At 62.2% G+C, this 57671-nt stretch carries 43 protein-coding genes (1 of these 43 only partly in view); 23 read left to right on the top strand and 20 right to left on the bottom strand.

Going from position 1 to position 57671, the window contains the following annotated elements; all coding sequences use genetic code 11:
- From MSG32_RS06075 to MSG32_RS06050, 6 genes are all read left to right on the top strand, one after another.
- Positions 1-262, top strand: the 3' end of a protein-coding gene (locus MSG32_RS06075) for a response regulator transcription factor (RefSeq protein WP_131431957.1). Its footprint begins 413 nt before the window's first position; only the last 262 of its 675 coding nucleotides appear in the window; its start codon lies off the left edge, out of view; the stop codon is at positions 260-262.
- Positions 240-1574 carry an ATP-binding protein gene (locus tag MSG32_RS06070; protein ID WP_248378616.1) on the top strand — a complete coding sequence of 445 codons (1335 nt, stop codon included), beginning with the start codon at positions 240-242 and terminating at the stop codon, positions 1572-1574. Before MSG32_RS06075 ends, MSG32_RS06070 begins: the two co-directional genes overlap by 23 nt.
- Positions 1575-1658: 84 nt before the next feature.
- Positions 1659-3563 (top strand): copper resistance system multicopper oxidase, encoded by a 1905-nt coding sequence (locus MSG32_RS06065; protein WP_282460308.1) that lies wholly within the window; start codon positions 1659-1661, stop codon positions 3561-3563.
- Between the two features lie 9 nt (positions 3564-3572).
- Positions 3573-4355: a copper resistance protein B gene (locus tag MSG32_RS06060; protein ID WP_216060277.1), complete on the top strand. Its 783-nt coding sequence runs from the start codon at positions 3573-3575 to the stop codon at positions 4353-4355.
- 225 nt (positions 4356-4580) lie between these two features.
- Positions 4581-5312, top strand: a complete 732-nt coding sequence (locus MSG32_RS06055; protein WP_248378614.1) for a cytochrome c — start codon at positions 4581-4583, stop codon at positions 5310-5312.
- A 55-nt stretch (positions 5313-5367) separates the two neighbouring features.
- Positions 5368-5868, top strand: a complete 501-nt coding sequence (locus tag MSG32_RS06050; RefSeq protein WP_248378611.1) for a hypothetical protein — start codon at positions 5368-5370, stop codon at positions 5866-5868.
- A gap of 62 nt (positions 5869-5930) precedes the next feature.
- Here the strand turns inward: MSG32_RS06050 and MSG32_RS06045 are convergent, their stop codons facing one another.
- From MSG32_RS06045 to MSG32_RS06035, 3 genes are all read right to left on the bottom strand, one after another.
- On the bottom strand, positions 5931-7157 hold the full coding sequence (locus MSG32_RS06045) for a TauD/TfdA family dioxygenase (protein ID WP_248378609.1): 1227 nt from the start codon (positions 7155-7157) through the stop codon (positions 5931-5933).
- 128 nt (positions 7158-7285) lie between these two features.
- Positions 7286-8275 carry a GlxA family transcriptional regulator gene (locus MSG32_RS06040; protein WP_248378607.1) on the bottom strand — a complete coding sequence of 330 codons (990 nt, stop codon included), beginning with the start codon at positions 8273-8275 and terminating at the stop codon, positions 7286-7288.
- 298 nt (positions 8276-8573) lie between these two features.
- Positions 8574-9965 (bottom strand): diguanylate cyclase, encoded by a 1392-nt coding sequence (locus tag MSG32_RS06035; protein ID WP_248378605.1) that lies wholly within the window; start codon positions 9963-9965, stop codon positions 8574-8576.
- Between the two features lie 216 nt (positions 9966-10181).
- Here MSG32_RS06035 and MSG32_RS06030 point away from each other — a divergent pair, with 216 nt between their 5' ends.
- The gene (locus MSG32_RS06030; RefSeq protein ID WP_348983962.1) at positions 10182-12629 is read left to right on the top strand and encodes a DNA polymerase II; all 2448 of its coding nucleotides are present in this window, start codon (positions 10182-10184) and stop codon (positions 12627-12629) included.
- 73 nt (positions 12630-12702) lie between these two features.
- Here MSG32_RS06030 and MSG32_RS06025 read toward each other — a convergent pair whose 3' ends face one another.
- The 10 genes from MSG32_RS06025 to gloB form a co-directional block, all read right to left on the bottom strand.
- Positions 12703-13890: a DUF1513 domain-containing protein gene (locus tag MSG32_RS06025; protein WP_248378600.1), complete on the bottom strand. Its 1188-nt coding sequence runs from the start codon at positions 13888-13890 to the stop codon at positions 12703-12705.
- A 16-nt stretch (positions 13891-13906) separates the two neighbouring features.
- Positions 13907-15085, bottom strand: a complete 1179-nt coding sequence (locus MSG32_RS06020) for an imelysin family protein (RefSeq protein WP_248378598.1) — start codon at positions 15083-15085, stop codon at positions 13907-13909.
- Positions 15086-15101: 16 nt separating this feature from the next.
- A complete protein-coding gene (locus MSG32_RS06015) occupies positions 15102-16604 on the bottom strand; it encodes a di-heme oxidoredictase family protein (protein WP_248378596.1) in 1503 nt (500 codons plus the stop codon).
- A gap of 202 nt (positions 16605-16806) precedes the next feature.
- Positions 16807-18117: an imelysin family protein gene (locus MSG32_RS06010; RefSeq protein ID WP_248378593.1), complete on the bottom strand. Its 1311-nt coding sequence runs from the start codon at positions 18115-18117 to the stop codon at positions 16807-16809.
- Positions 18118-18451: 334 nt separating this feature from the next.
- Positions 18452-20089 carry a dipeptide ABC transporter ATP-binding protein gene (locus MSG32_RS06005; protein WP_248378591.1) on the bottom strand — a complete coding sequence of 546 codons (1638 nt, stop codon included), beginning with the start codon at positions 20087-20089 and terminating at the stop codon, positions 18452-18454.
- Positions 20086-21210 carry an ABC transporter permease gene (locus MSG32_RS06000; RefSeq protein WP_282460306.1) on the bottom strand — a complete coding sequence of 375 codons (1125 nt, stop codon included), beginning with the start codon at positions 21208-21210 and terminating at the stop codon, positions 20086-20088. The genes MSG32_RS06005 and MSG32_RS06000 overlap by 4 nt, the downstream gene beginning before the upstream one ends.
- Before the next feature lies 1 nt (position 21211).
- A complete protein-coding gene (yejB, locus tag MSG32_RS05995) occupies positions 21212-22300 on the bottom strand; it encodes a microcin C ABC transporter permease YejB (RefSeq protein WP_248378589.1) in 1089 nt (362 codons plus the stop codon).
- A 211-nt stretch (positions 22301-22511) separates the two neighbouring features.
- Positions 22512-24512, bottom strand: coding sequence for an extracellular solute-binding protein (locus MSG32_RS05990; protein WP_248378587.1), 2001 nt, complete (start codon positions 24510-24512; stop codon positions 22512-22514).
- A 371-nt stretch (positions 24513-24883) separates the two neighbouring features.
- Positions 24884-26290, bottom strand: a complete 1407-nt coding sequence (locus MSG32_RS05985; protein WP_225348027.1) for a LysM peptidoglycan-binding domain-containing protein — start codon at positions 26288-26290, stop codon at positions 24884-24886.
- Positions 26291-26498: 208 nt separating this feature from the next.
- Positions 26499-27287, bottom strand: a complete 789-nt coding sequence (gene gloB / locus MSG32_RS05980) for a hydroxyacylglutathione hydrolase (protein WP_248378584.1) — start codon at positions 27285-27287, stop codon at positions 26499-26501.
- 762 nt (positions 27288-28049) lie between these two features.
- Here gloB and MSG32_RS05975 point away from each other — a divergent pair.
- The 4 genes from MSG32_RS05975 (at position 28050) to nudC (ending at position 31450) form a co-directional block, all read left to right on the top strand.
- The gene (locus MSG32_RS05975; protein WP_225348029.1) at positions 28050-28916 is read left to right on the top strand and encodes a class I SAM-dependent methyltransferase; all 867 of its coding nucleotides are present in this window, start codon (positions 28050-28052) and stop codon (positions 28914-28916) included.
- Between the two features lie 353 nt (positions 28917-29269).
- Positions 29270-29704, top strand: a complete 435-nt coding sequence (gene rnhA, locus MSG32_RS05970; RefSeq protein ID WP_054556047.1) for a ribonuclease HI — start codon at positions 29270-29272, stop codon at positions 29702-29704.
- 151 nt (positions 29705-29855) lie between these two features.
- Complete coding sequence (gene dnaQ / locus MSG32_RS05965; protein ID WP_248378582.1) at positions 29856-30677, top strand: DNA polymerase III subunit epsilon; 822 nt, start codon at positions 29856-29858, stop codon at positions 30675-30677.
- Positions 30677-31450 carry an NAD(+) diphosphatase gene (gene nudC / locus MSG32_RS05960; protein WP_107334885.1) on the top strand — a complete coding sequence of 258 codons (774 nt, stop codon included), beginning with the start codon at positions 30677-30679 and terminating at the stop codon, positions 31448-31450. The genes dnaQ and nudC overlap by 1 nt, the downstream gene beginning before the upstream one ends.
- 123 nt (positions 31451-31573) lie before the next feature.
- Here nudC and MSG32_RS05955 read toward each other — a convergent pair whose 3' ends face one another.
- Positions 31574-31891, bottom strand: coding sequence for an SCP2 sterol-binding domain-containing protein (locus MSG32_RS05955; RefSeq protein WP_043332726.1), 318 nt, complete (start codon positions 31889-31891; stop codon positions 31574-31576).
- Between the two features lie 572 nt (positions 31892-32463).
- Here MSG32_RS05955 and sohB point away from each other — a divergent pair.
- Positions 32464-33567, top strand: coding sequence for a protease SohB (gene sohB / locus MSG32_RS05950; protein ID WP_054556049.1), 1104 nt, complete (start codon positions 32464-32466; stop codon positions 33565-33567).
- Between the two features lie 167 nt (positions 33568-33734).
- Here sohB and MSG32_RS05945 read toward each other — a convergent pair whose 3' ends face one another.
- Entirely contained in the window at positions 33735-34049 is a 315-nt protein-coding gene (locus MSG32_RS05945; protein WP_054556050.1) for a metalloregulator ArsR/SmtB family transcription factor, read from the bottom strand.
- A gap of 567 nt (positions 34050-34616) precedes the next feature.
- Here MSG32_RS05945 and MSG32_RS05940 point away from each other — a divergent pair.
- Entirely contained in the window at positions 34617-36587 is a 1971-nt protein-coding gene (locus MSG32_RS05940; protein ID WP_248378580.1) for an acetate--CoA ligase, read from the top strand.
- 129 nt (positions 36588-36716) lie between these two features.
- Here MSG32_RS05940 and MSG32_RS05935 read toward each other — a convergent pair whose 3' ends face one another.
- Entirely contained in the window at positions 36717-38318 is a 1602-nt protein-coding gene (locus tag MSG32_RS05935) for a Na+/H+ antiporter NhaC family protein (protein ID WP_192838207.1), read from the bottom strand.
- Positions 38319-38825: 507 nt separating this feature from the next.
- Here MSG32_RS05935 and MSG32_RS05930 point away from each other — a divergent pair.
- The 3 genes from MSG32_RS05930 to MSG32_RS05920 all read left to right on the top strand — a co-directional run bounded on the left by MSG32_RS05930 (position 38826) and on the right by MSG32_RS05920 (position 42500).
- A complete protein-coding gene (locus MSG32_RS05930) occupies positions 38826-40277 on the top strand; it encodes a sodium:alanine symporter family protein (protein WP_054556053.1) in 1452 nt (483 codons plus the stop codon).
- 389 nt (positions 40278-40666) lie between these two features.
- On the top strand, positions 40667-41332 hold the full coding sequence (locus MSG32_RS05925; RefSeq protein WP_215824349.1) for a 7-cyano-7-deazaguanine/7-aminomethyl-7-deazaguanine transporter: 666 nt from the start codon (positions 40667-40669) through the stop codon (positions 41330-41332).
- Positions 41333-41435: 103 nt separating this feature from the next.
- Complete coding sequence (locus tag MSG32_RS05920) at positions 41436-42500, top strand: ParA family protein (RefSeq protein ID WP_348983961.1); 1065 nt, start codon at positions 41436-41438, stop codon at positions 42498-42500.
- Positions 42501-42660: 160 nt separating this feature from the next.
- Here the strand turns inward: MSG32_RS05920 and MSG32_RS05915 are convergent, their stop codons facing one another.
- Entirely contained in the window at positions 42661-43485 is an 825-nt protein-coding gene (locus MSG32_RS05915) for an inositol monophosphatase family protein (RefSeq protein ID WP_043332713.1), read from the bottom strand.
- A gap of 470 nt (positions 43486-43955) precedes the next feature.
- Here MSG32_RS05915 and MSG32_RS05910 point away from each other — a divergent pair, with 470 nt between their 5' ends.
- Positions 43956-45239, top strand: coding sequence for an alanine--glyoxylate aminotransferase family protein (locus tag MSG32_RS05910; RefSeq protein ID WP_248378570.1), 1284 nt, complete (start codon positions 43956-43958; stop codon positions 45237-45239).
- Complete coding sequence (locus tag MSG32_RS05905; protein ID WP_248378567.1) at positions 45236-46573, top strand: allantoate amidohydrolase; 1338 nt, start codon at positions 45236-45238, stop codon at positions 46571-46573. The genes MSG32_RS05910 and MSG32_RS05905 overlap by 4 nt, the downstream gene beginning before the upstream one ends.
- Before the next feature lie 64 nt (positions 46574-46637).
- Here the strand turns inward: MSG32_RS05905 and uraD are convergent, their stop codons facing one another.
- Complete coding sequence (gene uraD, locus MSG32_RS05900) at positions 46638-47171, bottom strand: 2-oxo-4-hydroxy-4-carboxy-5-ureidoimidazoline decarboxylase (RefSeq protein WP_248378565.1); 534 nt, start codon at positions 47169-47171, stop codon at positions 46638-46640.
- A 398-nt stretch (positions 47172-47569) separates the two neighbouring features.
- Between uraD and uraH the strand changes: the two genes are divergently transcribed.
- From uraH to MSG32_RS05880, 4 genes are all read left to right on the top strand, one after another.
- Positions 47570-47923: a hydroxyisourate hydrolase gene (uraH, locus tag MSG32_RS05895; protein WP_248378563.1), complete on the top strand. Its 354-nt coding sequence runs from the start codon at positions 47570-47572 to the stop codon at positions 47921-47923.
- 9 nt (positions 47924-47932) lie between these two features.
- Positions 47933-49180 (top strand): urate hydroxylase PuuD, encoded by a 1248-nt coding sequence (locus MSG32_RS05890; protein WP_248378552.1) that lies wholly within the window; start codon positions 47933-47935, stop codon positions 49178-49180.
- A gap of 183 nt (positions 49181-49363) precedes the next feature.
- Positions 49364-51478 (top strand): methyl-accepting chemotaxis protein, encoded by a 2115-nt coding sequence (locus MSG32_RS05885; RefSeq protein WP_248379649.1) that lies wholly within the window; start codon positions 49364-49366, stop codon positions 51476-51478.
- Between the two features lie 336 nt (positions 51479-51814).
- Positions 51815-53932, top strand: a complete 2118-nt coding sequence (locus MSG32_RS05880) for a Cache 3/Cache 2 fusion domain-containing protein (protein ID WP_248378550.1) — start codon at positions 51815-51817, stop codon at positions 53930-53932.
- A gap of 107 nt (positions 53933-54039) precedes the next feature.
- Here MSG32_RS05880 and MSG32_RS05875 read toward each other — a convergent pair whose 3' ends face one another.
- The gene (locus tag MSG32_RS05875; protein ID WP_248378549.1) at positions 54040-54684 is read right to left on the bottom strand and encodes a TetR/AcrR family transcriptional regulator; all 645 of its coding nucleotides are present in this window, start codon (positions 54682-54684) and stop codon (positions 54040-54042) included.
- A 229-nt stretch (positions 54685-54913) separates the two neighbouring features.
- Here MSG32_RS05875 and MSG32_RS05870 point away from each other — a divergent pair, with 229 nt between their 5' ends.
- Positions 54914-57010 carry an NADH:flavin oxidoreductase gene (locus MSG32_RS05870; RefSeq protein WP_248378547.1) on the top strand — a complete coding sequence of 699 codons (2097 nt, stop codon included), beginning with the start codon at positions 54914-54916 and terminating at the stop codon, positions 57008-57010.
- Positions 57011-57090: 80 nt separating this feature from the next.
- On the opposite strand, the gene sodX is transcribed toward MSG32_RS05870, so the two are convergent.
- Positions 57091-57417, bottom strand: a complete 327-nt coding sequence (gene sodX, locus MSG32_RS05865) for a nickel-type superoxide dismutase maturation protease (protein WP_248378544.1) — start codon at positions 57415-57417, stop codon at positions 57091-57093.
- Between the last annotated feature and the right edge of the window lie 254 nt (positions 57418-57671).

Raw genomic sequence — 57671 nt, 5'->3', positions numbered from 1 at the left:
GCAGCGTGTGTGCTGCGATGGAGAGCAGTGGGCGAGCTTGACGGCCACCGAATTCCGCCTGTTGCGCTACCTCATGCATCATCCAGACAGAGTGCACTCCAAGGCACAGTTGCTGGATCAGCTATATGCCCTGGAGCAGGACGCCGCGGCGCCCAATCTGGTAGAAGTCTATATCGCTCGCCTTCGCCGCCGCCTGGGCAAGGACTTGATACAGACCCGCCGCGGACAGGGGTATCTGCTTGTTTCACATCGATCGTCGTAGCCTTCGTTTTCGCCTGCTGACCCGCCTGGGAGGAGCATCTCTCGCGGTGGTGCTGTTTGCCTGGTATCTGCATGGCTTCTTTCTCCACGAGCTGGCGAAGGACTTTCTTGGCGAGCGTCTCAAGGATGAGGCATCGCATATCGTCACCTTGCTCAAGAAGGATGAGCGGCCTGTTACCCAGCTCATGGCGGCTGCGCGTGAGGAGTCCCTGAGCTTTCATCATTTCTATGTGTTGCGAGTCGGGGAGAAGGTCAGTACTTCGCTGCCTGCCTTGCCGACGCAGTTGCTCCCTTTGCTTGAGGGCAAGGGAGATGCGTTGTTCATGCATCAGTTTCAGCAACAGCCACTGTTGGTCTATCGACATGTCTTCGATATCCGCGGGGAGGCGGTGCAATTGCTGATTGCCGAGAATTTCTCGCCAGTGGAGCAGGGCTTGACCCGAGTTCATTGGTGGATTGCCGCCAGCGCCATCCTGTTATGGGGAATTCTGATATCACTCAATCTGCTGGCGGTAAGGCGGGGGCTCAGGCCGTTGAGTGTCCTGCGTCATCAATTGAGTGAACTCCAGTCCGGGCACCGAAAGCGGATTGTGCTTGAGGCCCCTTCCGAGCTTGATGCGTTGGTATCACAGCTCAACACCCTGCTGGATGAGTTTGATCGTCGGTTGTCTCGTTCACGAGAGTCTGTGGCGAATCTGTCCCATGCGCTCAAGACACCCCTGACGGCACTGGCACAGGTGCTGCGCGGCAAGCGACCGATCAATGAGGTACGTCGTGGCAAGATGCTGCAACGTGTAGAGACGATTCATTCCCAGCTGGAGACAGAGCTCAGGCGAGCCCGCATTGCTGGCCCGCGCGCCGGTCAGACAACACGCCCGGTTGAAGAGGCCCAGCGCTTGATCGAGATGTTCCAGGGGATCTATCCGCAGCGTACCTTCTTGCTGGAGTGTCTGGGCGTATCTAATCAGCATGCGGATAGCTGGGTGAATGTCGAGACACAGGATTTCACCGAAATGCTCGGCATATTGCTGGATAATGCGGGCAAGTGGTCTGTCAATCAGGTGCAATGCCGATTGACGATAGAGAGAGACCAGATCGTGCTCTGCGTCGAGGATGATGGTCCGGGGGTGCCGCAGGCACAGTTGGCCCATCTTGGCGAGCGTGGGTGGCGGCAGGACGAAACTCACCCGGGGTATGGGCTGGGGCTCTCCATTCTTGCGCATCTCGTCAAGCATTACGCTGGTTGCGTGAGCTACTCAACAGCAGCCGCAGGGGGATTGAGAGCCGAGGTGCATCTGCCCACCCGCAAATAGGCACTCCATTCAGGTTCGTTTCAGCTTGCCGTGGCTTCATCCATGTCATGACTCATCATTCATGACTCGGGAGCAGCTACGGCCATGGCACCAAAACCGTCTGAATTTTCTGTATCACGTCGTCAGTTGCTCAAGGGAGGTTCTGCCCTGGGGCTGGGCGCAATGGTGTCAGGCGTAGCACCCGCCTGGGCCAACCCCTGGGGGCGCACATCAGGTTACTCCCAAGGGGTTGAGCATGGGCCCGAGATCTCTCTTGTCATTCGACGTGAAGACATCGACATTGCCGGGCAATTCGCTCGTCCCATCAGCATCAATGGCAGTAGTCCCGGGCCCATGGTGCGCTTGAAGGAAGGGCAGGATGCTGTCATCAAAGTGACAAACCTGCTCGATGAGCCAACCTCCATTCACTGGCATGGCATCATACTTCCCCCGGAAATGGACGGTGTGCCGGGTATCAGCTTCGCAGGGATAGCACCGGGCGAAACCTTTACCTATCGGTTCCCTGTCACTCAGAGCGGTACCTACTGGTATCACAGTCATTCAGGCCTCCAGGAGCAGGAGGGCCACGCAGGTCCATTGATCATCGACTCCGCAACACCGGAAGCCTTCACCTATGATCGTGAGCATGTCCTGCTGCTGACTGACTGGACATTCGAAGACCCCAAGTCCGTATTTCGCAATCTCAAGACCATGGAAGGCTACTACAACTATCAGGAGCGTACCGTCGCTGATTTCTTTGCGGATGTACGACGGGGTGGTTGGGTGGACACGATCGAGTCGCGCAGCATGTGGGCAGAGATGCGCATGAGTTCACGGGATATTGCCGATGTCACCGGCAGTACCTATACGTATCTTCTCAATGGTCATTCACCAGAAGAAAACTGGAGCGCGCTATTCAAGCGCGGGGAAACAGTGCGTCTGCGTGTCGTCAATGGCTCGGCAATGAGCTACTTCGATTTACGCATTCCCGGCTTGAAGATGACCGTGGTAGCGGCAGATGGACAGCCAGTGCAACCGGTAGAAGTGGATGAGTTCCGTATTGCCGTGGCGGAAGCCTACGATGTACTGGTGACACCGGAAGATGACAAGGCCTACACCATCTTCGCCGAAGCCATGGACCGCAGTGGCTACGCGCGAGCCACGTTGGCACCCCGCCCCGGGATGGTGGCGCCCGTACCTGAGCGACGGCAGATCGCTGATCGCGGGATGGAGGCCATGGGCGCTCATGCTGGAATGGACCACTCGCAGATGGCAGGTATGGATCATTCGCAGATGGCAGGCATGGACCATTCGAAGATGGCAGGTATGGACCATTCGCAGATGGCGGGCATGGACCATTCGCAGATGGCGGGCATGGACCATTCGCAGATGGCTGGCATGGACCATTCGAAGATGGCAGGCATGGACCATTCGAAGATGGCAGGCATGGACCATTCGAAGATGGCAGGTATGGACCATTCGAAGATGGCGGGCCTGCAGGCCGATGCAGCCCAGGGCGGCATGCTGATGGCGGGTGCTGTTCAGCAAGGGGCTCGTTATGACCAGGCGGGAATCGGTCTGGACCAATCGCTGCGTCGTGTACTGGTCTATCAGGATCTCAAGGCCTATTCACCATGGCCGGACAGACGCGGCCCCATGCGCGAGATGGAGTTGCATCTGACCGGCAATATGGAACGTTATATGTGGTCCTTCGATGGCAAGAAGTTCAGCGAAGTCAATGGCCCTATTCATTTTCATAAAGATGAGCGCCTCCGTCTCATCTTGATCAATGACACCATGATGGAGCATCCCATTCATTTACATGGGATGTGGATGGAGCTCGAGAATGGCCACGGTGACCTGATCCCTCGCAAGCACACCTTGAATGTCAAACCCGGTGAGCGCGTTTCAGCGTTGATCACTGCCGATGCAGAAGGTAGCTGGGCTTTCCATTGTCATCTTCTGTACCACATGGATGCAGGTATGTTCCGTGTCGTAAAGGTTTCCTGAGGAGTCATCATGTCAATCAGTCAGCATTCATTTCGTCTTGCCTGCGTGACGGTATGTCTATTCTCCGGTGCTGGTGTCTCCCAGGCATTTGCGCAGGATGGATATGATGCCCCGGCGTCATGGCCATCGCCCATGGCCGAACATCTCCAGTGGAGCGCAGTCTTCGATCGCCTGGAATATAGCCTTCCGGACAAGGGAGAGGACTCCCTGGTGTGGGATTTTCAGGCCTGGTATGGCGGAGATACCCACCGCGTCTATCTCAAGTCAGAAGGGGAGAATGTCCAGGGCGATGGGGAAGAAGCCGAGTTTGAATCCCTTGAGCTTCTCTACAGTCAGCTGGTTGCCGATTTCTGGGAGTTCCAGATCGGAGCTGGCTATCAGGGTGGTGTGTTCAACGATGATCATGATGAAGGCGTGTATGGGGTGTTCGGCTTTCAGGGAACCGCCCCCTACCGGATCGAGACGGATGCCGCAGTGCAGTACCGAGAGGAAGGTATCGTGACTGCCAGCCTGGAGCTGGAACATGATGTGCGCCTGACCCAGCGCTGGTATCTACAGCCACGCAGTGAAATGGTGTTCGCTGCCAATGAGTCCAGGCAACAGGGGATTGGAAAGGGCCTCAACTCAGTACGAATCGGCTTGCGTGCTCGCTATGAGATAACTCGGCGGGTAGCGCCTTACGTCGGCATGTACTGGCAGAGAGAGTATGGCGAAACCGCTGATATGCAGCGTGAAGAAGGTGAGGATGTGGAGGATACGGCTGTCGTGGTCGGTGTGCGCTTGATGTTCTGAATCTCGATGGTTGTCGTGTATTGGCTGCTGGTGGTCGAAGTCATTCTCTGGAGGTGTTCCTTGAATGATACAGAGACAGCTCAATGAAATCGGACAAGCGTTTCAGGTGCCAAGGCGCTGCCCGATGCATCGCGTCATGTCGCCGGTATTGTTGGCCGTCAGCCACCGGCTTTTTTACATAGCGGTCTGGGCGTTGAATCATGTTGTTTCATCAAGGGGGCTGACATGAAAAAAGTACTGGTAGGGATGTGTCTGGCATTCCTGGTGCTGCTGGCAGCCGGGGCTGGAGTCATTTACTCCGGCGTCGTCAGTGTCGCGGCAGATGATCCGCATGGGCCATGGGTCTATGGAATTCTTGAAACGGCGCGTGATCGTTCGATCGAGAGCCACGCGAGTGATATCGCAACGCCATCCCTCGATGATGAAGCCATGAAAGTGGCGGGGGCCGGTAATTATGCATCGATGTGCGCCTCCTGCCATCTCGCGCCAGGCATGCAAGAGACTGAACTCAGCAAGGGGCTTTATCCCAGTCCACCGAATTTTGTGACTTCGGATATCCATGGTGAGCCTAGAGAGCACTTCTGGGTCATCAAGCATGGGATAAAAGCCAGTGGAATGCCGGCATGGGGCAAGAGCATGCAGGATGAATATATCTGGCAGATGGTCGCTTTCATGCAAGAGCTACCGGGCATGAGTGCTGCGCGTTATACGGCTCTTGTGGCAGCAAGTGATGGTCATCAACATGGCGGAGGCGAGACTGCACAATCACCGTCATCGCATCATGACGATGACACCCGCCAACCACATCACGCTAGGGAAGCTGATGGGCCTGCTGATTTACAAGACAGCCATGAGCCGGAGGGCAGTCATGAGCCGAAAGAGAATCATGAGCCGAAGGACAGTGGCCGGGCTGAGGATCATCCTCACTCATCACATGATGCAGAGCATCAACATTGAGGCCAGGGCCAGCATCAGGCATCGGAAGTGACGTACACGGCCAGCCGCAAACAACATGACCTGCCTGACAGGCGTACGATGCCAGAGCCGGCCTCAGCTTGAAGAGGTGGTGCACGGCGACATTCTCGATGTGCTGGCAGAGACGCCGGCATCCTGCGTGGCGATCAGCTGTCGCATCAGTGCCAACTGGCAGCAGGGCGAGCAACTCGCGAGACTCGTCGAGGTGATTCTTCGTCATCCACGCCTGCGAATCGTGATCGATGCCTTTGATCTCGAGCGTCTGCCGTTGTCCACCCGCATCGTGTCGGGCAGCGGTCGTCATCAACTGGCCTGGCAGACCCTGTCACGTCACATGCTGGAGCCGGAATGGGGCATGCATGCCGTCCACTGGCGGGGCGAGAAGCCTGATAGGCTGGCATGGGTCAGCGCCTTTGAACCTGCGACGCTGACCCGATGTCTTGCCCACCAGTTGCCCGGCCATGAGGTGCGTTGTCTACCGCCCCTGATCCCGCAGGACCCCGGTTTCACGCTCGTCATCACGCCACGCACGCCCTGATTCCCCGCACGTCCTCATTCTCATGTCGGCCATCGGCGTGAGCAGAGGCACGACGAACCGAATCACACCGCCTGGCTGGCTTCCTCGACCCGCTCGGCGCGTTCGGCACGCTTGAGCATGCGATAACGAGAACGCACTTCGTCACGCTCCAGGTAGCAGCCCTGCAACCAGCGGCTGCCGCTGTCGCCCTCGAAGGCATCGCGGGCGTGCAGCAGGCGGCGATTGTCGAAGATGACCATGTCGCCGGGGGCGTAGGTGAAGCGCATGGCGAAGCGCGGCTCACGCAACATGCGCTGCAGCGTCATCAGTGCTTCATAGGCGGTCTCGGTCTGCTCGAACGGCGCCATCATCGGCCCGCGCAGGAAGTCGGCGATCCGCACCTCCAGCAGTTCTCCTGCCTGACCCAGCACGATCATCGGCGAATACCAGACATGATCGGTATTGCGCGAGGTATTGGCGTAGCGCCAGTGCACCGTGGTGAGTGTCTCGTAGGCCTCGGGGTGCTCTTCCTTCAGCGCCGCCGCGATGGCGAAGCCGTCCATCATCACCGCCATGCCGCCTTCCACGGTGTTCTCGAGACAGTAGAGGCACTGCAGGCCCGGCTGATATTCCCGGGTCGGCAGGTCCACATGCGGCGGCAAGGCGATGGAGGTATAGGCGTTGGAATCCGGGTTCTGGATCGCGCGGACATTGAAGAGGTGGCCGAAATTGGTGGTGCGGATCGAGCCGATGCGCTCGGCGACCTTTTCGATGGCGCCTTCTTCCGTCGGCAGGTTGCGCAGGCGCACCAGGCCCTTGCCGAGCAGTTCGTGCAGGGTGGGATACAGAATCTTCGCCTCCTGCGCGCTGCCATGGTCGGCCTCGGCCAGGCGGGCGGCATCGATGGTCGGCGGCTGTTCCAGCTGCTCACCGTGCCAGAGCGTCAGCGGCGGCAGCTCCGGCGGCAGCGCGTCCTGGTTGTCATAGTCATTGGCACGCAGGAAGCCCGGGTGGAAGCGCAGGCGGCGGTCTTCGGGCGTGAACAGCACGCTGAGTGCGCCGTCCTCATCGATGCTGGCCTCGGCGATTTCCGGCCAGGCGGGAATCTGGGAGAGGTCCAGAATGCGTTCGCGCGTCGCCGGATTGACGGTGGTATCGTCCGCGGCGTTCTCGCGCAACCAGACACTATGAAAACGGCTGACGCGGCCATCGCTCCAGGTCACGCTCAGATAGCGTGCTTCGTGAATGACCTTCACGAGAGGCTCGTCAATTGGCCAGCTGTCGTAATCGGGTGTGATCGGGAGCGCCATGGAGAGTCCTTCCTTCTGTCAGGTGAGCGATTCCCCGACAGAATGGCAGCCCACGGCGCTCGCTACTGTGCCCAATTCGACACCGACTGTGCCCAATTCGACATCGCGTTGCGGGTATCGGGTGTGGATCACCCCAGAGGACGTGGTGGCTGGCGGCGTGCCTGGGTCGGGGTAATGCCGAAGCGACGGCGAAAGGCGCGGGTGAAACTCGAATGCGAGGTGAAACCGCAGGCCAGGGCGATATCGGTCACGCCATGGCGGGTATCGTGAAGCAGGCTGCGTGCATGCAGCAGGCGACGCTCCCCATGATAGGCGCGAGGCGTGCAGCCGAGCCCTTGCTGGAAGCGGCGCTCCAGCTGGCGCCATGAGAGGCCGAGTTCCTCGGCGAGTGCCTCGATGCTGAGCGGGGCCTCCAGGGTGTTCTCCATGCGCGTGATCGCACGCCTGAGCAGCGGGTCAGCCAGATCGGCCGTCTGCTGACTGATGCCGCGCTGGCGGCTGGCCGGCAGTCGGCCCTGATCGAGAATCAGCTGTTCGCGTACCGCTTGATAGAGTGTCTGGCCATGCTGGCGGCGAATCAGCTCCAGGCTCATGTCCAGCGGGGCGCTGCCGCCGGCGCAGAAGAAGCCGTCGTCACTGATTTCATACAGTGACTCCACGGCGTCCACCTCATCGAAGCGCTGGCTGAATTCCGGCAGGCTTTCCCAGTGCAGCGTCACCGTCTTGCCGGTGAGCAGGCCGGCGCGTGCCAGCACGAAGCAGCCGGTGTCCACACCCCCGAGCTGGCAGCCGCTATGGGAGCGCTCCTGCAGCCAGCGCAAGGTGCGGTCTTCCAGATAGGCTTCCGGGGCAAAGCTGGTGCACACCACCAGCGTGTCCACTGCGGCAAGCTCGTCACGTGCGGTATCCACCGGCAGCACCATGCCGTTGGAGGCCTTGACCGACGCGCCATCCTGGCTTGCGAGTGTCCACTGATACAGGCGTGTTCCGCGCAGTCGATTGGCGATGCGCAGCGGCTCGATCATCGAGAACAACGCGACCATCGCGAAGCCCGGCAGCAGGAAGATACCGAGTTGGTGACGGTCAGCGGGGGCAGGCGAGGCAAGGGTGGCGGTCAAGGGCGCAATGCTTGTGGGCTGGTCAGACAGCACGCCGTCTTCCGGGAGGCCGAAGGCATAGGACGCATCGGGCGGCGTAGCGCTGGAATCGTGTGAAGGCATGAGGATAGGCAACGACGACGTCGGGTGGCTCAGCAGTAGGGGATGGGCCTGACCTTAGCGTGTTCGCTACCTGAGTGCGAGAGGGGGGATGACGTGACGCGAGGGCTTCGGCGAGAGGGCTTTGGTGAGCGGGCTCCGTCCTGCTTGGCGCTCCTGATCAGGCCAGGCAGGACGGAGCAATTCACGCATCATTGCGTTACAGCATCCTGAGGCAGTTGCGTCCTTCTTCCTTGGCCGCGTACATGGCTTCATCGGCGCGTGCGATCAACTGCTCGCGGGTGGCGCTGTCATCGGGTTCCAGGCAGGTCATCCCGATGCTCAATGACAGGGGCAGACGTTGGCCAGCGTATTCCACGACACTGTCCTTCATGCGTTGTCGCAGCAGGTTGATGCGCGTGGCCGAGTCACTGAGCAGCGAGTCAGGCAGAATCGCCAGGAATTCCTCGCCACCCCATCTGGCGAGGGTGTCGCCGGGCAGCAGAATCTCCTCGGCGAGGACGCTCAAGTGTTGCAAGGCAAGATCACCGGCGTCATGGCCATGATTGTCGTTGATCTTCTTGAAATGGTCGAAATCCAGCAGTGCCACGCACAGGGGGTGGTCAACCTCGGCGGTGGCCAGTGCCGCGATGCTGTCATCCAGTACCTGCTGGGCATGACGGCGATTGTAGAGACCGGTCAGCGGGTCAGTGATCGCGATCTTCTCGAGCGCCTGATGCGCTTCCTTCAGGGCATTGATGTCATTGGCACGCGCGACTTCGTGGCCGGCCCACAAGGCGATGAGACGTACCAGCTCGATGTCCTGAGCGGTGAAGGGCGGCACCGGGTCAGGGCTTGAGAAGGTGAAGGTGCCGTAGCGTTCACCATCCACGATCACCGGTGCCCCGATGTAGGCTTCCAGATTGAAGTTGGCATAGCAGGGATGGTTGCGGATCTCACTGCTGGCCACATGATGGAAGGCCTGAACGCAATCGGCCCTGTAGACGTGATCGCAATAGGTATCGCTGAGCGAGAAGCTCAGTCCCGGTTCCAGCAGGTCTTCCGGGTGACAGGCGCGCTGGACGACGTATTCGCCGTCCTGGATGCGGCTGAAGATACCGATCGGCAGGCCGAAATGGGCGCAGCCCAGTTTCAGCAGCTCATCGATGCGCTCATTGAAGTTGAGTTCACGTGATGAGGTGATGGCATGCAGGCTGTGCAGGGTATGTTCCGCCGTCACGCGGCGTGAGACATCGCGGATCAGCCCGAACATGAAGATGTTGTCGCTGGTGGGGTCCTTGATGGGGCCGCCGAGCGTCTCACCATAGAAGTAGGTGCCATCCTGGCGTCGGTAGCGGATGACCCGGCCTTCCTTGGCGGGCTGGGCATCGACACGAAAGCGCCTCTGCCCCTGGCGCTCGAACTCATCGCTGGAGGCATACAGCATACGTGTCTGCTTGCCGATCAACGCTTCACGTGGGTAGCCGAATGCCTTCACCGCGCTGTCATTCAGGTAGGTGATGTGGCGCTGATCATCTGCAAGCAAGATGATGTCGTCGATCTGGCCCAGCATCTGGCCCAGCAGGGTTTGAATCATCTCAAAGCGTTGCATGACGCAGGCTCCTTGTGGGGTGCCGCTATCTCGGGAGAGGCATTCCTTGCCGCAGACATCCATCCTGTCGCCGGGAAGGCACGGTATTTCCGTCGTCAAGCTCAGGCTTCACGCCGGATGTTGTACGATACAGAATTCATATTATCGTATGAGGATGCAGACGCGTCTTGCTCTCATCCTGCCCGGCATTCGTATATTCAACGTAAAGGTAATGCAGTGCCAGAGGCCGCATCCGAAGATTCCCGCCACGCTCCTGTTGAACTTCATGGCTTCGTGCTGACACGTCATTGGCGGGACACGCCCGAGGGGGTGGTGATCAGCTTCTGGATTCGCACCGACGAAGGTGCCGTACGTGTCGAATGTGCGCCCCAGGAAGTCGTCGCTTTCCTGCCCGCCGAACAGCAGGTGCTGGCTCAGACACTGGTGAGCTTTGAGGCCGGCGCCGAGCTGCGTCCGCTGGCACTGGAAGACTTCCACCATCGCCCGGTGGTGGGGCTCTACTGTCGTGAATATCGCACCCTGGGCCAGCTGGCGCGCCGTTTGAAGGCGATTGGCGTCGACGTCTATGAAGCGGATGTTCGTCCGACGGACCGCTACCTGATGGAGCGTTTCATCACGGCAGGCGTCACGGCACGCGGCGAGCGCCAGCCTGATGGCAGCGTGAAGAATGCGCGCCTGACACCGCTTGGGGGCTATCGGCCACCGCTGCGCTGGGCATCGCTGGATATCGAGACCGATGCGCGGGGCAATCTGTATTCCATCGCGCTCGAGGGCTGCGGACAGCGTCAGGTCTACATGCTGGGGCCTCCCAATGGGGAGGAGAACGCCAGCTGCGATTTCTCGCTGGAGTACCGGGATAGCCGGCGTGAGTTGCTGCAATGCCTGCTGGACTGGGTCGCAAGGCATGATCCGGATGTCATCATCGGCTGGAACGTCATCCAGTTCGATCTGCGCATGCTGGTGCGGCTGTCAGAGGCCGAAGGTCTGCCACTGCGACTGGGGCGTGACGCCAGCGTGATGCAGTGGCGCTCTCATTCCCGCCAGGCCGAGCACTTCTTTGCCGAGATCGCCGGGCGTTGGGTGGTGGATGGCATCGAGGCGCTCAAGTCAGCCTTCTGGCATTTCGAGTCGTTCAGCCTCGAGAATGTCTCGCGTGAGCTGTTGCAGGAAGGCAAGGCCATCGATGACCCCTATGGCCGGCTGGACGAGATTCTGCGCATGTTCGCCGAGGACAAGCCTTCCCTGGCGCGCTACAACCTCAAGGATTGCGAGCTGGTCACGCGCATCTTCACGAAGACGCGACTGATGGAGTTTCTGCTCGCGCGGGCGGCAGCCACGGGGCTTGAGGCAGATCGCAGCGGTGGTTCGGTGGCGGCCTTCACGCATCTGTATCTGCCGAGATTGCACCGGCTGGGCAAGGTCGCGCCCAATCTGGGAGACGTGGTGGGGGAGGACAGCCCCGGCGGCTTCGTGATGGATTCCCAGCCCGGGCTTTATGACTCGGTGCTGGTGCTGGATTTCAAGAGTCTGTATCCCTCCATCATCCGCACTTTCCTGATCGACCCGCTGGGCCTGATCGAAGGGCTGCGTGGGTCGGAGAACGTCACGGATGATGCCTCAGAGGCCGGTGTGCCCGGCTTTCTCGGCGCGCGCTTCTCGCGTGACCGACACTGCCTGCCGGGTATCGTCGCCGAGATCTGGCAAGCACGTGACGCCGCCCGCGCGGCGGGTGACGCCCCGCTGACCCAGGCGCTCAAGATCATCATGAATGCCTTCTACGGCGTGCTGGGGTCACGCGGCTGTCGTTTCTTCGATCCACGGCTGGCGTCCTCGATCACGCGGCGTGGCCATCAGATCATCCAGCAGACGGTGGAGTTGATCGAGGCGCAGGGCTATCGCGTCATCTATGGCGATACCGACTCCACCTTCGTGTGGCTGGGCGCTGCGCATGAGGAAGCCGAGGCGAGTCGGATCGGCCGTGAGCTGGCGGCGCATGTCACCGACTGGTGGCGACGGCATCTCAAGGGCAGTCTCGATCTCGACAGCGCGTTGGAACTGCAGTTCGAGACCCACTATCAGCGCTTCGTGATGCCGACCATTCGTGGGGCCGAAGAGGGCAGCAAGAAACGCTACGCCGGGCTGCAACAGACAGGCAGCAGCGGCCAGACGGAACTGGTGTTCAAGGGACTGGAGTCGGTGCGTTCCGACTGGACGCCGCTGGCCAAGACCTTCCAGCAGGGACTCTATCGCAGAATCTTTGAAGGCAGCCCCTATCAGGAGTATCTGAAGGGCTACGTGCAGGATTACCTGCAACGCCATGCCCATGGCGCGGCGGACACCTCGGATGTCGAGGCCTTGATCTACCGCAAGCGCCTGCGGCGCAAGCTCGACGACTATCAGCGCAACGTGCCGCCCCATGTCCGTGCGGCGCGTCTGGCGGATGACGAGAACCGCCGGCGTGGCCTGCCGTTACGCTATCAGCGCGGCGGCTGGATTCGCTATGTGATGACCACCTCCGGCCCGGAACCCGTCGAATATCTGCGCTCGCCCATTGATGTCGAGCACTACCTGAGTCGTCAGCTAAAGCCCGTTGCCGATGGCATCCTGCCGTTCGTCGACGATGATTTCGATCGCCTGCTGGATCGTCAGATGACGCTGTGGTGATTCGCACGCTTAGGCGGTCCAGTTTCCGTCACCACAGCGTCTGCGCCCGGTTATCAAAGCGCCAGATGCCTGGCTACATCAGCGCCAGGTGATTGTCCCAGTGGGTATTCGCCAGCCGCACCGGGCCAAGCGCCGGCAGCCCCTCCTCATCGATCAGCAGCCACTCGCCGCGACCATTGCTGACCACGAAGCCTGCCGGCGTCTGCTGCGTCGCCGGCACCGCCAGCACACCAGCGCAGTCGGCGAAGTCCAGAGTCGTGTCCAGCTCTCCCGTCGCGAGATTCCAGAGCGTGATCAGATTGCCGCGTGGGGCGGTCGCCACGGCCAGTCGCCCATCGGGGGAGACGGCGACGCTGGCGATGTACTGCTTGAACTGCGCGACGTATTCCCGCGGCAACGGCAGTTCCTGCAAGCGGTCACTGCCGGGCTGCTTCATCACCACCAGCGGGCGGTGGTCCGCCGCGGGGCCCTGGTACTGATAGCCCGCGACGATGACGCCCTCGCGGCTGACGTCCAGGTGGCGCAGTGACAGCTGGTGATGGGAGGGCTCGCCTTGCCAGCGAATCTCGCCCGAGACACGGTCGAGCAAGGTCAGATTCGACTGCATGCTGTCCAGGTTGAGCTTGACCCGACCGGTTTCAGGCCGCGTCAGAATCCCGCCATTTGCGATGATTAGCTGCTGACCATCCGGGTGCAGGCGAATTTCATGCGGGCCGATCCCGCCACTAGCGAACTCGCCGATCCGCGCGAAGTCGCGATTCACGTCGTAGATGCCGATGCGGCCTTCTCCGGGCGCGATGGCATTCTCGGTGGTGTAGAGCAGGCCGCCATCCGGGCTGAATACGCCATGCCCATAGAAGTGGCGGTCCGGTGCGGCCTCGATGCGTGCGATCCGCTCGCCACTGTCGAGGTCGAAGACATTGATTTCCGTCCCGGGACGCCGTGAGAAGATCAGCGCCCACGGCTTGTGAGGGTGCCGAGTGGCACCGTGGGCGCGTTGGCGTATCGGCTGGCGCCAGCGCTCCACTCCCTGATAACTGGTGCAGCTGGCAAAGTGCTGCCCCGTGTCATCATCACATGCCGAGATGGCCACCCCGAGTGGCTCGCGCCCCTGGGCACTGGCGGCGTTGTTGCCGCCCGCCACGGCCATGCCGCCGGGCAGCCCCATCATTGGCGTGCAGGCCAACGCCTTGAGCAGGCGACGTCGCTGATGCGCATCGGCACGCCGGGACTCCAGCGTGCCTTGAGCTGTCTTGTTCACGCCTCTCACTCCCGGATCAGTCGCCATCGGTGCTGTTGAAGCCCAGAGACAGGCCCAGCGCCGGGTTGAGCGTGTCGGCAAAACCGGCCTGCAGGGTCTCGACATGGATCATGGCCTGCTGCAGCTCACCATTGCGCGGGTCATCGCGCAGTATGCCGGCGAGGTCCTCCGGCAGGGCGGCGAAGGCCTGGCGCGCATCGACGAAATCGCTGGTGGTGGAGGCCACCATGCGCGGGTCGACCTGGCCATTCAGGTAGCCTTGAATGCCAGCGACATCGTCATTGCCAAGCCAGAGGCGTTCCATCATCGCCAGGGTCGCCGCGATGTTGGCAAGCCCCATGCCGCCGCGCCAGGACTCAGCCGCATAGGGATTGGCCGTGCCGCCGTTGTCGAGGCCGATCGGCCGGCGCAGTTTGCGGTCCTTGATGGCTTCCAGCTGCACGGTCAGCGCGCGAACCAGAGACAGCACGGCGTCGCGTGAATCGCTGAAGGCGCCAGTGCCTTCGGCCAGTTGCGGCGCGAACTGCTGCCACTCATCACGCAGCGTCTTACCGGTATTGGCGGCGTAGGCGGTGTTGGCCGTCATCAACTCGCAGCGTCGCGAGTCGGCCGTCAGGGGCGAGTCGGCATAGCGGGCATCGAACAGCTGATACTCCACGCTGCCCAGCCCCTGCATGACGATGGATTGCTCTGCCAGACTCTCGACCGTGATCGGGGCATCACCGGCAAGCAGGGCGCGGGTCTTGCGCGCGACCAGATCCTTCTTGTCCGGCCAGAAATACAGCTGCCATTGACGCGAGTTCTGCAGTATCGGGCCCATTTCCACCCAGTTGACCTGATTCAGCCCCAGCATGGCGCTTCGCCAGTCCTGCTTGAGGGTGTCGAGGGTCACGTCACCCTCGGCGGAGCAGAACGCTTGAGTATGCTGCGCGAGCTGTTGCAGGCGGCTGGCAAGTTGCTGGTGCGCCTCGCTCAGCGTGTCAGCGGCAAACTGGCTGACGGCCGCTGCGCTGTTGGTGTCAGTGGTGGCAGCGTCTGTGTTGGCGGCAGAGGAGTCCGTCGCCGCCAGTGTGCTTGTCGAGAACAGCGCGGCGCCCAGCAGTGTCATGCCACAGGCCATCAGGGCCAGAGGCGAGGCCTTGCGCAGGCCTGGTTTCATCGGGGTTGCAGCTGGGGTGAAGGTGTCGCGGGGCATGAACGGGTATTCCTTGTCAGAGAGTCTCGAGGAAGCGCAACAGGGCTTCACGCTGGTCAGTCGGCAGGGCCACGACGGCATCGCGGCTTGGCTGGGCTTCGCCGCCATGCCAGAGCACGGCCTCGAGCAGGGTGCGTGCACGGCCATCATGCAAGAAGCCCGTGGCAGGGTTGACCGTCTGGGCCAGGCCGATGCCCCACAGGGGCGGCGTGCGCCATTCCTGGCCGCTGGCCTCGAATTCGCGGCGATCATCCGCCAGTCCTTCGCCCATGTCATGCAGCAGCATGTCGCTGTAGGGCCAGATCGTCTGCTCGGCCAGTTGTTCCGCCACGCCGCCGGACCGGGTGGTCAGGCGTGGGCGGTGACAGCTGGCGCATTCAAGCTCGCGGAACAGTCGCTCGCCTTGACGCACCGTCGGGTCATCGATGTCACGCCGGGTGGGCACGGCCAGATTGCGCGAGTAGAAGGCCACGTTGTCCATCACGTTGTCGTCGACCTCGATCTCCCCCCCATCGGGCAATGTCTCGCACTTCTGGAGCGGGGTGCAGTCGGTGGAGCTGACCAGATTGGAGGTCAGTCCCATGTCGCCGGCGAAGGCCTTGGCGCTCTGCTGTCGCACATCGGGTTGGCCGGCCTTCCAGCCGAAACGCCCCATGACCTCGCGTTGCTCGGCGAGTGACCAGACAGTATTGGCGCGCCCGCTGATGCCGTCGCCATCCGCATCCTGCGGGTCGGCCCACTCGAGCAAGGTCTCGTCGCTGACCGCCTCGAGCAGCCCCAGCCCCACCATGCCGGGGGCGAGACGCGGGGAGAGCGCGATGGGGCCCGGGTCACCGAAGCCGGGTTCGACGATGGAATAGCGCGGCTTGCGCAACGCGATCACTTCCCCGTCCGCCAGGGGCACCGTCACGTCCTCGTAATCCACCTGCATGCGGCCTTCGCGCTCGATGCCGGGCACGGCGGCATTCTGCAGCTGGGTGCCATAGACAGGATGTGGCATCACCCCGGCGATACGCCGGAATTCGCGCTCCTCATCGCTCCAGCTGTCCTCGTGGCTGTCCGGCAGGCCCAGGCGCAGGAAAAGGCCCACCGAGGGGTCGCCCTCGGCCGGCAGGCTGCCGCGACCATCCTTGACGTGGCAGTTCTGGCAGGCGTTGGTGTTGAACAGCGGGCCGAGGCCATCGCGCGCGGTGGTGCTGGCGGGCGCGATCACCCAAGGGCTCTTGAAGAAGCTGTTGCCGACACTGAAGGACAGACGCTGATCGAAGCTCAGGTTCTTGGCCGGCAGGGAGTAGGCATTGGTGTCGTGCTTGGGCACGCTGCCGTCGCCACCGCTTCTGTCGGTGTCCTGCAATGGCAGGGAAGACAGATAGCTCATCACTGTCATCGCGGAATCTGCCGTGGGCTTGGGATGATCTGCCGATGCCGACTGAGCAGGCAGGCACGCCAGGGCGATGGCAAGTGGCAGGGAGCGGGTCAGGGAGGGACGCAGCATCATGTCGTGGTGCAATATTGGCATACAGGGTTTTCCCGGCTTGCGCGGTCAGGCTGCTCGAAGAGTCGCCTCTCAGGACTCTATCGGCAGACGCGCATGAAAAGCTGGCGCAAGAACCATCAACGCCCGAACCTGTCGTGAGAGAGGTTCGGGCGAGGATATCAGCGCGACGCGAGGCAGCTTGGGGTCTTCAGCCAACTCACGCTTGGCAATGTGGAGCAGTTGATCAGAATTCGTGATCTGCCGTATCGGCTTCCAGGCCATCGATACCGACGGTGCCGGCAATTTCTTCGATCAGACGGGTCTGGGCGACCAGATCCTGAATGCTGGCATTGATGATCTCGGCGCCTTCGGCATTGCCCGGGGCGATCATCTGGTCAAACTTCATGCCGCCGTCGGCTTCTGCCGTGTCGACCATCACCTGCAGCTGGCCCATGGTGGTGTCGAGTGCCTCGTGCATCTTCTCGGCAAGTTCCGGGTCATTCTGGGCGACGAGTGCATGCAGTGACGGGCCTTCGAAGGTGCGACCGTCCAGGGTCACGTACTTGCCTTCGTAGACGTTCTGGATGCCCTTGGCATTGTAGAAGTGCGAGTAGTGGGTGTTGTCGGAGAAGCAGTCGTGCTCGTCTTCATAGGAGTTGGCTTCCAGCGCGACCTTCATGCGCTCACCGGCCAGCTCACCCAGTGACAGGGAGCCCATGCCGAACAGCATCTTCTCGAGGCCTTCACCGGCCGGCAGTGAAGTCAGTTCCGCGCGGTAGTTGTCCTTCTCGCCCTGTGCCCACTGGCCGACCATGTATTCCAGGTCGCTGATCAGCAGGTCGTTGGCGGCCAGCAGGTAGGCGCCACGACGGTCACAGTTGTCGGCGGTACAGGCATCGCCCTTGGCGAAGTCGGTCGCCGGGCGCTCGCCGGCACCGGCCTCAAAGCCGTGCATGTCCTGACCCCAGAGCAGGAATTCGATGGCATGGTAGCCGCTGGCCACGTTGGCCTCGAAACCGCCCAGCTCGTTGAGGGACGCCAGCAGCTCCGGGGTGATCTCGGTGGTGTCGATCTTGTCGGCACCGATCTGCACGCTGTCGCTGGCGATGATGTTGGCGCTGGCACCCGGGTTGCCCAGCTCGGCCTGATAGCCGTCGCCTTCGACGTAATCGATCAGGCCTTCATCCAGCGGCCAGGCGTTCAGCTGACCTTCCCAGTCATCGACGATGGCATTGCCGAAGCGGAACACTTCACTCTGCTGATACGCCACGCGCGCCTGCTTCCAGGCGGCACGTGCCGCGGCCAGCGTCTCGTCGGACGGAGACTCGATCAGCGCGGCATTGGCGGCGCGCAGGGCATTGGCACTGGCCAGGGCATCACTGTAGGTGGCATGCGCGACGTTGGCGTACTGGGCGACGACAGCGTCGGCCGTCAGCGCCTTGTCATGCGCGTCGCCATGATGCTCTGCCAGAGCGGCACCGGTGAACATGGAGGCTGACAATGCGATGGCAGCTGCCAGCGGCTTGCGTGAGGCAAAACGGAAAGAGGCAGTCATGTGGATCCCTTGATCGGTCTGTTGTTATGCAGTGCGCGCAGAACGGCAGTGCGTGGGGCCGCTCGAGAGAGGGCGGGAAGTCATTACACGATCTCTCGATGGTCGGCCCGCATCTCACTGGATCATATTGAGAACCTTTATTATTTGCAATCGACAAAACGTGCGTCCTGCAACGCAGGGGTGCACTGACTGCAATGCGCCAACGCCCTGCTCATCATCTGTGGCTGCCCGAGCAGGGCGATCGGCATGCTATGGCAGAGCAGAGCAGAGCAGAGCAGGGCAGAGCAGAGCAGGGCAGGGCAGGGCAGAGCAGAGCAGAGCAGAGCAGAGCGTGTCAGGCCAGACCCGCGGCCTGTATCAGGGCGCGCGTATAGTCTTCGCGGGGATTGCCGAGCACTTCTGCCGTCGTGCCCGTCTCCACCAGGCGTCCTTCACGCAACACCATCACTCGATGGGATAGCGCGCGTACCACCGCCAGGTCATGACTGATGAACAGATAGCTCAGGCCTCGGCGTGTCTGGAGTTCACGCAGCAGGGCAATCAGCTGTTTCTGCACGCTGCGGTCCAGTGCCGAGGTGGGCTCATCGAGCACCAGCAGTCTGGGCTCGAGGATCAGGGCGCGCGCGAGGGCAATTCGTTGACGTTGACCGCCGGAGAACTCGTGGGGATAGCGATCGGCACACGCCGAGGGCAGTTCGACTTCCTCCAGCACCTGCGCCACACGAAGGCGAACCTCGTCGTCGCTGAGCGTTGGATGATGAAAGCGAAGCCCCTCACTGATGATGTCCGCCACCGGCATGCGTGGCGACAGCGAGCCATAGGGGTCCTGGAAGACGATCTGCATCTGGCGGCGACGCAGGCGCAGCGTATTGCGATCCAGCGTATCGATGCGTTCGTTCTCGAGGTGGATCTCGCCCTTGGCGGCCTGCAGCTTCAAGAGCGCCAGGGCGAGTGTCGTCTTGCCGGACCCCGATTCCCCGACCACGCCGAGCGTCTCGCCGCGCGCCAGCGTCAGATCCAGCGGATGAACGGCGACGAAGTCCGCGGGGCGCTTCTGGAACAGCTTCTTGCTGCGCGCGAAGCGCACCTCCAGCTTGCGCGCGGCGAGAACCGGTGTCGCAGCGTCCTCGTCACTCAAGTCGCTGGCGAGGCCTTCGGGTTCGGCGGCCAGCAGCTCGCGGGTGTAATCGGCCTGCGGCGCATCGAATACCTCGTCGACGCGCCCTTGCTCGATGCATTCCCCGTCGCGCATCACGATCACACGGTCGGCGTGACGGCGCACCAGATTGAGGTCATGGCTGATCAGGACCATCGCCATGCCCTGGTCGCGGCGCAGGCGATCCAGCAGCTGGAGTATCTCCTGCTGCACGGTGACATCCAGCGCCGTGGTCGGCTCATCGGCGATCAACAGCGGTGGCTGATTGGCCATCGCCATGGCGATCATCACGCGCTGGCGTTGCCCCCCGGAGAGCTGGTGCGGCCAGGCGTCGATCAACTCCTCGGGACGCGGCAGCTGCACCTGGCAGAGCAGTTCCAGCACGCGCTGGCGGGCGGCATTGCCGCGCAGTCCCTGCTGGAGGCGCAGGCTTTCACTGATCTGTTCGCCGACACGCGTCAGCGGATTGAGCGAGGTCATCGGCTCCTGGAACACGAAGCCGATCTGGCCGCCGCGCACCCGCTGCCACTGGCGTGGCGTCAGGGCAGCGAGATCCAGCGTCTTGCCGTCCGGCCGCGTGAATTCACGCTGCCCGCTGACATGCGCATGCCCCGGCAGCAGGCCGAGACTCGCCAACAGACTGACGGACTTGCCCGACCCGGACTCACCGACGATGGCCAGACATTCCCCCCGTCGGACCTCTAGGGAGAGATGCCTGACGACGGGTGTCTGGCCGAAGCGGATGCAGAGGTCGTCGAGTCTCAGCACGCTGGCAGCGGCTCCGGTGTTGTCCGCAGGTGAAGAGGGATGACTCATGCGTTCTGCTCCCGAGCACTGATATGACGTGGGTCGAAGGTATCGCGCAGCCCTTCGCCGATGAAGACCAACAGCGTCAGCATGATGCCGAGGCTCAGGAAGGCGGTCATGCCCAGCCACGGTGCCTGCAGGTTGTTCTTGCCCTGGGCGACCAGCTCGCCCAGCGAGGGAGAGCCGGCCGGTAGGCCGAAGCCGAGGAAATCCAGCGCGGTCAGGGTGGTGATGGCGCCGGTGAACAGGAAGGCGATGAAGGTCAGGGTGGCGACCATCGCGTTGGGCAGCACATGACGCCACATGATCAGGCGCGACGGCAGGCCCATGGCCCGGGCGGCGCGCACGTATTCCAGATTGCGCGCGCGCAGGAATTCGGCGCGCACGATATCGACGATGCCCAGCCACGAGAACAGCAACATGATGCCGGTCAGCCACCACAGGTTCGGCTCGACGATGCTGGCGAGAATGATCAGCAGGAACAGCACCGGCAGGCCGGACCACACCTCGATCAGACGCTGGCCGATCAGGTCGACCTTGCCGCCGAAGTAGCCCTGCACGCCACCGATCACCACCCCCAGCACCAGCGAGCCCGCCGTCAGTACCAGCGCGAAGATCACCGACAGCCGGAAGCCATAGATGACGCGCGCCAGCACGTCACGGCCCTGGTCATCGGTGCCCAGCCAATGCCGGCCATTGGGGGCCGACGGCGCCGGAGAGCCCAGATTCAGATCCAGGGTGTCGTAGGAGTAGGGAATCAAGGTGTTGAGCATGAAGCCCTGCGCCTCGATGGCCTCGATCACATAGGGGTCGCGATAGTCGGTGGCGGTGGGCAGGAAGCCGCCGAAGGTGGTCTCCGGATACTCGTGCAGCATCGGCAGGTAGGTCTCGCCCTGATACTCGACCAGCAGCGGGCGGTCATTGGCGATCAGCTCGGCCCCCAGCGAGAGCACGAACAGCACGCCGAAGATCAGCAGCGACCACCAGGCGCGACGGTTGTCACGAAAGGCCGCCATGCGCCGTCGGGTGATGGGCGACAGGCGTGAGGCGCGCGGGCGTTGCAGCGTCTGCTGATTGGCGTCGCTTACGTCGTGAGTGGGTGTTTCGTGGAGCGTTGTCTCTTGGCGCATGTCAGGCCTCCCGTGTCGCGAAGTCGATGCGCGGGTCGATCCACACATACATCAGATCAGAGACCAGCTTCAGGATCAGACCGATCAGGGTATAGAGATACAGGGTGCCGAAGATCAGCGGGTAATCGCGCTGCAGAACAGCCTCGAAGCCGAGCAGCCCCAGCCCGTCGAGGGAGAAGATCACCTCGATCAGCAGCGAGCCGGTGAAGAAGATGCCGACCAGCGCCGCGGGCAGCCCGGCGATGATGATCAGCATGGCGTTGCGGAAGACATGCCCGTAGAGGATGCGGTTCTCGCTGGCTCCCTTGGCGCGTGCCGTCAGGACGTATTGCTTGTGGATCTCGTCCAGGAAGCTGTTCTTGGTCAGCATCGTCAGGGTCGCGAAGCTGCCGATGGCGGAGGCCAGCACGGGCAGGGCGATGTGATGGAAGTAATCCAGAATCTTGCCGGCGGTGGACAGCTCATCGAAGTCCGGCGAGGTCAGCCCCCTGAGCGGGAACCAGTCCAGATAGCTGCCGCCGGCGAATACCACGATCAACAGGATCGCGAACAGGAAGCCCGGAATGGCGTAGCCGACGATGACGACGCCGGAGGTCCAGATATCGAAGCGCGAGCCATGCACCAGTGCCTTGCGGATACCCAGCGGGATCGAGACCAGATAGACCAGCAGCGTGGTCCATAGCCCCAGCGAGATGGAGACCGGCAGGCGCTCCAGCATCAGGTCGATCACCGGGCGATCACGGAAGAAGCTGTCGCCGAAATCGAACTGCGCGTAATCGACGACCATGTCGGTGAAGCGCTCCCAGACCGGCTTGTCGAAGCCGAACTGCTGCTCCAGCTCCTCGATCAAGGCCGGGTCGACCCCTGAGGCGCCGCGATAGGTCGAGGAGCCCCCGCCACCGCTGGTGACGCCATCACCGCCGCCACTGTTGAGGCGGGTGCTGGCACCGGCACTCATGCCGTCCAGACGTGACATCAGTTGTTCGATCGGGCCACCGGGGGCGGCCTGAACGATCAGAAAATTCAGTAACAGGATTCCGAGCAGCGTCGGAATCATCAACAGTATCCGGCGCAGAATATAGGCACCCAATGGCAATCTCCCTGCGTGCCCCTCATCGCCGGCATCTGATGTGCGGTGCAAGGGACATCGGTTATTGGTGTCGTGGACGCATCAGCAGGGCGTCAGTCCCGCCAGGCGTCTATGCCTGGCATATGCGCCGAGCGTATTCTTCAGGCTTGTTGACCAGGCTTGCTGAGCAGGCATGTTCACCCGGCTCATTCACCTGGTTCATTCTCCCGGCTTATTCACCTGGCTCCAGCGAGGCATCCTTGTCGGGCTCGATCCACCAGCTGTCCAGGCTCAGCTGGTATTCCGGGAAGGGCTGCGGATAGCCGAACTTGTTCCAGAGCGCGATACGCGTCGCCGCCAGGTGCCACTGGGGCACGACATGGAAGCCCCAGCGCAGTACGCGGTCGAGTGCCCGTGTCGCGCTGAGCAGGTCTTCGCGGGTTTGCGCCTGAATCAGGGCGTCGGTGAGCGCGTCCACCACCGGGCTTTTCAGCCCGATCAGATTGCGTGAGCCGGCCACGTCGGCATAGTCGCTGGTCCAGTATTCACGCTGCTCGCTGCCGGGGCTGTTGGACTGCGGATAACTGCCGACCACCACGTCGAAGTCGAAGCTGCGACGGCGGTTGATGTACTGATTGACGTCGACGGTGCGAATCCGTGCCTTGATGCCGATGCGCGCCAGATTGCGTATCCACGGCTGGATGATGCGCTCGAACTGGGTGTCGTAGTTGAGCACCTCAAGCGTCAGCGGCTTTCCGCTGCTGCGGCTGACCAGCTGGCCCTTGACCACTTCATAGCCCGCTTCGCGCAGCAGCCCCAACGCCTTGCGCAGGCGGGGGCGCAATTCCTGTGGCTCATCGATCGGCAGGGGCTTGTCGAAGACCGCGTTGGGCAGCTCATCCTTGAAGGGCTCAAGCAGCGCGAGTTCCTTGCCGGTGGGCATGCCATCCGCGGCCATGTCCGAATTCTCGAAATAGCTGTGGGTCTGCTGGTAGGCGCCGTAGAAGAGGTTGCGGTTGATCCAGTCGAAGTCGAAGACCAGCGCCAGTGCCTCACGCACTCGCGGGTCCTGGAAGCGCTCGCGGCGCTCGTTGAGCACGAAGCCCTGCATGCCTGCCGGGTTGCTGTCCGGGACTTCCAGCTTCTTCAGGCGCCCCTCGTGCAGCGCGGGAGTGTCGTAGGCGGTCGCCCAGTTCTTGGCGCTGCTTTCGACGTGCAGATCGATGCTGCCGGCCTTGAAGGCTTCCAGCGACACGGTCTGGTCCCGGTAGTAGTCGTAGACCAGCGTCTGGATGTTGTGGCGGCCCTTGTTGACCGGCAGGTCCTTGCCCCAGTAGTCGTCGACACGCTCATAGCGAACCTGGCGGCCGGCATCCAGAGACGCCATGCGATAGGGTCCGGAACCCAGCGGGAGTTCCAGGGTGGCGCGCGTGAAGTCGCGGCTCTTCCAGTAGTGCTCCGGCAACACCGGCAGCTGGCCGATGATCAGCGGCAATTCGCGCGCGGCGCCTGGCGCCATCTCGAAGCGCACGGTGTCGGCATCGATCACGCTGACGCCGGTTACATCGTGGTAATAGCTCTTGAAGAACGGCAGGCCCTCATCCTTGAGCAGGCGATAGGTGAAGACGACATCTTCGGCAGTCACCGCCACGCCATCGTGAAAGCGCGCCCGAGGGTCGATATCGAATTCGATGGCGCTGCGGTCCTCGGCCAGGCGGACGCCGCTGGCCAGCAATCCATATTCGGTGAAGGGTTCATCAGCGGAGGGGATCATCAGGGTGTCGTAGATCAGTCCCCCGAAGTAGTTGAGTCCCGCCACCGAATTGCCCTTGAGGATGAAGGGATTGGTGGAGTCGAAACTGCCGATGGCGGCGCGCGTCATGCGACCGCCGACCGGCGCCTCTGGATTGACGTAAGGAAAGTGCGTGAAGCCGGGCTTGTGGGCGGGCTCGCCGTAGATGGCCAGGCCCTGCACGGTCGGGACGTCCAGCGGTGTCTGCACGTTCGAGGTGGGGATATTGGTTGCCTGCGCGCTGGTTGCCTGCGTTGCCGACGCCATGTCGGCGCTGGAGCGTGAATCGGCAGATTGCTCGCTATTCGCATTGGGCCCGGCTGCATTGGGCTCAGCCGCGTTGGCCGTGGCAGTGAACGAGCCGCTCACCATCAGCGCCCCCAGGCATAGCGCACGTAGCGCTGCCCAGCGACGGTGGGTGAGTGAAGAAACACGCTGCATCGAAGACTTCCTTGACTGAATGACCCGGGCCTTGCGGCCGTGATGAAATGACCGGTATCAGGGCGGCGGCTGGTTTGCGCCTGACTCGCCGTCAACTCCGCTGGCTTGGGTGGCCTCAGCGGCTGACTGCAAAGCTGTCGACCGTGAGCTGCGATGAGCTGATGGAGAACTGCGGAAGCGGTGCAGCAGGTGCACGCCACGCGCCGGGCTGCGGCCGGTCTCCTTGCATCGACCTCGCCAAGAGTAACGAAGTTCCCTGTCAGCGGCCATGCTGCGGCGTTTGAATCGCAAACGCCCCCACCATCGAAGATGGCAGGGGCGTTGAGGAATCGCCTATCAAGCGTCGTGCAACGACGCGTGAATCGACTGACTCAGTTGGCGCTGTAAAGGGTCAACATCTGACCGGGGCGCAGGTAGTCCGCAGATGACAGCTTGTTCCAGCGCGCGAGCTGGCGAGTGCTGACATTGTGACGTGCGGCGATCAATGACAGGGAATCGCCACTCTTCACGCGCACCTTCTTCTCGCCGTTGGCCGAGGCCAGCTGGGTGGCCACCGAGGCGCCGCGGTCCGGCACCATCAGTGCCTGGCCGATGCGGATGGTGTTGCCCGAGAGGCGGTTCTTCTGCTTCAGCTCGGAGAGCGTCAGGCCATTGCGGCGCGCGATGACGGACAGGGTGTCGCCGCGCTTGACGCGATAGCTGGCCCAGCTCTGGCGCGCTTTTTCAGGCAGCGTGGCCAGCTGGCTGAGGAAGGTGTCGCGGGCGGTGGCGGGAATCACCAGTGAGCTGTCACCCGGCGTGGTGGCCCAGCGCTTGTAGGCCGGGTTCAGGGCGCGCAGCTCATCTTCACTGATGCCGGCCAGCTTGGCGGCGGTGGACAGGTCCAGTTGTCCGCCCGTCTCGACGGCCGCGATTTCCGGCCTGTCGTCAATCTTCGGCAACGACAGCCCATATTCCTCAGGGTCGCGAATCACCGCGGCCAGTGCCAGAAGCTTCGGCACGTATTCCATGGTCTCGTTGGGCAGCTTGATGTTCCAGTAATCTTCATCGCCACCGGCGCGGCGGCGTGCACGGTTAACGGTGCCGGCACCGGCATTGTAGGCGGCCAGCGCCAGCTCCCAATCGCCGTCATACCAGCGCTCGCCCTGGGTCTCCAGGTAATCCAGCGCGGCATCCGTGGACAGCAACACGTCCTTGCGACCGTCATACCAGCGGTTGCGTGTCAGCCCCATGGCGTCACCGGTGCGCGGCATGAACTGCCACATGCCGGTCGCACCGCCCGGATGCGCGGCATCCGGATCGTAGGCGCTCTCGATGAAGGGCAGCAGTGCCAGCTCTGCCGGCAGGCCGCGTGCTTCGGTGCGCAGTGTCACGTAGCGAATCCAGGGGCGGGCCTGTTCGGCGATACGCTCCACGTGGTGGGGGTGCTCCTGATACCAGCTGATCCATTTGCGCACGCGTGGACGACCGGTGTCCTGCTGCAGCTGATAGCCGGCGCGCAGGCGCTCCCAGACGTCGTCGTAGTGCGCGGGAATGGCGTCGACGGCCTCCATGAAGTTCAGCGGGGCGCGCTGATATTCACTGGTGGGCGAGACCCCGGACACCATCGCTGAATTGGCGCTGGCGGTCAGCGGCATCAGGCACAGGGTGGCACCCAGAGAGGCGAGGCGAATCAGGTGACGCAGTCGAGCCGGACGGAAGGGGGCCTGGGTCGGAGTGACACGACACGGCGTGTCGGCGGCCATCTGGCCGTCGGTACGGAGGTCTTGCTGATGCATTGACGAAATACTCTCTGGCGAGCCGCGGCTGGATGGGTCAGCAGCGGCTCGGCTGGCCGGTCATGCCGGCACGAATCAGTGACTGCGGGGGCTGATCGAGATCAGGAATGTTCTCGACCCGCTGTCACGCGAAATGCCATTCACGCCGCGCTCCAACCGCTCACCTGGGGGGCGTCGGAACGGGGGCAATGGCACGCGGGCAGCAGGGCTAGAAGTTGTCCTTCCACTGACGCAGTGCCGTGAAGGCCGCCAGTGGAGAATCTTCCTGACCCGAGGGTGCCGAGAGGCGTCCTTCCTGTTCGAGGTGGCGTTGCAGCGCCACCTCATCACTGCGCAGGAACGGATTGATCTGCTTTTCTCGACCGATGAGGGTGGGCAGCGTGGGGCGGCCCAGTGAACGCAGCTGTTCACATTCTGCGTTGAGGGTGTCTCGCGCCGGGTTGTTCGGCTCGGCGGCTCTGGCGAAGGCCAGATTGGCCAACGTGTATTCGTGTGCCGGGAAGACGAGCGTCTCTTCCGGCAGAGCGGCGAGGCGCGACAAGGAGTGATGCATCTGCTCCGGCGTGCCCTCAAACAGGCGACCGCAACCGCCACTGAACAGGGTGTCGCCGCAGAAGAGCAGTCCCGGCATGCCGGAGCTGACAAAGGCGATGTGATCCAGTGTATGGCCCGGCACTTCCATCACCTCGAAGAGGCGGCCCTGCAGGCGGAAGCTGTCGCCATCGCCGACACGCTCGTCGATACCGTGGATGGCCGGATTGTGCGGGCCAACCACGCGAGGCTGATAGCGTTCGATCAACTCCGGCAGGCCGCCGGTGTGATCCTGGTGGTGATGGGTGATGAGGATGGTATCGAGGGTCAGGCCTCTGGACTCCAGGGTCTCCATCACCGGGCGCGCATCACCGGGGTCGACGACCGCCACGCGGGGGTTGTCGTCGCTCTGTATCAACCAGATGTAGTTGTCCTGAAAGGCCGCTATGGGCGTTACGCTCATCATGGTGGTCAGGTGCTCTTGATGTCTTGCAGTCGTCGATCGAAGCAATGACAGGCCAGTGACGCGAAAAGGGGCTTCATACGTCCTCGCCGAGGAATCGGCCAGGCTGAAGCAGATGAACATGGCATGTCATCGTCGCCTGCAATGCTGATGGGCAGGCGGTTCCATCGACTCCTTACTGAGAGTTAGTTGTCGAAAGCGGCATAAGATCATGCTCAGAGACGGCTCAGGACGGTCGTGCTCCTGGCCGCTCCCCTGGCCGCGTATGTGGGCGGGAGGGGCAATCCGTATGCTCTATCATCGACAACGCATATTTATGGGTCATTCGCAGGATGTTGGGCAACACCTTGCTTCACTCTATCCTGAGTGTCGGGCCGGGCGTGTCGAGACGCTCGGTGCCCGCAGTCCTGTTCAAGACTCGCTTGTCGGCATTTCGTTCACTATCAGACTCGCCGTGTGCGATCAGGCGCCGGGTGGCTGACGCAGAGCCCAACAAGAAGAGTCCATCAGGAAAAGCCCAGCAGGAAAAGTCACGACTGGCCGCCGGTGCCAAAGTCCATGAGCGCCATCAATCGCAAGGCCAATAGCCAGCACGGTGATGCCCAGTGGATTGATTCGTGGCGGGAATCTGAATTTTCCGGATAACAAGCCTGACGAGCCAGCAGGTAAGTGTCAAACCTCTTATGGTGTGAGAATGTAGACAAGTGTCAAAGCCTGTCTATGCCGTGGGGAGTGTCTCCCCGCCTGAAGCCCGGGAGATGCAAGATGTGGAAAGGCCCCTTTGGTGTGAATGACTCCGGTGCGGACAAGGCCAGCGCGTCCCTGACCGCCGAGGAGCGCCAGCGCCAGCATGCGCGCCAATTGAGTGCCCATGTGCGCGCCATGCGTGCCTTTTTCGAGGGCCCGGATGGGCAGGACATCCTGACGGCGGAGCGCGAGATGCTGGCGCCGCTGTTCGAGCGCTGCTTCGGTTTTCACAGCCTGAACCTGGGCCCGGGCGGCAATGACCTCCTGTCACTCTCCGCCATTCGCCATGCCATCCAATGGAGTCCCGAGGCGGCGCTCGCCGAGTCGCCATCCACCTTGATCTGCCCGCTGACGCAGCTGGCTTTACCGGACGAGAGCATGGATCTGGTGATGCTCCACCATCTACTGGAGGTCGCGCCGGAGCCGCACCGACTGCTGCGTGAGGCGGCCCGCGTGCTGCGCTCCAGTGGCTGTCTGGTCATCGTCGCCTGGCAGCCGTTATCTGGCGAGGGGCTGCTGCGTCTGGACCCGCGGCGTCGCCACATCACTCCCTGGGAGGGTAGCTGGCGAACGCCGGCGGCCCTGCGCGATTGGCTGGCCTTCGTGGATTTCGAGATCGAGCGTATCGACTATGCCGGCTTCCACCTGCCGGGGTTACGCCTGCGACACGGTTGGCTTGAACGCATGGGGCGCCGCTACAACCTGCCGCTGGGCAGCCTGATGTTGATACGGGCGCGGCGCAATGTCGGGTACGTGCAACCCTTGAATGCCAAGCGACCGCGAGTCGCCATCCCCGGTGTCTCCATCGGCCAGGCCACGCGGGTGCATTCCCGGGAGGGGCATGTGAAGCGTGAGTCGCGCAGAGACCTGTCCGAGCGCGGCTAGCTTGGCGGCTCGCTGCAGGGCTCCCTTTTCTTCAAGGCTTCAGTCTGATGGGAGCTGTAAAAAAACACAGGGACTTTGGCCATGCTGCATGCGAGTGGGTAGAATGACGCTCATTGTGGCGAGGCCTGCTGTTGCCGCGGGAGGGCTACCGGAGAGTGATTGTCAGGGGGCGGTTTCCAAGCCCCGCCTCTGCGGGCCAGACTTGCCCCTGTCGTGACAGCCAGCGCCGTCGCACTTGCCCGTCTTCGTTTCCTTTGTCGAGAGTGCCGTTTGTGAGCCAGAGTGCATCCACGTCCGAACCCCAGAATCCCTCCGCTGCTGCGACGTCCGAATCCAAGGCGGCGCCGACTCGCGTGGTCATCCACACCGATGGTGCCTGTCGTGGCAACCCGGGGCCGGGTGGCTGGGGCGCGATTCTGGTCAGTGGCAAGCATCGCAAGGAACTCAATGGCAGCGAGGCCCAGACGACCAACAATCGGATGGAGATGATGGCGGCGGTCGAGGCGCTCACCGCGCTCACCAAGCGCTGTCAGGTGGTGCTGTGGACCGACTCCGAATACGTCAAGAACGGCATCACCAAGTGGGTGCATGGCTGGGTCAAGCGCGGTTGGAAGACGGCAGCCAAGCAGCCGGTCAAGAATGAAGATCTGTGGAAGGCACTGCTGGCCCAGAGTGAGCGTCATGATATCGAGTGGCGCTGGGTCAAGGGTCATAGCGGCGATGAGGGCAACGAGCGCGCCGATGCGCTGGCCAACGAGGCCATCGACGAGATGCAGCGCCGCCGCTGAGCGCCTCGGCTGGCAGGCACGCCGAGCGCGGTGGCCCGCCGTGTTTTAGCACGGACATGCAGGATCCGATATTGAGGCACCCTGATGCGTGGCCCGAAGGTGAGGGCAGATGTCGGTCAGGGAGCTGTCACTGTTTACCAAGAGGTCTGAGATGCGTCAGATTATTCTCGATACCGAAACGACAGGTATCGATCCGAAGGAAGGCCATCGCCTGATCGAGATCGGCGCGGTGGAGATGATCAACCGCCGCCTGACCGGACGCACCTACCATCAGTACGTCAATCCTGAGCGCTTGATCGATGCAGAGGCGATCGGGGTGCACGGCATCACCGATGAGCGAGTCGCCAACGAGCCGGTCTTCGCCGAGATTGCCGATGCCTTCTGGGACTTCATCAAGGGTGCCCAGCTGGTCATCCACAATGCGCCCTTCGATGTGGGCTTCATCGATCACGAATTCGGGCTGATCAATCCCGGGCGTGCCAACCCGTTGGGCCCGGTCGCCGATCACTGCGCCATTCTCGATACCCTGAAGCTGGCCCGAGAGAAGCACCCCGGACAGCGCAACAACCTGGATGCGCTGTGCAAGCGCTACGATATCGACAACGGGCATCGTGTGCTGCACGGCGCCTTGCTGGATGCCGAGATTCTCGGCGACGTCTATCTGGCGATGACCGGTGGCCAGACGGCACTGGGCCTGGACGTGATAGAGGAAGGCGATGGCGAGGAAGGCGGTATCGTCGGGGTTCGTCGCCTGCGTGCCGATCGCCCACGTCTGGTCACGCCCGGCCTGTCCGCGCTGGAGCTTGAGCGTCACTCGGCCTGGTGTGAAGAGATTCGCGGCAAGGCGGATGAGTGCCTGTTCGATCGCCTCTCGATCGATGCACTGGGCAGTCTTGATAGTGTCAGTATTGATAGTGCCAGTCTTGATGGCGCCAGCCTGGACAGCCGAGGCAACCGCGGAGACGACGCCTGATGTTGATTCGTGATCTCTCGCGTGTGACCCAGCGCCATGGTTATCTGATTCGCGTGGGGCGTGATGGCGTGGCGCCTGCGCCGGATGGCGGCATCATCCAGCCCATCGCTGACTGGCCCAGCGGCGCCGTGGCCCTCGGGGAATGGCAGGGCGCGCCGATTGCGGTGTTCGGTGAGAATGGCAGTGCCGATTGGCCCGCCGCGCGTCAGTGGCTGCATACGCTGCCACGCGATCAGTTTCCGCTGCTTTCCAGCGCGCTGCAGGTGCTCAAATGGCTGCGAGACCATCGATTCTGTGGCCGTTGTGGCAAGCGCATGAAGCGTCTGGAGCATGAATTCGCCATGCACTGCACCGGTTGTCAGCATCGCAGCTACCCGCGTATCTCGCCGTGCATCATCACGCTGATCACCCGGGGCCGCGAGATGTTGCTGGCCCGTAGTCCGCGCTTCGGGCCGGGCATGTATTCGACCCTGGCGGGCTTCATCGAAGCCGGTGAAAGTGCCGAGGAAGCCGTGCGGCGTGAGGTGCACGAGGAAGTCGGTGTTGAGGTCGGGCGAGTCAGCTATTTCCAGAGCCAGTCGTGGCCGTTCCCGCACTCGTTCATGCTGGGCTACTACGCGGAATATGCCGGTGGCGACATCACCATCGATGGTGTCGAGATCGAAGATGCCCAGTGGTTCACGCCGGAAGACTTGCCGGGGCTGCCACCGAAGTTCTCGATCTCGCATGCCTTGATCGACAACTTCCTACGCTCGGTCGCGACGGGCCGCTGATATTGCAGGCTCTCCCCAAAGAAAACGCCCCGACCATTGGCCGGGGCGTTTTCTTTGGCTGGTGCCTCAAGCGAACCTTTCCATCGGGCTTGTTCGCAGCGATGCACCTGCTCAAGCAGACGCTTACTTGTTCGGGAACAGAGACGTCAGCTTGGTGGCCAGCATGATGTTGCCGGTGGCTTTCAGGCGGCCTGTCATGAAGGCCTGCATGCCGTCGACTTCGCCCTTCATCACGCCCTTGAGGGTGTCGCTGTCGGTGCTCAGGGTCACGGACGGGTCATCGTGCTCACCTTCGCCGACGTCCAGAGTGCCGTCCTTGACGACCATGTAGTAGTCATCGCTGTCGGTGATGTTGAATTGAAAGACCTCATCCATGCCCTTGGCGGCTTCGGGGTTGAAACGGCTCTTGAGCATGTCGATGACGGCGTTGGCGTCGGCCATGGTGATATTCCTTGTCAGTGCTAGCGGTGGAGAAAGGCCAATGATCACGGGGAAAGATGACGTACATGGCAAGGGGGAGGTGTCGTTCATCACCTTGCTCACCATGAAGTGATCACGCTGTTGACCTTCAAGACTGACATCAGACTATTTCAAACGAGCGTTCCAATCAAGTCGCGTGATCGATCTGGCGTGTTCCGCGCTTCATCGCTCAGTTCTGAACCCTTTAGAGATAGCGTGCAGAGATAATGTGCAGAAGTAACGTACACAGATAACGTACAGATCGCGTCCAGGTCACCTGGAGAACTCGCACAGGCGGCACGCCAGTCCCATGACAATACGAGCAGTGTGAAATCTGCCCAGGTGCCTGCCAGCCTTGCAGGCGGGCAAGCTTGCCCCCATATCGAGTACCATCCCGCACCGGCCCTTTAGCCGGTGATTTCGTTATGGGGTCCTGGTCGTGTGGCAGAGGCCTTGACCTTCTGCCTGACAGCCATGCACTCGAGAGCGAGCGTTCGCCGCTCACGTGCAGGCGAGAGATCAGACACCTTCTTCAATGTTTCAGGAGCAAGTGCATGCAATGGATTTCACAGTACGGCCTCTTTCTGGCCCAGGCGATCACCGTAGTGGTCGCGATCGCGGCCATCGTGCTCATCATTGCACGTGCACGACAGGGGGAAGCGGGGGAGCGCCAGGCCAAGCTGAAGATTCGCCCCTGGCATGAGCGCATCAAGGGCTATCAACGCGAATTGAGCCACGCCGGACTGGAAGAGGCCGAGTACGCCGCCAAGGAGAAGGCGCGGGCCAAGAAGCACAAGCAGGAAGCCAAGGCGCTCAAGAAATCGCTCAAGGCCAAGGCGAAAGCCAACAAGGGCGGCAATGCGGACAAGGACGATGCGCCGGCCAGTACGCGTGGGCGTCGGGTCTTCGTGCTCGACTTCGTCGGCGACATCAAGGCCAGCGGTGTGGAAAGCCTGGCGGAGCAGATCACGGCGCTGGAAGGCGTGCTGGGTGAGCAGGATGAGGTCGTGCTGCGACTGGAGTCCGGTGGTGGCCTGGTGCATGCCTATGGCCTGGCCGCGGCACAGCTTGACCGTCTGCGTGCCAGTGGCGCGCGCCTGACGATCACGGTCGACAAGGTCGCGGCCAGTGGCGGCTACATGATGGCCTGTGCGGCGGACCACGTGGTGGCAGCGCCCTTTGCGGTCATCGGCTCGATCGGTGTCGTGGCTCAGGTGCCCAATGTGCACCGTCTGCTCAAGAAGCATGATGTGGATGTCGAGATTCTGACGGCGGGGCGTTACAAGCGCACCTTGACCATGCTCGGCGAGAACAGTGAAGAAGGGCGTGAGAAGTTCCTGTCGGACCTGGCGCGCACCCATGAATTGTTCAAGCAGCATGTCGGCAGCCGTCGTCCGCAATTGGACGTCGAGGCAGTGTCCCAGGGCGATATCTGGTATGGCAGTGAAGCCATCGATATCGGTCTGATCGACGAGGTCGGTACCAGTCAGGCGTTGCTGGCACGCTATCTGAAGGAAGAGGTCAAGATCTTCGAGGTGAGTCTCGAGAAGCCGCGCCGCGTGATGGACCGTTTCGGCAAGGGCGTGACATCGAGTCTGGATCGTGTGCTGGACCGCGTGCTGGAGCGCAATGCGGAGTCGCGCTGGCATCAGCAATAAGCGACAGATTGCCGTCGCGGGCGAAGAGAAGAGGCTTGGAAGGCCATTCCGTGGCCTGCCCGATCTTGTTGGAGTCGGCGAGTGATACAGATGTCTAGCGGGTCACGATCAGCGTGACTCAGCGACATTCCCCTCAAAGGGCGTCAGTCACCGGCTGGCGCCCTTTTTCAGTTATAGAGATCCTGCAAGGCACGAATGACACCTGCGGCGTTGGGGCCTTGCAGCGAATAGTAGATGGTCTGCGAAGCGCGGCGCGTACGCACCATGCCTTCACGACGCAGAATCGCCAGATGCTGCGACAGCGCGGACTGCGACAGTTCCAGGCGCGAGTTGAGCTCGCTCACCGACATTTCGCTGTCGCTGAGCAGGCACAGGATGCGCAGACGATTCTCGTTGCCCATCGCCTTGAGCAGGGCAGTGGCTTCTTCGATGACGCGGTCACCGGCCTGGTGCAGGGTGATGGCATCGCTGGACACTGGCATGGGGTTATTCCTTGCAGCTGTAGAAAGTGTTGCGTTCATGCGGTCTCTCCCGGTCGGTCTATCTTGGTGCATCCCGAGGGACGCAATGGGCCATTGGCATGTTGTTATGACCTAACCTTGTTTTAGTGAATGATCAATAACTCCGCGTGCTACGTCCAAGACAATCTTAAACGATAAATCATCGACTTTGTCGTTCTCAGGCTTTGACTTTTTGTCGCATCTGCTGTGAGACCGCGTTCAAGCGTATGTTTTATTGCGCGAATGACGCCTTTCACGCTGTCAGCTCGTCTGTGACCAAGGATTGAGTATAAGACCATCAGACGCTGAAAACGGTGAGCCGAGCACCTTTGAAGGGCGATTTTTGGCCTAAGGTTTCAACGTAACTATCGGTTCAGGCATCTCTGTCCTGCCTGTCCTTCCTCCATCGTCGTCTGTCGCATCGCCGTTGGCGAGCGACATCAATGACGACATGAAAAGAGGTCCGGTCAACGGGCCCCGGAGACAAGGCCTTGCGCCAGGACAGGCAAGGGATGCCCACAAAGCCATTCGTGGATCACGAGGTACGCCATGCCCGACGCCAATCACTCCTGTGCACGCGAGCGTTATCTAGCCCTGACGGCGAGAGCCAACGAGACGCCAGAAGACTTCTGGGCTGAGCAGGCGCAACGCATCGCCTGGTTTCGCCCGCCGCAGACCATTCTGGCCTGGGATGAGCAACAGCATGCACGCTGGTTCATCGATGGCGAGATGAACATCTGCCATGCCGCGCTGGATCATCATGTCGCCAATGGGCGCGCGGATCAGGTCGCGTTGTACTGGGATTCGCCGGTCACCCAGAGCAAGCGGCAGTACACGTTTCGTGAGCTGCGTGATGAGGTGGCCCTGTTGGCGGGGGCATTGCGCAATCTCGGGGTGGAGAAGGGCGACCGTGTCGTGCTCTACTTGCCGATGGTCGCCGAGGCCATGATGGCGATGCTGGCCTGTGCACGTCTCGGGGCGGTGCATTCAGTGGTCTTCGGCGGCTTTTCCCCCAAGGAGCTGGCGGTACGTATCGATGACGCCGCGCCCAAGGTGATCATGGCGGCGTCCTGCGGGGTAGAAGTCGATCGCATCATTCCCTACAAGCCCTGGCTGGATGAAGCCATCGAACTTGCCGAGCATACCCCGCAAGCCTGTCTGATCCTGCAGCGTGAACAGCAGCGGGCGACACTCGGGCCGCGTGATCATGACTGGCATGAATGTCTGGCCAGCGCCCAGGCCACCGAAGCGGTCAGCATGCTGGGCAGCGAACCTCTCTATGTCCTCTATACCTCCGGCACCACCGGCAAGCCCAAGGGAGTGGTGCGTGATCACGCCGGTTACGCCGTGGCGCTGCATTATTCAATGGAGCTTCTCTATGCGACCCGCCCCGGGGATACCTTCATGGCGGCCTCGGACATCGGCTGGGTCGTCGGCCACTCCTATATCGTCTATGGCCCGCTGCTGATGGGGGCCAGTACCGTCATGTATGAGGGCAAGCCGGTCAAGACACCGGATGCCGGAGCCTTCTGGCGCCTGATCGAGGAATACCGCATCAATTGCTTCTTCACTGCGCCGACGGCATTTCGCGCCATGAAGAAGGAAGACCCGGAAGCCAGTCATATGGCCGATTACGACCTTTCCAGCCTGCGCAGTCTGTTCCTAGCCGGAGAACGACTGGACCCGCCGACCTATCACTGGCTCGCCGATCTCCTGCCGGTGCCGGTCGTCGATCACTGGTGGCAGACCGAAACCGGCTGGCCCATCGCCGGCAACCTGCTGGGCCTCGAAATGTTCACCGAAGGCAGCCGCGAGGTGAAGGCGCCGGTCGAGGCGCGTGCCGGTAGCGCCACCTGGCCGTTGCCGGGCTTCAATGTACAGATTCTCGATGGCATGGGGGATGAGGTACCCACGGGAGAGCAGGGCAATGTCGTGTTGCGCCAACCGCTGCCGCCGGGCTGCCTGACCGGACTCTATCAGGACCCCGGACGCTTCCATTCTGCCTATCTTGCCGCCTACCCCGGCTATTACCTGTCCGGTGATGGCGGCTACTTCGATGAGCAGGGCTATCTGTTCGTGATGGGACGCATTGATGATGTCATCAACGTGGCGGGGCACCGTCTGTCGACGGGCGAGATGGAGCAGGTGCTCGGTGCACACGCCGCGATCGCGGAATGCGCGGTGATCGGCATCGAGGATTCGCTCAAGGGCGAGATGCCGTTGGGGCTGGTGATTCTCAAGGATGGCTGGCAGGGGGATGAAGCCAGCCTGTGCGCCGAGCTTGCCCAGCGGATACGCCAGGAAATCGGGGCCTTTGCCTCGCTCAAGGAGGTGTTGATCGTCGAGCGCCTGCCCAAGACGCGCTCCGGCAAGATACTGCGCAAGATGATCCGTCAGATCGCCGCGGGCGAGCAATACCAGGTGCCCTCGACGATAGATGACCCCTCAAGCCTGGAAGATGTGCGTGAAGCGCTGAGCGAGGCCGGCGTCGGTCAGGCGAGTGAGGCACGCAGCGCATGAACCGAAGCGCGTGAGTCGAAGACGTGACATTGCGGACGCATGACGCGGCTCGCGCTGTTCCAATGATGAAAAAGCCCCCGCCATGAGACATGGCGGGGGCTTTTTTTCAGCAAGGCAGCATTCATTGCATCAGGTGCGTGCCACGACCGGATTGGCCATCTCGCGGCGTGCAAGCCAGGCAATGCTGATGACCAGCAGACCCGCCAGGCTCAACCAGCCGAACAGGGTACTGTCGGTCAGGCCCATCACCAGGTAGGCGATCAGCGAGATCGCGGCACCCAGCAGGGCGTAGGGCAGCTGGGTCATCACGTGATCGATGTGATGGCAGCTGGCACCCGTCGAGGACAGGATGGTGGTGTCGGAAATTGGCGAGCAGTGATCCCCGAACACGGAGCCGGCCAGCACCGCGCCCATCATCGGCAACATCATGGCGAGCTCGGTGGCGGCCGCCATGTCACCGGCAATGGGCAGCATGATGCCGAAGGTGCCCCAGCTGGTGCCGGTGGCAAAGGCCATCAGGCCGGAAAGCACGAACAGCAGCATCGGCAGCCAGGTCGGAGACACGACGCCCTCGACCAGCGTGGCCAGGTACTGGCCGGTCCCCAGAGAGCCGATGATGCCGGTCAGCAACCAGGCGAAGACGAGGATATAGACGGCCGGCAGCATGGAGCTGGCGCCCTGGGCGATGGCGCTCAGGCTGCGACCAGCGCCCATGCGATGACGCAGCAGCATCACTACCGCGGCCAGCAGGCCGATGGCGCCGCCGATGATCAGCGACTTGGCGACATCCGTCAGCTCGAAGGCGCGAATCAGGCCGAAGGCCTCACCCTCGGCGGCCAGTGCGCTGGCGCCGGTCTGCACGATCATGAAGAAGGTCGCGATGACCAGCACGATGATCGGGATCAACAGGTCCATGGGGCGGCCACGCTCGGACTCTTCCACGTGGGTGTTGCCCGGCGGATTGCCGCGCTTGGCATCGAAAAGCTCACCGTCGCGCGCCGCGATGGCATGACGGCGCATGGCACCGAAGTTGATGTCGAACCACGCCGAGGCGATCACCAGCACCAGCGCCGCAATCGCGTAGTAGTTGAGGGCGGACAGCTCGAGGAAGGCACCGAACGGGCTGACATCCGTGATGTGGTGGGTCGCCAGGATACCGGCGATCAGGCTGATGATGTAGGCACCCCAGCTGGAGATCGGCGTCAGCACGCAGACGGGCGCGGCGGTGGAGTCGATCAGATAGGCCAGGCGCGCGCGCGACAGCCCCTGACGATCGGTCAGCGGACGACAGATATTGCCCACGGCCAGGCTATTGAAATAATCATCGATGAAGATGAATACCCCCAGCAGCACGGTCATCAGCTGCGAGCCACGGCGGGTCGTGACTCGCGCCCGCGCCCAGTTGCCGAAGGCACGGGTGCCGCCTGCCAGCGTGATCACGCCGACCATGGCACCCAGTGCCAGCAGGAACAGCAGGATATAGACGTTCCAGCTGTTGAGGCTGGCCTCGGCAAGCTGACCGCTGTCCGGCATCTCGATGAAGACGGCAACCAACTGCTGCCAGAGATAGTGCAGCGTGACGAGCGGCGAGAAATCATTCAGCAGCAGGGCGCCTGACACGATACCCAGCCCGAGGGAGAGCATGACACGACGTGTCAGTATTGCGAGACCGATGGCTATGATCGGGGCGAGCAGCGAAAGCGGGGACGCCGCGTAGCTGGTCAGTTCCATGTATCACCTGTAATCAAAGGCAGGCGCCGGGACAAAGCGCGCTACCGGGTGCCGTTATGGCGGTTATGGTGCGTGGGTGTCAGGGAGTTGCACCGCCTGATCGCAGCGCACACTCGCGGGATCGCCGTTGCGCAACGGCAATCGATGAGTCGCGAGCCTGCGCCCGACAAGTCCTGGGCCGCCACTGGCAGGCGGCGACTTCCGGAAGGGGGCGCATTATGCCCGAGCCAAACAAGACGTGAAACATTACCGTGTTCATCTAAAGTCTAGGTCGCAGTGAAAAACACCGCCATTGCGCTATTTTTCCCCTAGAATTCGGGCGTAGAAGTCCGCTTTACAGTGGGCTCTTCTTGCTTATCCCCGTGGGATATGAAGAATGGCGCTCACCAAAGCATGTCGAGCAGCCCGATCGTAGTGGTTGCTCGCTGTCAGTCGCAGGAAAGTCATGGGCTTTCCGTTGCCCTGGCAGCGTCGACAAGACCAAAAACCCGCCAAAGCGAGACCGACATGTCGGAAACAACGTCCATCATTCCAGCGCCGATTCTGGCGTTGATCGATGCAGGCAATGGCCTGCTGTGGGGCAGTGTATTGATTTACCTGCTCATCGGAGCGGGTCTCTTCTTCACGGTCATGACCAAGGGTATCCAGTTCCGCTATTTCGGACACATGTGGAAGCTGCTGGCCACGTCTCGTCAGGGCAGCGAAGGCGGCATCTCTTCCTTCCAGGCACTGGCTACCTCTCTGGCGGCGCGCGTCGGTACCGGTAACCTCGCCGGTGTCGCCGTGGCGATTTCCCTGGGTGGCCCGGGCGCCATCTTCTGGATGTGGATGACGGCGCTGGTCGGCATGTCCACCAGCTTCATCGAGTCCACCCTGGCGCAGGCCTACAAGGTCTCCCACGATGACAACACCTTCCGTGGTGGACCGGCCTATTACATCGAGAAGGGCCTCGGTCAGCGCTGGATGGCGATCCTGTTCTCCGTGTGCCTGATCATCGCCTTCGGCCTGGCCTTCAACTCCGTGCAGTCCAACTCCATCGCACTGGCCATGGAGCAGGCCTTCAGCGTGCCGCCGTGGATCATGGGCGTGGTGCTGGTCGTGGTCATGGTGCCGATCATCTTCGGCGGCATGAAGCGCATCACGCGTACCGCCGAGCTGATCGTGCCGATCATGGCGCTGCTCTATCTGCTGCTGGCCATCTTCGTCGTGGCCATCAACATCACCGAGCTGCCGGCGGCGCTGGGCACCATCTTCCGCAGTGCCTTCGGCCTTGAGCAGGCCGCAGGTGGCGCGCTGGGTTACACCATTGCCCAGGCGATGATGAACGGCATCAAGCGGGGTCTGTTCTCCAACGAAGCGGGTATGGGTTCCGCCCCGAACGCCGCCGCGATGGCGACCACCAAGCACCCGGCGTCCCAGGGCTTCGTCCAGATGCTGGGCGTGTTCATCGACACCCTAGTCATCTGCACCGCGACCGCGGCCATCATCATCATGAGCGGCACCCTGGGCAACGATGGCGGCAATGACGGCATCCAGATCACCCAGGCAGCGCTGTCCTCACAGGTCGGTAGCTGGGGTGGCGGCTTCGTGGCCATCGCCATTCTGCTGTTCGCCTTCACCTCGCTGGTCGCCAACTACTCCTATGGCGAGTCCAACATCGAGTACATCGCCGGCAAGAAGAACGCCAAGGCCGTCATCATGGTCTATCGCTTCGCCGTGCTCGGCATGGTCATGCTCGGTGCTGTCGCCAGCCTGAAGAACATCTGGAACTTCGCTGATCTGTCGATGGGCGCGATGGCCTTGATCAACCTGATCGCCATCCTGCTGCTGTCGCCGTTGGCCTTCCGTATCTTCAAGGATTACGACCGTCAGCATAAGGCCGGCAAGGAGCCGACCTTTGATCCGGAGCAGTTCCCGGAGCTCAAGGGCAAGGTCGATGCCAGCATCTGGAAGAAGTGACTCTGACACTCGCTTTCATTGCATGGATTTCATTGCATCGCTGTCTTTGCAGCATAAGGGGCTCCGGGGGAGACTGACGGCCTGACCATCTGGCCAGATTTTCCCCGCAGGTACCTGTCAATGGCCGCGCATCGTGATACGATGCGCGGCCATTTTGCGTTCTGGCAACGTGCAAGCCTTGCGGCGGTTGTCAGTGAAGCATGTCGGCTGACGCATGCCTGCAACGCTCAATCGCTGCGACAAGGCGACAAGGCGACAAGGCGACAAGGCGTCAAGGCCGATGTCAGGCCATGGCAGCTGATGTCAGCATCGACGACGCAAACCTCAACACGCTCGTGACAGGGTTCCCTCACCCCTGGACGGCGGCTTTGATCCAAAAAGGACCTGCAATGCTACTCCTCTCGTCTGCCCAGACGCAGCGCGCACTCGTCGCCCTGGCCCTGTTTCATATCCTCATCATCACCGCCAGCAATTACCTGGTGCAGTTGCCGATGACCTTGTTCGGCTTCCATACCACCTGGGGTGCCTTCAGTTTCCCGTTCATCTTCCTGGCAACGGATCTGACGGTACGTCTGTTCGGCAAGTATCAGGCGCGGCGCATCATTGCGCTGGTCATGCTGCCGGCGCTGTTGGTCAGCTACATGGTGTCGGTGATGTTTCAGGCGGGCAGCTTTGCCGGGGTAGAGGCACTGGCTGACTTCAACTTGTTCGTGGCCCGTATCGCGCTGGCAAGCTTCATTGCCTACGTGATCGGTCAGTTGCTCGACATTCAGGTGTTCGATCGTCTGCGTCGCAATGCCCACTGGTGGATCGCGCCGTTGGCGTCGACATTGTTCGGCAATCTCGCTGACACCTTTGCCTTCTTCTCGGTGGCGTTCCGCAATGGGCCCGATGCTTTCATGGCGGCTCACTGGATCGAGATCGCCTGGGTGGATTACGCCATCAAGCTGGCCATCTCGATATTGCTGTTCCTGCCGATGTACGGATTGTTGCTCAATCGCCTCACGAACCAGTTGCTCAAGCGCGGCCTGGTCGATGAGCGAGAGCCTGTCTGACATAAAACTGTCATATCATTTTCTCCCGTTTCGCCGTTGTCAGTCAGGGATATGGCGCCGGATTGTGCTAACGTTGCACAAACTGGAATGACGGGAGGGAGCCATGAAAATCGCTGCGGTGTACAGCATCAAAGGGGGCGTGGGCAAGACTGCTTCTGCCATCAATCTGGCGCATTGTGCCGCCAACAGTGGCCTGCGTGTGTTGCTGTGGGATCTTGATCCGCAGGCCGCTGCGACCTTCTACGTGCGTACCAAGCCCAAGCTGAAGGGCGGGGTCGAGAAACTGATCAGCGGCAAGCAGGACATGTCCCGCGTGATCCGTTCCACGGATTATCAGAACCTGGATGTCCTGCCGGCGGAATTCTCCTACCGCAATCTCGACCACATTCTCGAGGAAGAGAAGCGCACCCGACTGCGCAAGGTCCTCAAGCCGGTGCGCGATGACTATGACCTTGTTATCCTCGATTGTCCGCCGAGCATTTCCAGTCTTTCCGAGCAGGTCTTCGCCTCTGCCGATACCCTGCTGGTGCCGATCATTCCCACGGTTCTGTCGCTGCGTACCCTGGAGCAATTGAACGCCTATCTGGCCGAGATCGATCTCGATGTGCCCGTCTGGCCGTTCTTCACTCTGGTGGATCGCCGCAAGACATTGCACAAGGATGTGATGGAAGCGCTCAAGCAGGATTATCCGTTGCAGCTCAGTGGCTTTATCCCGTATTCCAGCGTGGTCGAGCGCATGGGGATCGAGCGCAAGCCCATCGGGACTTTCTCGCGCAACAGCTCACCGGCGGTCAGCTATCGCAGCCTGTGGCAGGAAATCGGCCAACGGCTGAGCCTGCTCAAGGAGCCGACGGTGGCGCCAGCCGCCGCCAAGGCCGCTGAGGCTGAATCAACCGCCACCGCGCCTCAAGGTGCTGCCACCGGCAAGGCCAGCGCCAAAGGGGAAGCGACCAGCAAGCCAGCCGCCAAGCCCGCAAGCAAGGAAGCTTCGAGCAAGCCAGCGGCCAAGCCTGCCGGCAAGGCAGCTTCAAGCAAGAAAGCGCCCAGCGCTGACAAGAAGCCGGCGAGCAAGGACTCTGCCAGCAAAGATGCCAGCAAAGACAGCAGCAAGGCGACCAGCAAGTCGGCCGCCAAGGGCAAGAAGAAGGGCGGTAACCTGGGCGATTGAGGCCGAGTGTCAGCCAGCCAGAAACACAGAGCCCCGCCAATTGGCGGGGCTCTTGCGTATTGCAGCGGTAGTCTGTCATTAAAGTCATGTCATGAAAGTCAGTTCATGAAAGTCATGCCATCACAGCCGCGTCACTACAGTCCTGTATTTGAGTTCTTCACTACAGCCCCGGCAGCCCTGAACTGGCATCGGCCTCTTCCAGCAGGCGCTTGAGCGGAGCATGCAAGGCCGGTGAGGCCACCACGATATTCTCGCCATAAAGCTCATCGGGAATGCCGTCCGGACAGCGATACAGATGACCCGTGCGTGCGCCGGCTTCGCGCGCGATTAGAAGGCCCGCCGCAAAGTCCCAGGGGGAGACGCTTTCGTAATAGGCGTCCAGACGGCCGCACGCCACATCACAGAGATCCAGCGCGGCACTGCCGTTGCGGCGCACATCCTGACAGACCAGCAGCATGGCCGAAAGGCGCTTGAGCAGCGGCGGACGGCTGTCACGGTTGTAGGGGAAGCCGGTCGCGACCAGCGCGCGGCTCATCTCATCGGTCTCGCTGACCGAGATGCTCTCGCCGTTGAGCCAGGCCCCCTTGCCGCGGATGGCGGTGAAGGTCTCGCCGAGGAAGGGTGCATGCACGACCCCCATCTGGATCTTGCCGCGCTCGCACCAGGCGATGGACACGGCGACATGGCGCAGGCCATGGGCAAAATTGACCGTACCGTCGATGGGGTCGATCACCCACAGGCCGCCCTTGGTACCGATCACGTCACGCTCAGGTGACAGCTCTTCGGTAAGGCGCGCATCCTCGGGAAATTCGGCTTCGAGCGCTTCCGCCAGGAAGGTATCGATCGCCACGTCGATGTCGGTGACCAGCTCATCGCCTTTCTTGTAATGGTGCGCGAAACCCTGTTCCTCGCGCGCTTGCACCATGCGTTCACCAGCCTGTCTGGCCAGTTCCGTTGCTCGTTCCAGGCGTTGTTCCAGCGTCATGTGGCTCTCCGGCAGCGATGATCAGGTCGGATGAGGCAACCCTCACTCATCCGATGCCTCCTTGTATAACAGACTCATGTGGCGAGTTCAGCCTCGGGCAGTGAGCGCCGGCGCATGAAACAGGTAATGAAAGCGTCGATTCAGCTCATTCATGCCCCGTCATGGTGCCTGGCAGGCAAGGCATGCACTGTCAGTGCGATACTGGGCAGTGTGGTCAGTAAAATTATAGCGTTATCTTGCAGGCATATTGTCTTTTACCGGGCTGTCTTTCTGTCACTCGGTTATCAGAGAGCCTTTTGCCACTCGATGCCCACGCCATGACAGGGGGGGCTCCCGTCGAATACATCCGTAATTCAACATTTGTTTCATTTCTGAAATTCTGGCGCACTTGTTGCAGTAGTCTGGGCATGAGGCTCGGCGAGTTGGCGAGTCTTCCCCTCATTCCATGCCCTGCTGCACGAGGAGCGACCGTGAGCCCGACCTTTGACCAGATTCATCCTCCCCAGCGCCTGCTGATGGGCCCCGGTCCGATCAATGCGGACCCGCGTGTATTGCGAGCGCTTTCCGCTCCCTTGATCGGCCAGTACGACCCGGCGATGACGCACTACATGAACGAGACGATGCAGCTCTATCGCGGCGTCTTCGAGACCACCAATGATGCGACCCTGTTGATCGATGGCACCTCGCGTGCCGGTATCGAGGCGGTGCTGGTCTCGCTGATCCAGCCGGGGGAGCGTGTGCTGGTGCCGATCTTCGGCCGTTTCGGTCATCTGCTGCGCGAGATCGCCGAGCGCTGCGGTGCCGAGGTGCATACGCTGGAATGCGAGTGGGGCCAGGTGTTCCGCCCGGAGCAGATCGAAGCCGCCATTCGCGAGGTCAAGCCCAGCGTGCTGGCACTGGTGCAGGGCGATACCTCGACCACCATGTGCCAGCCGCTGGAAGACATCGGCGCCATCTGTCGCCGCGAAGGCGTGCTGTTCTACAGCGATGCCACTGCCTCGCTGGCGGGCAATCCGCTCAAGACCGATGAGTGGGGGCTGGACGCCGTCACCGCCGGCTTGCAGAAGTGTCTGGCGGGGCCGTCAGGCAGCTCGCCGCTGACGCTGTCGCCGCGTGCGGTGGAGGTGGTGCATGCCCGGCGGCATGTCGAGGCGGGCATCAGCAGCGGCAGTGATCGTCTGGCGGAGCCGGGCGCGCGCATCCGCTCCAACTATTTCGATCTCTCCATGGTGCTCGATTACTGGGGAGAGCTGCGCCTCAATCACCACACCGAAGCCACCAGCATGCTGTATGGCGCACGTGAGTGTGCGCGCCTGCTGGTCAATGAGGGCATGAACAACGCCATCGCGCGCCACGCGTTGCATGGTCAGGCGATGGTCGAAGGCTTGAAGGGGCTGGGACTTGCGCTGTTCGGCGACCAGGCCCACCGCATGAACAACGTCAGCGCGGTGATTATCCCCGACGGTCTGGATGGCGATGGCCTGCGCCGCAGCATGCTGGAGGACTTCGGCATCGAGATCGGCACCAGCTTCGGCCCGCTGCACGGCAAGGTCTGGCGTCTCGGCGTGATGGGCTACAACGCGCGTCGCGATACCGTGCTGACTACGCTGGCGGCGCTGGAGCAGACTCTGCGCCGGGGTGGCGTCAAGACTGTGGCCGGCGGTGGCGTCGGCGCCGCGCTGGACTTCTATCAGGAGCATCAGGGTCAGGCGGCCAATGGCCACGCCGATCCCGGCACGGGAGGCCAGTCATGAGTGATGCCGAATCCATACCCCCGGGCGCCATCGCGCCGCTGGAAACGGCCGCCGATGTGCTGGCCGCCTGCGACACCCTGGCGGCCATCTCACGCAGCGATAGCGGGATCGACCGCCGCTATCTGACGCCGGAACACGCCGCCGCCAACGCCACCACGGCTGGCTGGCTCAAGGCTGCCGGTCTGCGCAGCTGGCAGGATGGCGCCGGCAATCTCTGGGGCCGCTGGTGTCCACCCGCTCTCGCCGCTGCCGCTGACAGCGAAGCCGGCGTGCCGCGACTGGTGATCGGCTCGCATCTGGACAGCGTGCCGGACGCTGGCCGTTATGACGGCATTCTTGGTGTACTGCTCGGGGTGGCTGCCTTGACGCACTTCAGGCAGCGCGCCGATGCCGGCGAGCAGAGCTTGCCCTTCGCGCTGGAAGTGGTCGGTTTCGGTGATGAAGAAGGCACCCGCTTCGGTGCGACCCTGCTCGGCAGCCATGCCATCGCCGGACGCTGGCAGTCGGACTGGGAGCGGGTAGAGGATGAGGACGGCATCACGCTTGGCGACGCGCTCGAACGCTTCGGGCTTTCCGGGCAGACGGCCGCCAGGGCCAGCCTGCAGGAGGATCCGCCGCTGGGTTATCTGGAAGTGCACATCGAGCAGGGCCCGGTGCTGGAAGCCGAGAATCTGGCGCTGGGCACCGTGACCGGTATCGCCGGTGCGCGACGCTTCGCGGTCAACTTCGTCGGCCAGGCGGGGCATGCCGGTACCACGCCGATGGCACTGCGTCAGGATGCGCTGTGTGCGGCGGCGGAGTGGACACTGGCGGTGGAATCGCTGGCGCGTGATGTCCAGGCGGGCAAGCGCGCTGACATGGCGGACCACTCGCTGGTCGCGACCGTGGGGTGTTGCGAGCTGCGTCCCGGGGCGGTGAATGTCATCCCCGGGGGAGCGGCACTGAGTCTGGATATCCGCGCGCTGGATGATGCGCAGCGGGATCGTGCGCTGGATGAACTCTTGAACGAGGCACATCGAATCGCGGCGCGACGGGGCCTCACCTTCCACTGTGAGCAGACGCATGCGGCCGATGCCGTGGCCTGTGACGAGGGGTTGATGCAGGCCGTCGATGCCGGTAGCGCGGCTACCGGTCAGGCGCCATTCCGGCTGCCGAGTGGTGCCGGGCATGACGCCATGGCGGTCAGTCATCTGTGTCCGGTGGGCATGCTGTTCCTGCGCTGTGAGCGCGGTATCAGCCACCACCCGCTGGAGGCGGTGACCGAAGACGATGTCGCCAAGGCCCTGGCGGCACTGATCGCCAGTATCGAGGCCGTGGCCGTCAGGTACGTGTAGGACAGCACGCATGAGACAGAACGCGTAAGACAGCACGCCTCGGCGGCCGCAGAGGCACTCGTGGCTAACTGGCCTCGAGCAGCCTCGGCAGGCGCACTGCGGCGATCGCATTTATCTGGGCCAGAGCCTCCTGATATTCCGCCTCGGTGGATTGCGGCAGACGGCGCTCCAGTTCCTCGAGAATGCTGGTGGCGCTGTGGCCCTTGACGCAGATGATGAACGGAATGCCGTGGCGGGCCTGGTAGTCGGCATTGGCCGTCAGGAAGCGTTCACGGGTGGCGTCATCGAGCTGATCGAGCCCTGCGCCACGCTGCTCGCCCTGCGAGGCGGGCGTCAGGGTCTCCAGCTTGCCGGCAGCCAGCTCAGGATGGGCCAGAATCAATTGGTGGCGCTCGACATCACTGGCCTGGCGTACCGTATTGGCACACGCCGTCAGCAGGACTTCCATGCTCGCGAACGGGCGCTCTGCCGCGGCGCGCTCCACCACCCAGTCCGAGTGCTCATAGAGACCACTCAAGCGTCGTGCCAGCGCCTCGGGTGGCAGGGCGTTGAGCGTGTCCAGCATCACCAGATAGTGCATCGGGGTCTCGATTGGCATGCGCCTTGCTCCAGAGAGAGGGATAGGTTTGAAAAGCTCAAGGAATCATCAGCTTGCAAGGCGCATGCCGTCGCTGGCAACGCGTCTGACCAACGCTGTGTCACACGTTGCATCGCCATGCCAGCGGGTGGAAGACAAGGCTGTATCGCCACTGACCTGCCTGACGGCGCCGAGCGGCGTCTGTCCTGGGGCGATACGGCCTGCACCTTGACCGATCGGTCAGAATGCAGCAATGCACTCATCGGGTGCAATACCACCAACCGCTGACGGCAGGCCAGAGCAGGTCAGGCAAGAGCAGGACAAGCCAGAAAACCGAAACACAGTCTTCATACGTACAGCTTCCATCTGCCCAGATTCGAGTCGTACCCGCCACATCCACACAAGAACAGGAAATCGCCATGCCCAGACTGACGACGCATGTGCTCAATCAGGCCGAAGGCATCGCTGCCAGTGGTGTGCATATCACCTTGGAGCGCCAGGATGCGCAGGGTCACTTTCACGAGATCGCGCAGGCCACGACCAATGCCGATGGGCGTCTCGATGTGCCGCTGCTTGAGGAAACCGAGGCTTCCGCTGATCTCTCCGGCGTCTATCGTCTGACGTTTCAGGTCGGGGATTACTTTGCCAGCCGCACGGTGGGCAAGGGCATGCTCGGCCGCGTGCCGGTCGAGTTCACCCTCGAGGCCAGTGGCCATTATCACATTCCGCTGCTGGTCACTCCGTGGGCCTACAGTGTCTACCGCGGCAGCTAAGGAGCCGGCATGAGCGCATATCTTCTCGATTGGGCGATGCTGCTGACCCGCTGGCTGCATGTCATGGCGGGGATCGCCTGGATCGGCGCATCGTTCTTCTTCATCTGGCTCGACAATCGGCGAAAGCCGGCCACTCATGCGGTGGATGGCCGCCCCGGCGGCGAGCTGTGGGCGGTGCATGGTGGCGGTCTCTATCATCTGTTTCGTCATGATGGGGTCAGCGAAACGCTGCCCAGCGAGATCCACTGGTTCAAGTGGGAGGCCTATGTCACCTGGTTGTCCGGGATGGGGCTGTTCACGCTGATCTACCTGCTGCAGCCGCATGCCTACCTGATCGACCCGCGCGTGTTTGAGATGAGCGGCACCCTGGCCGTGTGCAGCGCTCTGGGCGTGCTCGTCGGTGGCTGGCTGGGCTACGAGGCGCTATGCCGTAGCCCCTTCAAGCGCCATGCCGGGGCGCTGTTCGTCGCGGTCGGTGTGTGGCTGACGCTGGCGGCGTGGGTGGCGACCGAACTGTTCTCGGGGCGTGCCGCCTTCCTGCTGATGGGCGCGCTGATGGGCAGCATCATGGCGGGCAACGTCTTCAATGTGATCATCCCGGGTCAGAAGGCCCTGCTGGCCGCTGCCAAGCGTGGGGAAACGCCGGACCCGATCCACGGCCAGCGCGCAAAGCAGCGTTCGGTGCACAACACCTTCATCACGCTGCCTGCGGTGCTGATGATGATCAGCAACCACTATCCGCTGCTGTATGCCAATGACTATCGCCTCGGCGTCATTCTGCTGTTGCTGGTGACGGGCGGTCTGATCCGCATCGCCACGGTGGAACACCACAAGGGCGTCAAGCGCCTGTGGGTGCCCGCGGGGGCAGTGTTGGCGCTGATCGGCGTGATCCTGCTCTGCGCGCCGCGCTCACAGACGGCGCCCGCGACTGGCGAGACAAGCGTGCCTTCAGCGTCCGTTGCGGCCAGCAGTGCCGCTGACAATGAGGCCCCGGGGGAGAATCAGGCCTTGCGAGACAAGGTCAGTCATATCGTCGAGCAACGCTGCGCCGGCTGTCACAGTGATACGCCGAACTTGATCGGTTTGACGGCTCCGGCAGCCGGCGTGGCCTTCAATGGCTGGGATGACATCCAGCGTCAGGCCATGCGTATCCATCAGCGCACGGTGGTCGACAAGAGCATGCCGCTGGCCAACATGACGCAGATGACCGATGCCGAACGCCAGCTGCTGGATGACTGGTGGCAGGCGACACGCTGAGGGGTAATGGCCGAGAGAGTCATGAATGCGGGCGCACTGACCAGCGGCGCTCCAAGTCGCCGCTGGTCAGAATCAACTCGCAAGAACTCGTCAGCACCCAATCGTCAGCAGCATCGCTACAGTTCTGAGTCCGGTGGCCGATAGACGTGATACTTCTCTCATGGATCGGGGTATCGCGTAGTGATGACAATAAAAAAGCGTCTGGCCCGCGCTAGTGTCGGCAGCAAGCTTGCCTTGCTGGTATTGCTGTTGATGATGGCGGCCTTCACGGCGCTGGGCCTGGTGTTCTCGACGGCCAGCATGCATCAGGTGGAAGGCGAGACAGAACGCGCTCTCGCTCAGCAGCAGCAACAGATCACCAACACCATCAAACTGTTCGATACCACCATGCAGTCCAGCGTGACGCGCATGCTCAATGCCTTCCTGGCGACCATTCCTGACAACTTCACGCTGATCGAGGATCGACGTCTGCCGATCGGCGAGCGCGATGCGCCGGCGCTGCTCAATGCCGGTTTCATGCTCAACAATCAATCCGGTTATCTGGCCGACTTCGCCAATCGCACCGGTGCGCCGGTCAGCTTCTTCGTGCGCGATGGTGAGGATTTCGTGCGCATTGCCACCACCCTCAAGACCGATGATGGCTCGAGCCTGCTCGGGCTGACGCTGAGTGGTGGGGTCAAGGATGCGCTGAATGCCGGCCAGCCCTATACCGGCATGCTCTATCTGGCAGGCCGTCACTACATGACGCGCTATCGCCCGATCACCGACTTCAATGACAACCTCATCGGGGCCTCGTTCATCGGGGTGGATGTCGGCGAGCAGATCGATGAGCTGTATGCCACCATCACCAATATCCAGTTGCATGAGAAGGACTTCAGTCTGGTGGCGAGCACGGCGCCGGGCCAGCAGGGCAAGGTGCTGACGACGGGTCAGTGGCAGGGCCGCTCGCTGATGGACTTCAAGAATGCGCAGGGCGAGCCGGCCTTCGCGCCGCTCTTCGCCGCCGACAGCGGTCAGATCGATTACCGCCTGGCGGGTGAAGACAGTGACCGTATCACCAGCTTCCAGCACTATCCCGCCTGGGACTGGGTGGTGGCGACCACGATCGACAAGCAGGAAGTGACGGCGGGCATCACGCAGGTCCGCAATCAGGTCTTCGGGCTGGCACTGCTGTTGGCGCTGGCCGTGGCCGGCATTCTCTACTTCCTCGAGCGGCGTCTGATCAGCCGTCCGCTGGATGCGCTGGTATCACTGGCGCAGGCACTGGCGCGGGGCGATCTGTCCCAGCGCATCACCAGTCAGCGTCAGGATGAGATCGGCAAGCTGACCGCGGCCATGAACAGTGTCGGCGAGGACCTGAGTCGAGTGGTGGGTCAGGTGCGGGGCACCACGGGCGCCGTCAATCAGGCCGCCGGCGAGATTGCCCAGGGCAACGAGGAGCTTTCGGCACGCACCGAGCAGTCCGCCTCCAGCCTGCAGGAAACCTCGGCCTCGATGGAGGAAATCACCACCACCGTGCAGCACAGTGCCGATTCCGCCCAGCAGGCCAGCCAGCTGGTCAACTCGACCTCCGAGCAGGCGCGCCGCGGCAATGACGACATGCGCAAGGCGCAGGCGAGCATGGAAGACATCAACCGCTCCGCCGAGCGCATCAGCGAGATCATCAGTCTGATCGATGGCATCGCCTTCCAGACCAACATCCTGGCGCTGAATGCCTCGGTGGAAGCGGCGCGGGCCGGTGAGCATGGGCGTGGCTTTGCGGTGGTCGCGCAAGAAGTGCGCACCCTGGCGACGCGCTCAAGTGATGCATCCCGCGAGATTCGCGGCCTGATTGACGAGTCGATCTCGCACACTCAGCAGGGCGTGGCGCAGGTGAAGGACGCCAGTCAGGCGATGGCCGAGATTCTCTCAAGCGTCGAGCGCGTCAACGACATGATCGCCGAGATCAGTGCCGGCGCACGTGAACAGAGTGCCGGCGTCGGCCAGGTGAATACCGCGGTCAGCGAGCTGGATGCGATGACGCAGCAGAACACCACGCTGGTCAATCAGGTCAGTGGCGCGGCGCGCAGCATGAGCGCCCAGGCCCAGGCGCTGGAGCAGCTGATGGCAGGCTTCAAGGTGGCGGGTGGACAGACCATGACAACACACGCCATGCCACGCCAGTCCGTGTCGCATGAGTCCATGTCGCACATGAAAACTCAGGCCATGGCGGATGGCGAGCAGTCTGCCTTCACCCCGCCGGCACCGGCCACGCGTGGGTCCCAGCGTCGCGAAGAGGAGGAGTGGGAAGCCTTCTGAGCCGCGCTCTGCTCCAAGCTGACCCCTGAGCTCGATCCTGCGCCAAGAGCTTGATCGAGCGCCATTGAATGTGACAGCTAGCCGTTGATGTTTCTGCCAAGCCCTTGCCGACTGCCGTCGGTGAGGGCTTTTTCGTGGCCAGGGCTCATCTGATCCACGCTCATGTGGCCAACGCCCGCCACTGATATCCGCACCATATGAAAGTGTCATCTTGATGACAATTGGTGGTGTTTTTTGCTGTCTTCTGAAAAATGATGAATTCTTTTTTCTGGCCCTTCAGTTAAGTCAACGTTGGTCGATAGTCGGTGAACTTCCACCACACCGGGTACCCGCGGTATGACTTCACTCAGACAGCGTCTGGCGCATGCCAGCGTCGGCAGCAAGTTGGCGCTATTGATCCTGATCCTCATGATGGCAGCGTTTCTGACGCTGGGACTGGTGTTCTCGAGCGCCAGCGCACGCCAGGTTGAAGGAGACATGGAGATTGCCCTCAAGCAGCAACAGCGTCAGGTCACCCAGATGCTCACCTTGTTCGATACCTCGATGCAGGCGAGTGTCACACGCATGCTGAGCGCATTCCTGGCCACGATTCCCGACAGCTTCAGTCTCGATGACAGCCGCAGACTGAAAGCTGGTGAGCGTCTGGTACCGGTGCTGCGCAATGCCGGCATCATGCAGAACAGCCAGCCACTGTATCTGGACAATTTCACCCAGAGGACCGGCGCCCCTGTCAGTCTGTTCGTGCGCGATGGCGATGACTTCATCGGCATTTCCACCTCGTTGCAGAATACCGATGGTTCACGGATGCTCGGCTTCGCTCTGGAGGGCGAGGTGCTGGCTGAGCTGCGCAATGGTCAGTCCTACAGCGGCTTGCTGAACCTGGCAGACAAGCATTACATGACGCGTTATCAGCCCATCGAGGACGAGGCGGGAGACATCGTGGGTGCTTCCTTCATCGGGGTGGATATCGGGGCTCAGATCCAGGAGCTCTACACCACGATCACCAATGTGAAATGGCATGAGGGAGATTTCAGTCTGCTGGCAAGCACTGCCGCCGCGAGCCCTGGCCGGGTGCTGGCTGGCGACCAGTGGCAGGGGACTTCATTGCTTGATGTCCGTGATGACCAGGGGCGTCAGATCTTCGCGAAGTTGCTCGATCAGCCCCAGGGCCAGATGGAATATCGCCTGCCCGGAGAGACGGGCACCAAGGTCACGCGCTTCGAACAATACCCGGCGTGGGACTGGGTGGTGGCGACCACGGTCGACAAGCAGGCCATCACCGCCGATATCATCCATCTGCGCAACCTGGTGCTCGGCCTTTCGTTGCTGTTGGCATTGGCGGTGGCGGGCCTGTTGTACTGGTTGGAGCGTCGCCTGATCAGTCGTCCGCTGGATGCGCTGGTGTCACTGGCTCAGGCGCTGGCGCGAGGCGATCTGTCCCAGCGCATCACCAGTCAGCGTCAGGATGAGATCGGCAAGCTGACCGCGGCCATGAACAGCGTCGGCGAGGACCTGAGTCGAGTGGTCGGTCAGGTGCGGGGCACCACGGGCGCCGTCAATCAGGCCGCCGGCGAGATTGCCCAGGGCAACGAGGAGCTTTCGGCGCGCACCGAGCAGTCCGCCTCCAGCCTGCAGGAAACCTCGGCCTCGATGGAGGAGATCACCACTACCGTGCAGCACAGTGCCGATTCCGCCCAGCAGGCCAGTCAGCTGGTCAATTCGACCTCCGAGCAGGCGCGCCGCGGCAATGACGACATGCGCAAGGCGCAGGCGAGCATGGAAGATATCAACCGCTCTGCCGAGCGCATCAGCGAGATCATCAGTCTGATCGACGGCATCGCCTTCCAGACCAACATCCTGGCGCTCAACGCCTCGGTGGAAGCGGCGCGGGCCGGTGAGCATGGGCGTGGCTTCGCGGTGGTCGCGCAGGAAGTGCGCACCCTGGCGACGCGCTCGAGCGATGCATCCCGCGAGATTCGCGGCCTGATCGATGAGTCGATCTCGCACACGCAACAGGGCGTGGCGCAGGTGAAGGATGCCAGTCAGGCGATGGCCGAGATTCTCTCCAGTGTCGAGCGTGTCAACGACATGATCGCCGAGATCAGTGCCGGGGCGAGAGAACAGAGTGCCGGCGTCGGCCAGGTGAATACCGCGGTCAGCGAGCTGGATGCGATGACGCAGCAGAACACCACCCTGGTCAATCAGGTCAGTGGCGCGGCGCGCAGCATGAGCGCCCAGGCCCAGGCACTGGAGCAGCTGATGGCAGGCTTCAAGGTGGCGGGTGCTCAAGACATGGCAAATCCGTCCATGTCGCGTCAGTCCATGTCGCACCAGTCCATGTCGCACATGAGCACTCAGCCGATGGCGGATGGCGAGCAGTCCGCCTTCCCGCCGCCGGCAAGCGCGACGCGTGGATCCCGGCGTCGTGAAGAGGAGGAGTGGGAAGCCTTCTGAACGCGCGGCCCTGAGCCAAGAGCTTGATCGAGCGCCATTGAACACAGCTAGCCGTTGACGTTTCTACCAAGCCCTTGCCGACTGCCGTCGGTAAGGGCTTTGTCCTTTCAGGCCGGGTGTCGCGCCGCAAAGCGTGCCAGCTCCTGAGGCTCGCAGCGCTCGCCGACGAAGACCTCGACATACTCGGCGACGCGGCTGATGCGCTCGCTGACGCTTTCCTGAGTGCGCATCGACAGATAGCCGATCTGGGTCAGGTAGGTGGTGCGTGCCCGCACGTTGGCGAGTTGCTCGGGCTGGCCGTAGCGCATCAGCATGCTGGTCAGCGCTTGAATGCGTGCCTGATCGGCGCGGGCGACGGCAGCGGCGACCTCCGCGTTCTGAGAGGCCCAGTTGCGGATCGCCAGCTCGAAGCGTGAATCGAACAGTGACGCATCCAGCCAGCAGTCGAAGACATTGAGCATGGCTTCCACCACCGTGGCGGCGTATTGCTCGCAGCGGCCGATCAGGCCGGCGGTATTGTGAGCATCCCAGCGCGCGAGCAGCGCGGTGAGCAGGGCGTCGCGGTCCCTGAAGCTCCAGTAGAAGCTGGTGCGTGACAGGCCCAGCGTCTTGGCTAGTGTCAGGACGCGCACCGAATCCACGCCGCCCAGCAACAGCTGCTGATAGGCGGCTTCCAGCCAGTCCTCGGCCTTGCCGCGCCCGGCAGCCTGGGCGCCGTCACTTGCCGGGGGGACGCTTGGGGACTCTGGCATGGGCGGTCTCCTGAAAGCCGGGGGATGGTGAGGCTCATGTAAGGTCGATCGTGCGATGACGCCAAGAGCATGCTGTTTGCGACAGCGATGAGTCTGGCTGCGTCAGGCGGGCGAGAACGGTGTTTCCCGCGACGCATGGTCTGAAGCCTAGGACTATAGTCAGCACCTGTACACAGGTGTACGCAATAAAGACACCCCTGTTCTCGCTGTCTGCTCATCAGGAGGCCACATGGCTCAGGACCCGCTGCTCACGCCGTTCACGCTCAAGCATCTGACCCTCAAGAATCGCTTGATGATGACCTCCCACGAGCCTGCCTATCCGGAAGATGGCATGCCCAAGGCGCGTTACCGCGCCTATCACGAGGAGCGTGCGCGTGCCGGCATCGCCCTGACCATGACGGCGGGTTCTGCCTCGGTCGCCAAGGACAGCCCGCCGGTGTTCAACAACATCCTGGCGTATCGCGATGAGGTGGTGCCGTGGCTCAGCGAGCTGACGGATGCCTGTCATGAGCACGGCACCGCGGTGATGATCCAGCTCACTCACCTGGGACGCCGCACGCGTTGGGACAAGGCCGACTGGCTGCCGGCCGTTTCGGCGTCCCATCGTCGTGAGGCGGCGCACCGCGCCTTTCCCAAGCGGGTCGAGGACTGGGATATTGCACGACTGATCCAGGACTACGCCGACGCCGCCGAGCGCATGCAGGCAGCCGGTCTCGACGGTATCGAACTGCAGGCCTATGGCCATCTGATGGACCAGTTCTGGTCGCCGCTCACCAATACCCTTGAGGGCCCCTACGGCGGCAGTCTCGAGAATCGACTGCGCTTCACCATGGAAGTGTTGAGCGCCATTCGCGCACGGGTGGACAGCGAGTTCATCGTCGGCGTTCGCTACACGGGAGATGAGTGTCTGAGTGGCGGGCTGGATGCCAGCGATGGCCTGGAAGTCTCGCGTCTGCTGCGCGATAGCGGTCAGGTCGATTTTCTCAATGTGGTGCGCGGCCATATCGATACCGATGCGGGCCTCACCGATGTCATCCCGATCCAGGGCATGGCCAGTGCGCCGCATCTCGACTTTGCCGGACAGATTCGCGAAGCGATGGATTTTCCGACCTTCCACGGCGCCAAGATTCAGGACATTGCCACCGCACGTCACGCCATCGCCACTGGCAAGGTCGACATGGTCGGCATGACGCGCGCCCACATGGCGGACCCGCACATCGTGCGCAAGCTGATGGCCGGGCAGGAGGAGACCATCCGCCCCTGTGTCGGGGCCAACTATTGTCTGGATCGCATCTATCAGGGCGGCTCCGCCTACTGCATTCATAACGCTGCGACCGGGCGGGAGCTGGAGCAGCCCCATGACATCACGCCTGCTGAGGTCACCCGAAAGGTCGTGATCATCGGCGCGGGCCCGGCAGGCCTCGAGGCCGCACGCGTCGCCGGTGAGCGTGGCCATCAGGTGGTGGTGCTGGAAGCGGCCGACCAGCCGGGTGGCCAGATTCGCCTCACCGCCCAGAGCGAGCGGCGACGCGAGATGATCGGCATCATCGATTGGCGCATCAGTCGCTGTGAGGCGCTCGGCGTCGAGATGCGCTACAACGTCTTCGCTGAGGCCGAGGATGTGCTGGCGGAGCAACCCGATGTCGTCATCGTGGCCACCGGTGGCTATCCCGAGGAAGACATGCCCCAGGTCGGCAGTGAGCTGGTCGTCTCCAGCTGGGACATTCTCTCGGGCCATGTCACGCCTGGCCGCAACGTGCTGCTGTTCGATGACGCGGGTGACCACGCCGCGCTACAGGCCGCCGAGATGATCGCCAACTCCGGTGCCAGGCTCGAGATGATGACGCCAGACCGCACCTTCGCGCCGGAAATCATGGCCATGAATCTGGTGCCCTACATGCGCAGCCTGCAACGTCTCGCCGTCACCTTCACGCCGACCTATCGCCTCGGCAGTGTCACGCGCAGTGAGGATGGCCAGCTGATCGCTCATATCGGCAGTGATTATCTGGATGACGCCGTGGCGCAGGGCAAGGGCACCGGTGCCTACGCGGATCAGCGCCTCGTCGATCAGGTAGTGGTCAACTACGGCGCCCGCCCGATGGAAGACCTCTACTTCGAACTCAAGTCTCACTCACGCAATGGCGGGGCAGTGGACTACGACGCCCTGATCGCAGGCCTCGCCCAACCGGCGGACGGCCCGAGCCCGGAACACACCGAGCGCGCAGCAGAGGGCAGCTTCCAGCTCTATCGCATCGGCGACGCCGTCGCGACCCGCAATACCCATGCGGCGATCCATGACGCGTTGAGGCTGATGAAGGTAGTGTGAGGGGGGGGGGCAGAGAAGGGGGGCCACTGCAGAGGCATGACATGGGCTGGGGGAAGTCTCACAGGGCGGCGTGAAACGTCTCACATAGTGCTTTGAGAAATGGATCGAATTACCCGCCCCTGGATCCACTCGCGCATCAGCAAGCCCATCTTTTCAGTAGAGGTACTGTCGGGATGGGTGCCTTCCAGCCATAGCATGCCGTCTGGCTGTATCTTGCAGATGCGCTTGATGATGCGGCCGAAGTGGGGGTGCTGTGCCACCACGATATCGCCGATGCGATAGCGCGATTTCCAGCGTTTCAGCGTCACGACATAATCTCCCGGCGCAAGGCCGGGAGACATGCTGAGTCCATTGACGCGATAGAGTCCGATCGGCATCCGTTCACTCTTGATCAATTCACTCTTCATCAGTTCTTTGGCGCGTCATGTCGTTGCCTCTATCCATTACGATAAACTCGACATGGGCGGCTAACATGACGCCAAAAGAGATGAAACTGCGCTTTACCGCATTGCCTGGGGCTGACTTGTAGATGGCCTTGAGGCCTTGGCCCCCTCAAGATACGAGAGCGGTATTGTCATGAGAAATGGAGGGGCTGCTGACGCAACACCAAGGACTCCGCCACGCTACCTTCGCAGAGGGGTATCAGTCGCCAATTGCAGAT

It is taken from the genome of Cobetia sp. 1CM21F (assembly GCF_023161745.1).
Taxonomy (GTDB): domain Bacteria; phylum Pseudomonadota; class Gammaproteobacteria; order Pseudomonadales; family Halomonadaceae; genus Cobetia; species Cobetia amphilecti.
The sequence above is the reverse complement of the archived record's forward strand: the minus strand, read 5'-3'. Positions and strand labels throughout refer to the sequence as shown.

Coding starts and splice junctions, on each gene's coding strand:
- MSG32_RS06065 (WP_282460308.1), top strand. CDS start 1,659: ATGGCACCAAAACCGTCTGAATTTTCTGTATCACGTCGTCAGTTGCTC.
- MSG32_RS06060 (WP_216060277.1), top strand. CDS start 3,573: ATGTCAATCAGTCAGCATTCATTTCGTCTTGCCTGCGTGACGGTATGT.
- MSG32_RS06055 (WP_248378614.1), top strand. CDS start 4,581: ATGAAAAAAGTACTGGTAGGGATGTGTCTGGCATTCCTGGTGCTGCTG.
- MSG32_RS06050 (WP_248378611.1), top strand. CDS start 5,368: ATGACCTGCCTGACAGGCGTACGATGCCAGAGCCGGCCTCAGCTTGAA.
- MSG32_RS06045 (WP_248378609.1), bottom strand. CDS start 7,157: ATGGCGCTCCCGATCACACCCGATTACGACAGCTGGCCAATTGACGAG.
- MSG32_RS06035 (WP_248378605.1), bottom strand. CDS start 9,965: ATGCAACGCTTTGAGATGATTCAAACCCTGCTGGGCCAGATGCTGGGC.
- MSG32_RS06020 (WP_248378598.1), bottom strand. CDS start 15,085: ATGCCCCGCGACACCTTCACCCCAGCTGCAACCCCGATGAAACCAGGC.
- MSG32_RS06015 (WP_248378596.1), bottom strand. CDS start 16,604: ATGCCAATATTGCACCACGACATGATGCTGCGTCCCTCCCTGACCCGC.
- MSG32_RS06010 (WP_248378593.1), bottom strand. CDS start 18,117: ATGACTGCCTCTTTCCGTTTTGCCTCACGCAAGCCGCTGGCAGCTGCC.
- MSG32_RS06005 (WP_248378591.1), bottom strand. CDS start 20,089: ATGAGTCATCCCTCTTCACCTGCGGACAACACCGGAGCCGCTGCCAGC.
- MSG32_RS06000 (WP_282460306.1), bottom strand. CDS start 21,210: ATGCGCCAAGAGACAACGCTCCACGAAACACCCACTCACGACGTAAGC.
- MSG32_RS05990 (WP_248378587.1), bottom strand. CDS start 24,512: ATGCAGCGTGTTTCTTCACTCACCCACCGTCGCTGGGCAGCGCTACGT.
- MSG32_RS05985 (WP_225348027.1), bottom strand. CDS start 26,290: ATGCATCAGCAAGACCTCCGTACCGACGGCCAGATGGCCGCCGACACG.
- gloB (WP_248378584.1), bottom strand. CDS start 27,287: ATGATGAGCGTAACGCCCATAGCGGCCTTTCAGGACAACTACATCTGG.
- MSG32_RS05975 (WP_225348029.1), top strand. CDS start 28,050: ATGTGGAAAGGCCCCTTTGGTGTGAATGACTCCGGTGCGGACAAGGCC.
- dnaQ (WP_248378582.1), top strand. CDS start 29,856: ATGCGTCAGATTATTCTCGATACCGAAACGACAGGTATCGATCCGAAG.
- nudC (WP_107334885.1), top strand. CDS start 30,677: ATGTTGATTCGTGATCTCTCGCGTGTGACCCAGCGCCATGGTTATCTG.
- MSG32_RS05955 (WP_043332726.1), bottom strand. CDS start 31,891: ATGGCCGACGCCAACGCCGTCATCGACATGCTCAAGAGCCGTTTCAAC.
- sohB (WP_054556049.1), top strand. CDS start 32,464: ATGCAATGGATTTCACAGTACGGCCTCTTTCTGGCCCAGGCGATCACC.
- MSG32_RS05945 (WP_054556050.1), bottom strand. CDS start 34,049: ATGCCAGTGTCCAGCGATGCCATCACCCTGCACCAGGCCGGTGACCGC.
- MSG32_RS05940 (WP_248378580.1), top strand. CDS start 34,617: ATGCCCGACGCCAATCACTCCTGTGCACGCGAGCGTTATCTAGCCCTG.
- MSG32_RS05935 (WP_192838207.1), bottom strand. CDS start 38,318: ATGGAACTGACCAGCTACGCGGCGTCCCCGCTTTCGCTGCTCGCCCCG.
- MSG32_RS05930 (WP_054556053.1), top strand. CDS start 38,826: ATGTCGGAAACAACGTCCATCATTCCAGCGCCGATTCTGGCGTTGATC.
- MSG32_RS05925 (WP_215824349.1), top strand. CDS start 40,667: ATGCTACTCCTCTCGTCTGCCCAGACGCAGCGCGCACTCGTCGCCCTG.
- MSG32_RS05920 (WP_348983961.1), top strand. CDS start 41,436: ATGAAAATCGCTGCGGTGTACAGCATCAAAGGGGGCGTGGGCAAGACT.
- MSG32_RS05915 (WP_043332713.1), bottom strand. CDS start 43,485: ATGACGCTGGAACAACGCCTGGAACGAGCAACGGAACTGGCCAGACAG.
- MSG32_RS05905 (WP_248378567.1), top strand. CDS start 45,236: ATGAGTGATGCCGAATCCATACCCCCGGGCGCCATCGCGCCGCTGGAA.
- uraD (WP_248378565.1), bottom strand. CDS start 47,171: ATGCCAATCGAGACCCCGATGCACTATCTGGTGATGCTGGACACGCTC.
- uraH (WP_248378563.1), top strand. CDS start 47,570: ATGCCCAGACTGACGACGCATGTGCTCAATCAGGCCGAAGGCATCGCT.
- MSG32_RS05890 (WP_248378552.1), top strand. CDS start 47,933: ATGAGCGCATATCTTCTCGATTGGGCGATGCTGCTGACCCGCTGGCTG.
- MSG32_RS05885 (WP_248379649.1), top strand. CDS start 49,364: ATGACAATAAAAAAGCGTCTGGCCCGCGCTAGTGTCGGCAGCAAGCTT.
- MSG32_RS05880 (WP_248378550.1), top strand. CDS start 51,815: ATGACTTCACTCAGACAGCGTCTGGCGCATGCCAGCGTCGGCAGCAAG.
- MSG32_RS05875 (WP_248378549.1), bottom strand. CDS start 54,684: ATGCCAGAGTCCCCAAGCGTCCCCCCGGCAAGTGACGGCGCCCAGGCT.
- MSG32_RS05870 (WP_248378547.1), top strand. CDS start 54,914: ATGGCTCAGGACCCGCTGCTCACGCCGTTCACGCTCAAGCATCTGACC.
- sodX (WP_248378544.1), bottom strand. CDS start 57,417: ATGAAGAGTGAATTGATCAAGAGTGAACGGATGCCGATCGGACTCTAT.